The organism is Bifidobacterium sp. 2450 (genome assembly GCF_041900695.1).
GTDB classification, from domain to species: domain Bacteria; phylum Actinomycetota; class Actinomycetes; order Actinomycetales; family Bifidobacteriaceae; genus Bifidobacterium; species Bifidobacterium longum.
This window is the reverse complement of record NZ_JBHEEA010000008.1, coordinates 57,672-115,342: the sequence shown is the minus strand read 5'-3', so window position 1 is coordinate 115,342 and position 57,671 is coordinate 57,672. Positions and strand designations below refer to the sequence as shown.

Here is a 57,671-nt window from a genome sequence, read left to right as displayed (position 1 = left end):
CGCGAAGAACCTTACCTGGGCTTGACATGTTCCCGACGATCCCAGAGATGGGGTTTCCCTTCGGGGCGGGTTCACAGGTGGTGCATGGTCGTCGTCAGCTCGTGTCGTGAGATGTTGGGTTAAGTCCCGCAACGAGCGCAACCCTCGCCCCGTGTTGCCAGCGGATTGTGCCGGGAACTCGCGGGGGACCGCCGGGGTTAACTCGGAGGAAGGTGGGGATGACGTCAGATCATCATGCCCCTTACGTCCAGGGCTTCACGCATGCTACAATGGCCGGTACAACGGGATGCGACGCGGCGACGCGGAGCGGATCCCTGAAAACCGGTCTCAGTTCGGATCGCAGTCTGCAACTCGACTGCGTGAAGGCGGAGTCGCTAGTAATCGCGAATCAGCAACGTCGCGGTGAATGCGTTCCCGGGCCTTGTACACACCGCCCGTCAAGTCATGAAAGTGGGCAGCACCCGAAGCCGGTGGCCTAACCCCTTGTGGGATGGAGCCGTCTAAGGTGAGGCTCGTGATTGGGACTAAGTCGTAACAAGGTAGCCGTACCGGAAGGTGCGGCTGGATCACCTCCTTTCTACGGAGAATTCAGTCGGATGTTCGTCCGACGGTGTGCGCCCCGCGCGTCGCATGGTGCGGCGGTGGCGGGGTTGCTGGTGTGGAAGATGTCGTTGGCTTTGCCCTGCCGGTCGTGCGGTGGGTGCCGGAGTGGTGCGGATGCGCTTTTGGGCTCCCGGATCGCCACCCCAGGCTTTTTTGCCTGGCGCGATTCGGTGCCCGTCGTGCCCGAGGGCCGGCCGTGTGCCGGTGCGGCGGCGTGGCGGTGCGTGGTGGCTTGAGAACTGGATAGTGGACGCGAGCAAAGCAAGGGTTTTCTGGATCCTTGTTTTGCTGTTGATTTCGAATCGAACTCTGTTGTTCGTTTCGATCGTTTTGTGATCATTTTTAGTGTGATGATTTGTCGTCTGGGAATTTGCTGGAGGAATCTTGCGGCGCATGCATGTTGCGTGTGTGTTGCTTGCAAGGGCGTATGGTGGATGCCTTGGCAGACAGGACCGATGAAGGACGTTTGAGGCTGCGATATGCCTCGGGGAGCCGCCGACAGGGCTTTGATCCGAGGATTTCCGAATGGGGGAACCCACCGACCGTCATGGGTCGGTACCGGCTTCGGCCGGGGGGTACGCAGGGAAGTGAAACATCTCAGTACCTGCAGGAAAGGATATTCCGTGAGTAGTGGCGAGCGAAAGCGGATGATGGCCAAACCTTGCGCGTGTGATACCCGTCGGGGGTTGCGCGCGGGGTGTTGCGGGATCGCGTGCGCCGGCTCCGACGGGCCGGCCGGCAGTTGCAGAAAACCATGTGTCAGGGGAACCGGGTTGAATACCGGGCCGCAGAGGGTGAGGGCCCCGTACCTGAACGCGCATGGTCTGCCGATCGCGTCTCCCAAGTAGCACGGGTCCCGTGGAACCCCGTGCGAATCCGCCCAGACCGTTGGGTAAGCCTGAATATTCCTGTCTGACCGATAGCGAACGAGTACCGTGAGGGAAAGGTGAAAAGTACCCCGGGAGGGGAGTGAAACAGTCTCTGAAACCGTGCGCCTACAATCCGTCGGAGCCCTTTTGTGGGGTGACGGCGTGCCTATCGAAAAATGAGTCTGCGAGTCAGTGGCATGTGGCGAGCATAACCCGTGTGGGGTATGCGTAGCGAAGGCGAGTCTTAAAAGGCGTTTAAAGTCGCGTGTCCTGGACCCGAAGCGGGATGATCTAGCCCTGAGCAGGTTGAAGCGCGGGTAAGACCGTGTGGAGGACCGAACCCACCTGGGTTGAAAACCGGGGGGATGACTTGGGGCTAGGGGTGAAAGGCCAATCAAATTCCGTGATAGCTGGTTCTCTCCGAAATGCATTTGGGTGCAGCGTCGGGTCATTACGTCCCGGGGGTAGAGCTACTGGATGCTTGCGGGCCCGTATCGGGTACCAACAGCAACCAAACTCCGAATACCGGTGACGCGTATCCCGGCAGTGAGTCGGCGGGGGATAAGCTTCGTCGTCGAAAGGGAAACAGCCCAGACCGTCGTCTAAGGTCCCGAAGCGTGTGCTAAGTGGGAAAGGATGTGGAGTCGCATAGACAGCCAGGAGGTTGGCTCAGAAGCAGCCATCCTTGAAAGAGTGCGTAACAGCTCACTGGTCTAGTGGTTCCGCGCCGACAATGTAGCGGGGCTCAAGCACACCACCGAAGACGCGGCAGTGTTTTGTACTGGGTAGGAGAGCGTCCCATGAGGGGCGAAGCGGCCGTGTGAACGCGCCGTGGACTTCATGGGAGTGAGAATGCAGACATGAGTAGCGAGAGACGGGTGAAGATCCCGTCCGCTGGATGACCAAGGGTTCCAGGGCCACGTTCATCGTCCCTGGGTGAGTCGGGTCCTAAGGCGAGGCCGACAGGCGTAGTCGAATGGATGAACGGGTCGATATTCCCGTACCGGCTTTCAGCCGCCAAAACCGAGGCAGTGAGTACTAACCTCCGGCCGCGGGCTTACCTCCACTTCGGTGGTGGGATGCCTTCGGGCGTTGGGACCGTAGCTGTAGTAGGTCAGCGCAGGAGTGACGCAGAGGGGTAGCCGGCCGCGGAGGTGGTCTTCCGTGGTCAAGCACGCAGGGCGTGGGACAGGCAAATCCGTCCCGCGTGTGCCCGAGGTGCGATGATGGGGGCCGTTCGGCCCGATATCCGGTGATCCCGGCTGCCGAGAAAAGCTTCGGCGTCAGGCTCAAAGCCGCCCGTACCCCAAACCGACACTGGTGGTCAGGTAGAGAATACCAAAGCGATCGAGCGAATCCTGGTCAAGGAACTCGGCAAATCACTCCCGTTCCTTCGGTTTAAGGGAGACCCCCGATGGTGAACCGCCTCGCGCGGGGAGCTTTTGGGGGTGGCACAGACCAGGGGGTAGCGACTGTTTACCAAAAACACAGGTGCATGCGAAGGCGCAAGCCGCTGTATATGCACTGACGCCTGCCCGGTGCCGGAAGGTTAAGAGGATCCGTCAGCCTTTGGCGAAGCGGTGAATTCAAGCCCCGGTAAACGGCGGTGGTAACTATAACCATCCTAAGGTAGCGAAATTCCTTGTCGGGTAAGTTCCGACCTGCACGAATGGCGTAACGACTTCCCCACTGTCTCGACCAGGAGCTCGGCGAAATTGCAGTACGAGTAAAGATGCTCGTTAAGCGCAGAAGGACGAAAAGACCCCGGGACCTTTACTATACCTTGGTATTGGCATTCGGTGTGGATTGTGTAGCATAGGCGGGAGGCCGAGAGGCGCGGTCGCCAGATCGCGTGGAGCCGCAAGGTGAAATACCGCTCTGTTCGCATTGGATGTCTAACCTCGAACGGTCATCCTGTTCAGGGACAGTGCCTGGCGGGTAGTTTAACTGGGGCGGTTGCCTCCCAAAGAGTAACGGAGGCGCCCAAAGGTCCGCTCAGCCCGGTTGGCAATCGGGTGGCGAGTGCAAGTGCACAAGCGGGCTTGACTGCGAGGACGACGGTCCGAGCAGGGACGAAAGTCGGGACTAGTGATCCGGTGCCGGTGTACGGACGCGGCATCGCTCAACGGATAAAAGGTACCCCGGGGATAACAGGCTGATCATTCCCAAGAGTCCATATCGACGGGATGGTTTGGCACCTCGATGTCGGCTCGTCGCATCCTGGGGCTGGAGCAGGTCCCAAGGGTTCGGCTGTTCGCCGATTAAAGCGGCACGCGAGCTGGGTTCAGAACGTCGTGAGACAGTTTGGTCTCTATCCTCTGCGCTCGTTGGAATGCTGAGGAGGCCTGCCCATAGTACGAGAGGACCTGGGTGGACGAACCTCTGGTATGCCGGTTGTCACGCCAGTGGCACGGCCGGTTGGCTACGTTCGGGAGGGATAACCGCTGAAAGCATCTAAGCGGGAAGCCTGCTCCAAGATAAGCATTCCGTGCAGCCTCGAGCTGCTGTAGTCCCCATGCAGAACACGTGGTCGATAGGCCGGACGTGGAAGCCCCGCGAGGGGTGGAGCCGACCGGTACTAACGGACGAAAGGCAACACTGACATTCCGACCCCTGGCGGTTGGACCGCATCTTCCTCCTGCAAACGACACCAGACGGCAATGAGCATTGTCTGGCCACAAGACGAAACATCGACATATTCGCGTCCGCTATCCGGTTCCCAGGCCGCCACAGGCCGGCAGACCCCAGCGTCTGGCCGTATAAGAGAAGATTTGCGGCGGCCATGGCCCAGGTGAGACGCCCGGTCCCATTCCGAACCCGGAAGCTAAGGCCTGGCACGGCGATGGTACTGCACCCGACAGGGTGTGGGAGAGTAGCACGCCGCCGCACCACACGTACAGGAAGCCCCTTGGAGCACACGCCCCAAGGGGCTCCCTCGCATACCCGAAACCAACAAGACAAGACACCGACAAGACATAGGCTCTCGCACCTAGGGTGTGGCCGAATCGAAAGCATATAGAAGAGGGAACCCTCCAATGAAACTGAACCGCACCCCGATTGTTGGACTGAAGTAATTCAGATTCGATGATCGGAGGTGCGGTTTCTCATGTGTAGGGATCGCAGGCGTCATTACGATGACGGTTTCATGCGGGTCGTCGCCGACCTGATCCGGGGCGGGGCCGGGAGGCGTTCTCTCGCCCGCCGGCTTGGCGTGCCCGTCAGCACCGCGGGAAAATGGGTGTTGTCATACCGGTTTGGCGGGGAGGCGGCGCTCATGGGAGAACGCGAAGGCAACAGGAGATACGACTACGAGACGAAGCTCGCGGCGGTGCGCGACCATGTGGAGCATGGGCTGACGAAGGCCGAAGTCATGGAGAAGTACAGGATCGCGAGTCCCACCCCGTTGGAGCGCTGGTGCCGCGAGTACCGGTCCGGCGGCCCGGACGCCCTGCGTCCGAAACCGAAGGGCAGGCCCAGGGGCGCGAAATCCAAGCCGAGGCCGGCTCCCACAAGGGAACAGCTCCTTGAGGAGGAGAACGCGTACCTCAAGGCGAGGGTCGCGTACCTGGAAAAAGCCGACGCCCTGCTGGCGTGGAGATCGGCAACCGGGACAGAACGGTGATCGTCTCCATGCTGGCGGGGCTGGGACATCGGCTCCGGCACCTGCTCAGGGCGGCCGGGCTGGCGAAAAGCACGTATTACCATCTTCTGTCGCATCCGGCCGCCGTGACCCGGCCGGACATCGAGCCGATGGTCGCCGAGATATTCGCGCGCACGCCCAACGGGTGCGGCCACCGGCAGATACGCATGTGCCTCGTGCACGAGTTCGGGGTGCGGGTGAGCCACAAGAGCGTGCTGAAGGTCATGAGGCGCATGGGCCTGGAATGCCGGATACGCAGGCCGAACCCGTACCGGAAATACAGCTCGTACCGGGGCGAGACGGGCGCGAGGGTGGAGAACCTGCTGGAATGGGACTTCACGGCCGAGCGGCCGTGGGTGAAGTTGGGCACGGACGTCACCGAGTTCAGGGTCGCCGACGGCAAGGCGTATCTGGCTGCCGTATACGACATGGGATCCAAGGAGATCGTGGCCTGGGACGTCAGCCGGCATCCCGACATGGCCCAGCAGTGGCGCCTGCTCGCCATGCTCGAGGAGAAGCTGCCCGAAGACGCCAACCCGATCCTGCACTCCGACATGGGCTGGCAGTACCGGCACCGGTGGTGGCGCGACCGGCTCGCGGGACTGGACATCCGCCAGTCCATGAGCAGGAAGGGCAACTGCATCGACAACGCCGCGACCGAGCAGGTGTTCGGTCACCTCAAGGACGAGTTCTACGCCGGACGCGAGTTCGCCTCATACGAACAGTTCAAGAACGAACTGGACGCGTACATCATCCACCGGAACACCAAACGCCGCCAGATACGACTGGAGGGACACACCCCGGAGGAATTCCGGAACATGTCCCTCACAGCCCAATCAGGTACCCTTAATAAACCACGTCCAACAATCGGGGCGCAGTTCACAATGACGGAGAGTTCCCTCTTTGCGTATCTGGACCGATAAAGGTCTAGAAATTGAAATTGTCCGGATCAGCACCGTTGCGCTTGCCGGTGTTGATGGCGGAGATGGCGTTCATATCATCGACCGATAGGTTGAAGTCGAAGACCTCGAAGTTCTGCTTGATGCGCTCGGCATGAGTGGACTTTGGAAGCACGATGATACCGCGCTGGATGTGCCAACGAATCACTACCTGTGCAGCAGACTTGCCGTACTTGGCACCGATTTCGGCCAGTACTGGGTTGCTGAGTAGGTTACCGCCGGTGCCGCCGAGCGGACTCCACGCCTCGGTTGCGATGCCCTTGGCACGCAGCTGGCCAATAAGCTCTTGATTGGTGAATTGTGGGGAAGACTCAACCTGGTCTACAGCAGGTACCACATCGCTATGGGTCAGTAGCTCATCGATATGATGCTTTTGGAAGTTGCTGATGCCAACGGCTTTGGCACGGCCAGAGGCATAAATCTCCTGCAAGTCGTCCCATGCCTGCTGCCAGCCGTCTGCCGGCCAGTGAATCAGATACAGATCCACATAATCCACGCCCAAGCGGTCAAGGCTTTCTTGGAATGCATCCTTGCCGCGGCGTGCGCGAATATCGTCATTCCACAGCTTGGTGGTCAAGAAGAAATCGCTGCGCGGCACACCAGCACGGCGAATACCTTCACCTACTGAGGCTTCGTTGCGGTAAATCATTGCGGTATCGATATGGCGGTAGCCATTCTCCAGAGCCGTCTGCACCGCGTTCACTGTAGTATCACCATCCGGTGTCTGGAATACGCCCAAGCCCACCTGCGGGATGACAGTGCCGTTGTTCAGCATGATTGTCGATTGAATTGCCATAATGCCTCACTAGTCGTAGTATTCGTTCAATTTCCCATTCTAGAAACAAGACGATGCAATAAGCCGCGTTTTGCTGGCAAAGAATGATTCTTTATTTCAGCGCTACGATGAACGATATGACTACGGAATATGTGGCTGCATTTGATGCGGGGACCACGGCGTTGAAGGGTGCCTTAGTTAATGGGCAGGGTTGCATTGTAGCTAGCGCGAGTAGCGAACTTGACCTTATTATCAACGGCGACTATCGGGAGCAGAGCCCCGATCAATGGTGGCAAGCTTTCTGCTCGGCCTCCAGGCGCATGATTGAGCAGGCGCGGCAATCCGAGTCAGAATTCAATGTGACTCGCATTCGTGGCATCATTTTCAGCGGTCAGATGCAGGATGTTATTGCTTTGAACGGCGAGCTCAATCCCGTCCGCAATGCCATTCTGTATTCGGATGGCCGAGCCGAGGAACAGGCCAAGCAACTCGCCGAGACATATCAGGGCGGTGCAGAACGTTTCCTGAACACCGTTGGTAACCGGCTCGAAGGCTGCTTGCCGTTGCCCAAGTTGATGTGGCTGCGCGAGCACGAGTCGGAAACGTACGCGCGCATTCGTCATGTATTGATCAGTTCCAAGGACTACTTGATCGCCCAATTAACTGGCGAATGCGTGGGCGATGTGGCGGCTTGTTCCACAGCCGGTGCCATGAGTATCCGTAATGGCCAATGGGATGCCGAATTGTGCGAGGCCGCAGGAATCGACATGACCATGTTGCCACACCTGCACAATCCGCAAGACAACATTGGCGCAGTGACGGAATCCGCTGCACAACGCACCGGTTTCTTCGCCGGAACTGCGGTATACGCGGGCATTGGAGACGCGGGTGCCACCACGCTGGCCAGCGGTGTCAGCCACCCTTGTCAATACAACATCAATATCGGCACCTCAGGCTGGATCGCCACCGTTTCGCCCGAGCCGTTCACTGACAAGCCTGGTGCTGCGAATCTGGCATTTGGTGTGGAAGAAGGCTTCGTGAATGCCGTGCCATACCTCAACGCCGGCGACGTGCATAAATGGGTTACCGGCGTATTCGCCGATGGCGATTATGCGGAAGCACATCAGCTTATCGAAACATCCAAACCCGGCTCCAACGGTGTGCTATGCCTGCCATATCTGGTGGGGGAGCGGTTCCCCGTAATGAACCCGAATATTCGCGGTGCCTATGTGGGCCTCGATCCAGACACCACCAAGGCAGACATGATGCGTGCCGCGCTTGAGGGTGTGGTCTTCTCCATTCGTCAAGGTATGGAAAGTTTTGACGCCAAACCCACCGAGATTTCCCTGATTGGCGGCGGAGCCAGAGAAAATGCGTGGTGCCAGATTCTGGCTGATGTGTTGGAGCATCCTATTGAAGTGTTCGCCAATGCCGATATTTTGCCAGCAGTGGCAATGGCCTCGTTGGTGTTCAATGCACCAGACCTGCTGCAATCAGTATGTGAACGCACTGTATACCAGCCGAATCCTGACACCGCACGCACATATGCCGACGCATACCGGCGATTCCTGAGCCTCTACCCGATGCTGCGAACGATGGATTAGGGACTTAGCATCATGAGGCAATCAGCAAATATGGTCCGCAAGCATATAGTGGTCACCGGACTGGTGCAAGGCGTGGGATTCCGTTATTTTACGGTGACTCAGGCACGTCGGCTTGGTGCACAGGGTTGGGTGCGTAATTGTAGCGATGGCTCGGTTGAGCTGGAGGCACAAGGTAGCAGCGACGCAGTGCAAGCCTTGGTTGAGCGATTAGCCATTGGCCCGCGATGGTCCGAAGTGAGTCACGTCGCCGTGTATGACATGCCGATTATCGATGAGACCGCTCGGGCATTTGGCGTGCGTCAATAACCTGCATCACGAACCCGCATCACGCACGATAATCTCACGATACGGGTGAACATGGGCGTTCCTCGCCGCTTAGGCCTCGCACATTGGTACGATGGGGCTTTATGAGTGAGAACATCATGCGAATCATTGACCTGCGTGGTCAGAACCTGTCCCGTGCCGAACTGCTTGCCGCGATGCCGCGTGCTGCAATGGGTACTTCCGAAGCCACCGATCTGGTGCGTCCGATTCTGGACGATGTCAAGGAACGCGGTGCCGCGGCCCTGCGCGACTTCGAGGAGAAGTTCGATCACGTGCGTCCCAAGGACCTGCGCGTGCCGGTCGAGGCGATCAAGGACGCCCTGGCCACGATCGACCCCGAAGTGCGCGCCGCCATCGAGGAATCGGTGCGCCGCGCCCGCGCCGTGGCCGCCAACCAGGTGCCGAAGGACTTCTACACCGACCTCGCCGAAGGCGCCCGCGTGGCCGAACGCTGGATTCCGATTCAGCGCGTCGGCCTGTATGTGCCCGGCGGCAAGGCCGTCTACCCGAGCTCCGTCATCATGAACGCTGTGCCGGCCCAGGCCGCCGGCGTCGAATCGCTGGCCATCGCCACCCCGCCCGCCCGCGACAATGAGGAAGGCCTGCCGAACAAGACCATCCTCGCCACCTGCGCCATCCTCGGTGTTGACGAGGTGTACGCGGTCGGCGGCGCTCAGGCCATCGCCATGTTCGCATACGGCGCCAAGGGCAGCGAGCCGCAGGACGGCGACATCCTGTGCGATCCGGTTGACAAGATCACCGGCCCGGGCAACATCTTCGTGGCCACCGCCAAGTCGCTGGTCTCCGCATTCGTGGGCATCGACGCGGTCGCCGGCCCCACTGAAATCGGCATCATCGCCGACGAAACCGCCAACCCGAGCCTGCTGGCCGCCGACCTCATCGGCCAGGCCGAGCACGATGAGCTCGCCGGTTCCGTGCTGTTCACCGACTCCACCGAGATTGCCGACAAGGTGCAGGAGAACCTCAAGTACCGCGTGCCGCGTACCGAGCACGCCGAGCGTGTCCACACGTCACTGTCCGGCACCCAGTCTGCCATCGTACTGACCGACGGTCTCGACCAGTCCATCGACGCGGCCAACGCCTACGCCGCCGAACACCTTGAGATTCAGACCAAGGATGCCGATGCGGTCGTCAAGCGCATCAAGAACGCCGGTGCCATCTTCCGCGGCCCGTACTCCCCGGTGCCGCTGGGCGACTACATGTCCGGCTCCAACCACGTGCTGCCCACCGGCGGCACCGCCCGCTTCGCCGCCGGCCTCGGCGTGCACACCTTCATGAAGCCGGTCGAAGTCATCGAATACGACGAGGAAGACCTCAAGGCACTCGCCTCCCGCATCAACGCCTTCGCCGTTTCCGAGGACCTGCCCGCCCACGGCGAGTGCGTGCTCTCCCGCTTCGTCAAGGATCCGTATGACAAGGCCACCCTGCGCGAGCAGGAGAAGGAAGCCGGTCTGCGATGAGCTCGATTCCCGCAAACCTGCCGCTGCGCAACGATCTGATCGGTGAGGAGCCGTACGGCGCTCCCCAGCTGGATGTGCCGGTGTGCCTGAACGTCAACGAGAACCCGTATGCGCCGGACCCGGCCGTATGCGACACCATCGCCAAGCGTGTGCGTGAAATCGCCCCCACGCTCAACCGATACCCGGATCGTGAGCACATCGAATTGCGTCAGGCATTCTCCGATTACCTGGCCCGCGAATCCGGTACCCGTCTGGACGTGGACGAGCTGTGGGGCGCGAACGGCTCCAACGAGATCATGCTCCAGCTGTTCCAGGCTTTCGGTGGCCCGGGCCGCACCGCACTCGGTGCCGACCCGACGTACTCCATGTACCCGGAGTACGCCCGCGACACCTTCACCGGTTGGAAGCTCGCCCACCGCAACGCCGACTTCACGCTGAACGTCGACAAGGTGCTTGAGGCCATCGCCGAGGTCAAGCCCTCGATGGTGCTGCTCACCAGCCCAAACAACCCGACCGGCACCCCACTGCCGATGGAGGATATCGAGCGTATTCTCGCCGCCTGCGAAACTGCTGAAGTGGCCGGCGCGGGCGAGGGCGTGCACCCGATTCTCGTCATCGACGAAGCGTACGTGGAATTCCGCAAGCCCGGCACCCCGAGCGCGGTGAGCCTGATCAAGAACCACCCGAACTTGGCCGTCAGCCGCACCATGAGCAAGGCCTTCGCCTTCGCCGGCGCGCGAGTCGGCTACCTGGCCGCATCCAAGGGCATCATCGACTGCGTGCGTATCGTACGTATGCCGTACCACCTGTCCGCCGTGACTCAGGCCGCCGCACTGGCTGCCTTCGAACACACCGATGAACAGCTGAGCCGTGTCGAGCACCTGCGCAAAACCCGCGAGGCCACCGCCGCATGGCTCAAGGAACAGACCTACAAGGACCAGCCGCTTGAAGTGGCCGAATCCGGCTCGAACTTCCTGCTGTTCGGCGGGCACTTCGACAAGCGCGAAGCCATCTTCGACGAGCTCCTGAAGCGCGGCGTACTCATCCGCGTGGTCGGACCGGACGGTTGGCTGCGCGTGTGCATGGGCACCGACGAGGAGATGGAAACCTTCCGTAACGCCCTTGTTGAAGTGCTTCGTATAGTGGAAGCAGCATAAGGGACGTTTCTTTCCGATTGCGGCGAGACCCGAAGTGATTCGAGTCCCGCCGCAATCCAATATGACGAATCACACAGGAGACATGATGGCAAGAACCGCGCACATCGTCCGCGAAACCAGCGAATCACACATCGACCTCGAACTGAACCTCGACGGCACCGGCAAAACCGATATCGATACATCCGTGCCGTTCTACAACCATATGATGACCGCGCTCGGCAAGCATTCGCTGATCGACCTGACCATCCACGCCCACGGCGACACCGACATCGACGTGCACCACACTGTGGAAGATACGGCCATCGTGTTCGGCGAAGCTCTGAAGCAGGCTCTCGGCGACAAGAAAGGCATCCGCCGCTTCGCCGACGCCACCGTGCCGCTCGACGAGGCGCTGGCCAAGGCCGTGGTCGACATTTCCGGCCGCCCGTACTGCGTGTGCAGCGGCGAGCCCGAAGGCTACGAATTCTGCATGATCGGCGGCCACTTCACCGGCTCGCTGGTCCGCCACGTCTTGGAATCCATCGCCTTCCACGCCGGCATCTGCCTGCACATGCAGGTGCTCGCCGGCCGCGACCCGCACCACATCGCTGAAGCCGAATTCAAGGCGCTGGCCCGTGCGCTGCGCTTCGCCGTGGAAATCGACCCGCGTGTGGACGGCGTGCCCAGCACCAAGGGAGCCCTGTGATGGCCGACGACAAGTTCGATCCGGACGAATCGCACTTCTCCGACGAGGAGCTTGAGGCTGCGCTCGCCGGATTCGAGAAAGAATTCGCGGACGATTCGGCATCCGGCGATGCCAGTGATGCCGATAAAACAGCGGACGCTGCTTCAGCGAAGTCCGATTCCGGCGCGAATGATGATACGGCTGATAAGGCTTCCGCTGATTCCGGCCAGCCTATGACCGACGACGTCACCGGGTCCGTTGCGGATGCGGTGAACGAGGCCATGGCCGACGTGATCGACCCCTCGCTCGGCTTCGACAACGAACTCGCTGGACTGTTGGGTAACAAGGCGAAGGTGGCGCTGATCGTCACCCGTCTTGCCTCCGCCGAACTGTTGGCCGCGTTCTGCCAGCTGTCGGACATCTCCGCCGCATGCATCGGTGCCAATCAGGGGGCCGTCGCGGTGCTGAAGAATCTGGACGGCGACGGCCCGGAAGCCGCAGCCAAGGACCTGACCACCGTGGTATCCGGCATGGCCGTGATTCTTGCAGTCAACCGTGCCGACAAGCTCGAAGTGGCCATGTACGTGCAGGGAGAGGCCGGCCAGAGTTTCGCGCCGCCCGTGCTGTTCACCTCCACACCGCGCTTCGTCGAGGACCTGATGCTCGGCATCGTAACCCTGAACCAACTCAAGACCCAAGGGTTTGAAGTGGTGGATTCCGCTGGACTCGACCATGACCAGGCGATGCAGATTCTCGCCAACCATACCAAGCGTGGGCGTGGCGGACGCGGCTCCCGCATCGAATAGACGCCAACCAAACCAGTAGGGGATAGGGGAGAATATGACCACAGCGGTTGTTTTCGATTACGGTTTCGGCAATGTACGCTCCATGGTGCGTGCGCTCGCCAATCTTGGCGTCGACACCACCCTCACCTCCGATTACCGTCAGGCGCTGGAGGCCGACGGCCTAGTCGTGCCGGGCGTGGGTGCGTTCGCCGCATGCATGGAAGGACTGAAGAAGGTCGACGGCGACCGTGTGATCTATGATCGCATCCGCGCCGGCCGCCCGGTGCTCGGCGTGTGCGTGGGCGAGCAGATCATGTTCGAACACGGTCTGGAGCACGGGGCCCATGCCGCGGGCATCGGGCTGATCGGCGGTTCGGTGAACCTGCTGGACGCCGACGTGGTGCCTCACATGGGATGGGACACGATCGAGGCCGCCCCCGATTCGGTGCTGCTCAACGGCGTGGAGAACGAACGGTTCTACTTCGTGCACTCCTATGCCGCGATGGAAGTGAAGCCGGCGGATACGTCCCGCTTCGACATCGATCTGAGCGATTCGCCCGAACGCGTGAGCTGGTGCTCGTACGGCCGGTCGCGCTTTGTGGCCGCCTACGAACACGGCCCGCTGTCCGCTACGCAATTCCACCCGGAAAAGTCCGGGGACGCTGGCTCCCAGCTCCTCAAGAACTGGATCGCCACGCTGTAAAAAGCATGAAGCTCCCTCTGACGAGGGAGCTCAAATTATGTATAAGTAACTGAAGAAAGGCTTTTCTTATGTCGTTGACTCTGCTGCCCGCCGTCGATGTACGCGATGGCAAGGCCGTGCGCCTGCGCCAAGGCGAATCCGGTTCCGAAACCGATTACGGTTCGCCGTTCGAGGCCGCCCGTACTTGGGTTGAGGCCGGTGCCGAATGGATTCACCTGGTCGACCTTGATGCCGCTTTCGGTACGGGCAACAATCGCGATCAGCTGCGTGAAATCGTTCATGAGCTCGGCGACCGCGTGAACATCGAACTGTCCGGCGGCGTGCGCGATGACGCCTCGTTGGATGCGGCCCTTGAGGCCGGTGCCGCCCGAGTGAACATCGGCACCGCCGCTTTGGAGAATCCGGATTGGACCGCCTCGGTCATCAAGAAGTACGGCGACCGCGTGGCTGTTGGTCTGGATGTGCGCGGTCACACACTGGCGGCGCGCGGCTGGACGCGCGAAGGCGGCGACCTGTTCGAGACCATGAAGTTCCTTGACTCCGTGGGCTGCTCGCGTTACGTGGTCACCGACGTGGCTAAGGACGGCATGATGTCCGGCCCGAACATTCAATTGCTGCGTGAAGTCGCTGAACGCACCGACGCCAAGGTCACGGCTTCCGGTGGTATCTCCAAGCTGGACGATTTGCGCGCCATCAAGGAATTGGCCGAGATCGGCGTCGATTCCGCCATCCTCGGCAAGTCGTTATACGCACGCGCGTTCACGCTCCAGGAAGCGCTCGCAGTCGCGGAGTAGGCAAAGGACTCGCCTTAGCGAGACTGTTAATCTACCTTCGCTCAGCTATCGCTTCACTCAGGCCTCGCCTACGGACAGCCCACTGGGCTGTCCGCTTAACGGCTCAGCAAGGGAGGTCGCCGGATTTGAGGAGATTTTTGAAGACGGCGTAGTCTTCATCATTCTGTTCGGCGTAGCTGACGGCGAATGAGGCGATGGCCTGATCGAATTCGTCGGTGCCACCCATGTAATTGGCGATCGCAATCGAATCGCCGGTGCGGGCGTGGGCGTGCGCCAACGACCATGCGCACATGCGTGACAGATCGCTCAATCCCGAAGCGTTGAGATTGTCGATATCAATCGACCCCTTGCCATTCCACAACTGGCGTACGTAGTAGTCGCGCGGTCGGCCATCCTCGGCCATAAAGCTCGACCAACCCAACAGCGCATCGGCCGTATTCTGAATCAGCTTCTGCCCCTGAACCACGCGCTCACCGTGCGTGGCGTACGGCGACGCGCCGCAGTAATGCTCGAGCACGGAATACGTGGCTTCCTTCATCTGAATCATCATCGGATCGTCGATATCACGCGCGATCCACACCGACGTCCACGCGCGCTGGCCCACCGAGCCCACGCCCACCACCTTGCGGGCCGCGTCCTGATAGCGCAAATGATCGAACACCCAACGGCGATCGTCGTACAGGGAATGCCGGTAGCTCTCGAACAGCGTGTCTATACGTGCCTGCAACGCATCCAAGTCGGCGTAATCATCCAGCTGATTGATCGGCACCAGCTCGGGCGGATTGGATTTGAACCTGAGCTTGCCGCTCTCATAACGGCACAGTTTGGCCGCCGCCGCGTCGTTATCCTTCAGCAGCGCCTTCATCGCCGCCTCGCGCAGCACACGGCTGCGTTTGGAACCGGTGGTCTCGAAGCGGTCGAGCGTCTCCTCCACGTCCAGGTGCTCGTACCACGCGTCAAGGTAATCCATTTCGGAGAACCACTTCATGCGTGTGCGGTACGTGTGTACACACTGGACCACGGCGGCGCGACGGTCCTTCTCCTTGATTTTGTTGGCGCGTCCGCAGATCTCCACCGAGGCGGCGAGACGCTTCAGATCCCATTCCCACGGGCCGATAGCGGTTTCGTCGAAATCATTGATATCGAACACCAGACGGGCGGAAGGGGAGCGGAAAATGCCGAAATTGCCGATATGCGCGTCGCCCACGCACTGCACCGGAATGCCAGTGACCGGCGTGGAAGCCAGGTCATTGGTCATGATGAGCACGGTGCCCCGGTAGAAGGTGAACGGGCTGACGCTCATGCGCTTGTAACGCAGCGGAATCAGATCCGGTACGCGAATCGCGGACTGCTCCTCCAAAAGGCTGATCGCCTCACGCCGGCCCTCCTTGACCTGCCAGATGGCATGTGCGTCCAGCGGCGCCTTGGCACGAGTGGCGATGCCGGCGCGCGAACGGTCGCGCGGGTCGGTGGCCTGCGTCCAGCTGGTCACGTCGACGGGCGGATTGGCGGATGGGGTGAGATGATCTTCGCTCATAGTCACTACCATAGTGCCGTGCCGGCATGGGCCCGAACCATGCCTGACATGCGGACCGGGGCATGTTGATGAAATCTCGCGACTCGCAGGTGACGAACAGTGAGATGTTAACGCCCCTCGTAACACGGTTATGGAACGATAGGCGACTATGGATAAACAGCAGGAGTTTGCGCTGCGCACGGTCGAAGAACGCGACGTGCGCTTTATTCGTCTGTGGTTCACGGACGTGTTGGGAACACTGAAGTCCGTGGCGATTGCTCCGGCCGAACTGGAAGCCGCGTTTGAGGAGGGTCTCGGCTTCGACGGTTCCGCCATCGAGGGCATGACCCGCGTGTCCGAAGACGATATGATCGTTCAACCCGATCCTTCGACGTTCCAGGTCCTGCCGTGGCGCGGCGGCCCGCAAGGTACCGCCCGCATGTTCTGCGACATTCTGACCCCGGACGGCGAGCCTTCGCTCGGCGATCCACGTCACGTGTTGAAGCGCACGCTCGCCAAAGCCAAGGACAAGGGCTTCACGTTCTACGTGCATCCGGAAATCGAGTTCTACCTGTTCGAAAGCCAGGACGACTGGTCCAAGGCCCCGACCCCGATCGACGAGGGCGGCTACTTCGACCACGTGCCGCGCAGCCCAGGCATGGACTTCCGCCGCGCCACCGTGAACATGCTCGAGCAAATGGGCATCTCGGTGGAATACTCGCACCATGAGGCGGGGCCAGGCCAGAACGAGATCGATCTGCGATACGCGGACGCGCTCACCATGGCCGACAACATCATGACATTCCGTACGGTGGTCAAGGAGATTTCCTTGGAGCGTGGCATTCACGCCAGCTTCATGCCCAAGCCCCTGGCCGACGCGCCCGGTTCCGGCATGCACACGCACCTGAGCCTGTTCGAAGGCGATTCCAACGCCTTCTACGAGGCCGGTCAGGAGTTCAACATGTCCCTGACCGCCCGCCAGTTCGCCGCCGGCATCCTGTACCATGCGGCCGAAATCTGCGCGGTCACCGACCAGTACGTCAACTCGTACAAGCGCCTGTGGGGCGGCAATGAGGCACCAAGCTACATCTGCTGGGGCCACAACAACCGTTCCGCGCTGCTGCGCATCCCGCAGTACAAGCCGGGCAAGGGCAACTCCGCGCGCATGGAGTTCCGTGCGCTCGACCCGGTGGCCAACCCATACCTTGCCTACTCGGTGCTGCTGGCCGCCGGTCTCGATGGCATCGATAAGCAGATGCAGCTGGGCGAACCCACCAGTGATGACGTGTGGGAGCTCACCGACGGCGAACGTCAGGCTATGGGCATTCAGCCGCTGCCGCGCTCGCTGGATGAGGCGCTGAAGATCATGGAGAAATCCGATTTCGTGGCCGACGTGCTCGGCGAACACGCCTTCGGCTACTTCCTGGACAACAAGCACCAGGAATGGGAGGAGTACAACCAGCAGGTCACGCCTTACGAGCTGAAGAAGTATCTGCCGAAGCTGTAATCGCAAGCGTTGCACATGTGCCGAACCCCGTCGATGATTGGTCATCGGCGGGGTTTTCTATGGCGTGTCGTGGTGGTGGGTGGCGGGCAGAGGTGGGAATAGTGTTATCGCTGAGTTGATACGAAAGAACGATTGACGTAACTGACGAATCAGCTTGTAGTACGAGCGAGAGCACTCAAGAAAGCACCCATGACGAACGCACCTGCGAACACCGCGCGCACCGACCGGTTCTTCAATCTACCGGTCACCATCCTGATCTTCGCCAGCTTCATGCTGGGCATGAGCGAATTCGTGGTAGTGGGCATCTTGCCGGACATCGCATCCGGACTTAAGGTCTCCGAAGTGACCGTGGGTAATCTGGTGGCCATCTTCGCATTCGTGTACGCGCCCTGCACGCCGCTCGGATCCGCATTATCCGCCCGATTCCCGCGCTTTCTCACCTATCTGACGTTGATGGGCGTGTTCCTCGTCGGCAATATCCTGTGCGCCTTCGCGCCGAACTATCCGATGCTGCTCATCCCCGACTGCTCATCGCCTCCGTGTCCGGCACGCTGGTGGCCATCTCCATGACCTTCGCGCCCGACGTGACCACCGACAAATACCGCACCAAGTTCATTGCCTGGGTATTCTCGGGTTTCTCCATCGCTTCCGTGGTCGGCGCACCGGCCGGCACTTGGGTGGCCGATACTTTCGGCTGGCGTGTCACCTTTGCCTTGGTCTCGGTGCTCACCGCCGTGCTGATGGCATCGATGGCAGTGTCTCTGCCACGTAATTCGCATCCGGCGAAGATCGGTTTCCTGAGGCAATTCCGCCTGTTCCTCGACCGCCGCATCCAGCTCGGTGTGGCGGATGTGGTCTTCGGCGCAGCCGCCTCCTACGTCTTCTACACGTATCTTTCGCCGATCATGCGCGACGAAATCGGTGTGCCCGAACGCTATATCAGCATCGGCTTGGTGATTTACGGCTGTGCCTGCCTGTGGAGCAACCTGTACGGCGGCAAGCTGGCCGACAAAGGTCATGGCGTGGAACCATTGACCCACATTCGACCGATCTACTGCGTGCAGGCCGTCTGCCTGTGTCTGCTGGCTTTCGCCTCGCTGGTGCCGGTCGGCGGCGCACTGCTGCTGGTGGTGCTCGGCATGCTCATGTACCTGCAGAACTCCGCCTCCCAAGTGCTGTACATGGATGTGGCCTACCAATCCCATCCCGGTTCGGTGAATCTGGCCGCCTCCCTGAATTCCATGTCGTTCAACATCGGCATCGCCATCGGTTCCGCGGTCGGCGGCGTGGTCAACGACCTCCTTGGCTTGACCTGGCTCGGCCCGACCGGCGCGATTTGCGCGCTGCTGGCGGTTGGCACCACGACCCTGCTGCGTCCATACGTCGAACGCTGACAGTGTTGGCTGAGCCCAATCGGACAAGACCGGTCAGCTGCCGTTATCAGCTTCGCGGCGAACCGAACCAGCTGGTGTAGATAAGCGCGAAGTTGCGGTTGCCATAACTGGAGCAGGAATCGCCGGTACCGTTGCCAGCGGCCAGTGCGGCGATGTTCGGCTGGTAAGGCGTATAGATGTAGAGCAGGGCGGTCGCCTTGTTTTCGATATACACTTGCGCGCCGCCGCATGCCGCGTTCGGATGATATTGGATGTAGTTGAGACTGTGCGCCATGTATCCGTACTGTTCCTCGTGCTCGAGATAGTAACGGTACCGCTTGGCCGCGCCATACACCTGCCGAAAGAATCCGGCATAGGTGGGATCGCAGTCGGCGGTATCCGGACAGTTCAGCCCCATCGCCGCCATGAGCTGGTAGTTGCTGGGATTGACAGCGGTGACCAGATGCTGCTCCTTCTGCATCACGGTGAGCAGCACTTTCTGACTCACCTTGCAGGCGCGGGCCGACTGGCCGATGATTGCCGCCGCCGACTCGTCTTTGCTGCCCGTATAGTCCGTGCACAGGCCTTCGCCTGACTCGTTCGATGTGTCGAAGGTCATCGCGGCCAGCGAGCCGTCTTGTGCATCCAAAAACGATTGGACTTCAGCCTGACTCATCGCCGAACCATTGAAGAACTGACCATCCGAAATAATATTGCCCGGATTGAAATCGTATGTTCGCGTCAGTTCCAGCTGTGCCGCCTCGGCTGCGCGAACCTGTGCCCGCCAGTTCGTGAAACGAACCAGCCCGGCCACCAGCGCTACGACAACGACCACCGCCACCGTGGGAATCAGCACCATCTTGATACGGGTCGGCCAGTTCGCCTTACGCCAGGAACGCTTCAGAGCATTGATCGGACCGTGCCTACGATTGCGTTTCCTTTTCCGATTGCCGAGGCGTCCGCGCACTTGCCCACGCTGTGATGATGGCTTGCGCGTGCGCTGGCGTGTGGCCTGACGACTTGTTCGCCGTTCGGTCACGCCAGCGCTTTCTTGATACGGTTGAGCGAAGCCGGCCCCTTGGTGCCAAGCTCCTGCGCCCATAGGGACACGTAGAACTCTTCAAGCATCCAACGGGCCTGTTCGGCCTGCTTCATCAATGCCTCATGCTTCGGGCCGGCCGGCTCCGCCTTGGCACGGGCCAACGCCTTATCGACCACCTGACGGGCCTCGTCGGCCTGCCAGGCCCACTTGACGTCACGGTTCTTATCGGTTTTCGCCTTATTGAGTCGGCTCAGATCGGCTCTCAAATATCGGCTCAACGACTTCAGCGCATCCGGGGGAGTGCGCCCGATGAATCCGGGGTAGATGAGCGTGGCGATATGGTCGCGAATCGACTGCAACACCGAAAGCATTGGCAGATCAGCCTTGCCGCCAGTGGCCTTGTCGACTTCGGCATAAGCCTTGAGCACGGCGATCACGTCATGCGCCACCTGATAGACGGTGTCCTCGTACACTTCGCGCACGTCGAGCACCGCATTAGCCAACGCCTCATCGTCCGAGAGCCTGTCGACATTCGGCATCAGCCGTTTGATCGTGGCCAGCTGCAGGTCTTCGACCAGATCCTTGGTGGACTTGTACGGAGCAGAAGCCAGCATCAACGCCTCGGTACCCAGCCAGCGCGACGAAATGCGTTCGGCCGGCAACCGCAGCGCATCCAATGCGCCACGCCAGAGCATCGTGGCCCGGGACTCGGTGGTGGCACCCGCCTTATGCAACAGGTTCGCCTGACTGACCAGCTTGCCCTGTTCTCCAGCCTGATCGGCCTGCTTCTTGACCATTTGACGGGCCGACGCCTCCGCCTGCGCGGCGAACTTGCGTTGCAGCGCCTTCAGATCCTTGGACACACCCAGCACCTTGATGGGGCCGCGCGCATGCCGACGTCCACGAGGATGCTTGCCGGCCGGCAGTTGCTGCTCCACCGAGAACGTGACCCTGAGATACGGGGAAAGACGCTCGACCAGTTCCGGCCCCAACACTTCGGGATGAATCTGAGCACCCTTGGTGGCGATGGCCGCCTTGGTGAACACATGTGCCAGATCGGGCCAGCCAACGGTCGTGCCATCCTCATCCACCGGCGGCAGATTCGGCTTCTGCTGCGAGCCCGAGCCCGGCAGATCCGGGTAATGCTCGTCGATCCAGTCACGAATCGCACGCGCGGCATCCGGGGCCGGCACGAACTGGACGCGCAGCTGCTTGGGCAGCGCCTTGATCATCGACAGGATCAGCTCATCCAACAGGCCCGGCACATTCCATGTGAACTGGTCGGGCGTGATACGCGAGAGCGCCTTTAACGGCACATGCACGGTGACGCCGTCGGCCGGGTCGGCCGGATCGTACACGTAGCTCAAACGCAGGTCGATGGGTTGGCCGTCCGATCCGGTCGTATGCCAATGGTCGGGGTAATCGTCCAGACTCACCGAATCGCTGGATGCCAGACGCTCCACCTTGGCCGGGTCGAAATCAAGCAGATTCGGCTGACGGTCATGCTCGGACTTCCACCATTTCGCCAGATCGGCCACGCTGGTCACATCGTTGGGAATGACCGCGTTGTAGAAGTCGAACAGATCCTCGTCGGACACGGTATCCGCCAGCTGGCGGGTGCGGCTCGCATCATCGGCGGCATCCTCGAGAATGTCGCGGTTTTTGCCCACAAAGTCGTCGTAACTGAAACGCTGCTGAATATCGCCCTCGACCAGACCCTGGCGAATCAGGAAGTCGCGCGCCTCAAGTGGATTGATGCGTCCCCACTGCACGGCACGGTCCTGTACGATCGGCAGACCATACAGCAGCACGCGCGCGGTGGCCACAGCCGAGCCACGCGAACCCGACCAGTGCGGCTCCGCATACGTGGTGCGGGTCAATTGGCCGGCCAACGGTTCGGCCCACGCGGGGTCGATGGCCGCCGAATAGCGGGCCCACAGGCGAGAGGTTTCCACCAGTTCGGTGCTCATCACCCATGACGGGGTCTTCTTGGCCACGGCGGAAGCGGGGAACAGGGCGAAACGGGTGCCGCGTGCGCCCTGATAATCGTTCTTCGACTGCTTCTGGGCGCGTTTCATCGCACGGACGCGCGCCGAACCGGTCAGCCCCGCGAAATCGGAGGCCTTGGGCTCGCGCACCACCTGCATGCCCATCATCGACAGCAATCCGGCGAGCATCGACTTGTGGATGCCGTCCGCATCCCACGCGCAGCACAGCGAATGCGCGGCCTGCTGGTTCAACGGCAGCTGGCGGATCTCCAAGCCTGGGCGGGAGGTGGGCAGCGGGTCGCCGACCTTGAACTTCAGCTCCTTGCACATCTGGCGTAGCTGGGAGACGAGATCTTTCCACTGGCGCATCCTCAGCCAGCTGAAATACTCGGTTTTGCAGATACGGCGCAGCGCGTTGTTGCTCGGATCGCCGTCTGCTTGGAACACGCGATCCCAGATATTCAGGGCCGTCAGGAAGTCGGAGGTCTCATCCGCATACCGGTTGTGGATACGGTCGGCATCCTCACGCTTGTCGTCCGGGCGTTCACGTGGGTCCTGCAAGCTCAGGAACGCCACGACCACGAGCACCTGGGCCAGAAGATTCGGCGAACCGGTTTTCGCGGCCTCGATAACCATACGTCCCAGACGCACGTCGATGGGGATGCGCGCCAGCTGACGGCCGGTATGGGTGAGCGTCACCTCGCCGCGCTTGCGGCCGATGGCCTTGAGCTCGGTGAGCTCATTGAAACCGTCCGACACGGCCTTCATATCCGGCGGATCGATGAACCCGAAGTTCGTGACGTCCTCGGCCGTGCGGGCCACGCCCACCGACAGCATGTGAAGCACCACGGCGCCCAGCGAGGTACGCAGGATTTCCGGCTCGGTGAAGCGCGGTCGGGTCTCGTAATCCTCACGCGAATACAGGCGGATCGCGATGCCGTCGGCCACACGGCCGCATCGGCCGGACCTCTGGTCGGCACTGGCCTGGCTGATCGGTTCGATCGGCAGACGCTGGACCTTTGCGGTCTTCGAATACCGGGAGATACGGGCGGAACCGGGGTCCACTACATACCGGATACCGGGCACGGTCAGCGAGGTCTCAGCCACATTGGTGGCGATGACGATGCGCTGATGCAAATGCGATTCGAACACCTTGTGCTGGTCGGCGGCGGACAATCGCGCAAACAGCGGCATGATCTCGATGGCATCCGGCCGGCGCATGTCGTCGGCGCGCGGGCCGTAATGATGCCGCAGCGCGGCCTCGAACTCGTGGATGTCGCGCTCGCCGGAGGCGAAGACCAGAATATCGCGGGGGCCGCGCTCGTGGGAGGAGTGAATCACCAGCTCGGCGCAGGCTCGAGCCACGGCGGTAGGCATATCGGTGATGCCGTCATCGGCATAGGAGACGCCGGATCGGCCGCGGGGCCGGTCGGAATCGGATTCCGCGATGGCGCTGGCCAGCTCGTCGTAATCGGCGTCGCCGGGGCGGGCGCCCACCGCGAATCCCGGCACTTCGCGCATTAACGCGGGCGCGGTGCCAAGCGGCTCGTAGACCACCTGCACGGGGAAGGTGCGGCCGGAAACCTCGATTACCGGCACCTTCTCATGCAAGGCGTGCTCGAAATGCTCCTGGAACTTGACCGAATCGATGGTCGCGGAGGTAATGATGAGCTTCAGATCGCGGCGCTGAGGCAGCAGTGCCGTCAGATAGCCGAGCAGAAAGTCGATGTTAAGACTGCGCTCATGCGCCTCGTCGATGATGATCGTATCGTATTGGGTGAGTTTCGGATCGCGCTGGATCTGGGCGAGCAGAATACCGTCGGTCACGACCCTCAATCGTGTGCTGGGCGAGCTTTCGTCGGTGAAACGCACCTGATAACCGACCTCGTCACCGAGCTTCACGCCCATCTCCGAGGCGATACGTTCGGCCACCGTGCGTGCGGCGATACGGCGAGGCTGGGTGTGCACGATCTGCTTGCCGTGCGTGCCACGGCCAAGCTCAAGCAGGATTTTCGGCAGCTGTGTGGTTTTGCCCGAACCGGTCTGGCCGGACACAATAACGACTTGGGAACGTTTGACCGCGCTGGCTATCTCATCACGCGCGGCAGATACGGGAAGTTCTGCAGGATACTCATATTTCATGACGAACTTCAATGATACGGAAGCCCTTGGAGCTCGCGTATTTGCTCGCAGTGAACCCCTCGCCGAGCGCATCGTCCAGCCAGGGGATCAGCGAATCGGAACCGAGATTCTTCTGCACTACGAGATAGGCGGCACCGCCCACCTCGAGCTTCGGCAGCCAAGCCATAAGCAATGTATGCAGCGCTTCCTTGCCGACTCGGATCGGTGGGTTCGACCAAATCACATCAAACGTGAGGTCGCCCGGCACCGTCTCGCAGAACGCCGGCTGGTTCTCGGCAGGCAGGGGAGTGCTGGACTCGTCCACCTGAGCCGTATGAATGTTCGTGCGGCCGTTCGCCTGTGCGTTGGCATGGGTCAGGTCCAGCGCGCGCTCGTTGACATCCACCGCCCACACGTTCGCTTCGGGCGACTCAAACGCCAATGTCAGGGCGATAGGGCCCCAGCCGCAGCCCAAATCCAGAAAATCGCCGGTAAGCGGCGGCTCGGGCGCATGCTTCAGCAATACCGACGTACCGAGGTCCACACGTGAGCCGGAGAACACGCCGTTCGACACCTGAGCGGTCGCCTCATGGCCGCGCAACGTTACGTTCAATGTGCGGCGCACATCCTTCGATGCGGGTTCCGCAGAGAAATACTGTTCTGCCATGGTCGCTCCATTTCTGCGGGATTCGCCGCTCTCGTATGCCGACCTGTATCAGCCGGCCTATGCCGGTACGTGCCGATCTATGCCAGCATGTCACCTCATGTGATGATAATAAAGGACCATAGAAGAATCGTGAACCATTCCAACCAAACGAGGCGCACTTGACCGACAACACCCAGTACACCGACATCGACCGCGGCAACAACGACGTTACCCCTGAAGGTGTGCTGGCCGGGCAGTCCGAAGTGCTGCTCGACGACAGCCAGCGCGCGACCGGCTGGCATGAGGACGCCAACCAGGAATGGGAGGAGCGCGAGGCCCGCAACGAGCTCAAGCATGTCGCCGGTCTCGGCGAGCTGCAGGACGTCACCGAAGTCGAATACCGCAAGGTGCGTCTGGAACGTGTGGTGCTCGTCGGCGTCTGGTCGTCCGCCGTCACCACGCAAGCCAAGGCCGAGGAATCATTGAGAGAGTTGGCGGCGCTCGCCGAAACCGCCGGTGCGGTGGTATGCGATGGTTTGCTGCAGCATCGCTCCAAGCCGGATGCAGCCACGTACGTTGGTTCCGGCAAAGCCAAGGAGATTGCCGACATCGTGGCGCGTGAGGAAGCCGATACGATTATCGTGGACGACGACCTGCCGCCGTCACAGCGCCGTGCATTGGAGGACGCCGCCAAAGTCAAGGTGGTGGATCGCACCGCGGTGATTCTGGACATCTTCGCCCAGCACGCCACCTCGCGTGGAGGTAAGGCGCAGGTGGAGTTGGCGCAGCTCGAATACATGCTGCCCCGACTGCGTGGTTGGGGTGGTTCGCTGTCCCGTCAGGCCGGCGGTCGCGCGGCCGGCGCGGATGCTGGCATCGGATCGCGAGGCCCGGGCGAGACCAAAATCGAAATGGACCGTCGTGTAATTCGCACGCGTATCGCCAGACTGCGCCGTCAGATTCGTGAGATGGCCCCGGCACGTGAGGTCAAGCGCGGTTCACGCCGTCGCTTCGGCCTGCCCACAGTGGCCGTGGTCGGCTACACGAACGCCGGCAAATCCTCGTTGACCAACCGTCTGACCGGTTCGTCCGAACTGGTGGAAAACGCGCTGTTCGCCACATTGGACACGGCCGTGCGCCGCACCAAAACCCGCGACGGACGCGCCTACGCCTACGTGGACACGGTCGGCTTCGTGCGCCGCCTGCCCACCCAGCTGGTCGAGGCGTTCAAATCCACCCTGGAAGAGGTGGCTGAGGCCGACGTGATCCTGCACGTGGTCGATGGCTCCCACCCTGACCCGTTCTCTCAGGTTGACGCGGTCAATGACGTGTTGGCGGACATCGAAGGCACGGCCTCGATTCCGCGTATTCTCGTATTCAACAAGGCCGATCAGGCGGACGAGTCGACTCGTGAACGACTCGCTGCACTGCAGCCAGATGCGTTCATCGTCTCCGCCTATACCGGTGAGGGATTGTACGAGCTGCGTACCGCGGTCGAAAGTCTGCTGCCGGTCCCTCATGTGCATGTCAACGCTCTGCTGCCGTATACCGCTGGCTCCCTGATCTCTCGTGTACGCGAATACGGCAAGGTAGACAAGGTGGAGTACCGCGATGATGGCATACAGCTTGAAGCGGACGTCGACGCCCATCTTGCCGCTCAGGTGGTCGAACAGTCCATTGACTAGCGTGATAAACGTCACAGTATATTTGTGAGCGCTAACAACCGTTGAAAACATTACCATACAGTTATCAAACAGGGTGGTGTGCTGGTAGCAAAACGTCTTAGCGGGTTTATAGAGTGAAGACGTTAGTTACAAGGCCTGCCATTCATCAGCAGACCGCCTTTGAAGAGAGGTTCATCCATCATGGCGGAAACTACCGTTAAGCCCACGAAGCTTGCTGTTATTGGTGCCGGTGCCGTTGGCTCCACCCTCGCCTTCGCCGCTGCCCAGCGTGGCATCGCTCGCGAGATCGTGCTTGAAGACATCGCCAAGGAGCGCGTGGAAGCCGAAGTGCTCGACATGCAGCATGGCTCCAGCTTCTACCCGACCGTGTCCATCGACGGTTCCGACGATCCCGAGATCTGCCGCGACGCCGACATGGTCGTCATCACCGCTGGTCCGCGTCAGAAGCCGGGTCAGTCTCGTCTTGAGCTCGTTGGCGCTACCGTCAACATCCTCAAGGCCATCATGCCGAACCTGGTCAAGGTGGCTCCGAACGCCATCTACATGCTCATCACCAACCCGGTCGACATCGCTACCCACGTGGCTCAGAAGCTCACCGGTCTGCCTGATAACCAGATCTTCGGTTCCGGCACCAACCTGGACTCCGCTCGTCTGCGCTTCCTGATTGCCCAGCAGACCGGCGTCAACGTCAAGAACGTGCATGCCTACATCGCCGGCGAGCACGGCGACTCCGAAGTCCCGCTGTGGGAGTCCGCCACCATCGGTGGCGTCCCCATGTGCGACTGGACCCCGCTGCCCGGCCACGATCCGCTCGACGCCGCCAAGCGCGAGGAGATCCACCAGGAAGTTAAGAACGCCGCTTACAAGATCATCAACGGTAAGGGTGCCACCAACTACGCCATCGGCATGTCCGGCGTCGACATCATCGAAGCCGTCCTGCACGACACCAACCGCATCCTGCCCGTGAGCTCCATGCTCAAGGACTTCCACGGCATCTCCGACATCTGCATGTCCGTGCCGACCCTCCTCAACCGTCAGGGCGTCAACAACACCATCAACACCCCGGTCTCCGACAAGGAGCTCGCCGCTCTGAAGCGCTCTGCCGAGACGCTGAAGGAAACCGCCGCCCAGTTCGGCTTCTGATAAAAAATCGCTGTACGGAGCGCCCTTCGCACCGCACAAGGCTCGACCTACCTTTGTAGGCCTTCACCTTGTGTGGCACGAAAATCGCACACGTACAGCGTTTTTCATACCCTGCTGAATGCTCCCGTTGGGAGCATTTTTTATTCGCACGAATGATGTTCTGTGCGTGCGGCCTCTAGGCGCACCGAGGGGAGCAGCTGTGTTGCGACGGACTGGTTGTCGACCGAGGAGCAACGCGGAGGACGCTCCACAGAGCATCAATCGTGGAGTTCGTTGGAGGAGGGGGAGCTATAGCCCTCGGGCTCGAGCTGGAAGGTGGTGTGGGGGACCGAGACCGGGAAGTGCTCGCGCAGGCAATCCTGCAGTTGGGTGAGGATTGTGGCGGCATCTTCCATGCTGAGGTCTTTGTCGACTACCACGTGGGCCATCAGAATCGGCATACCGGTGGACACCGTGCTGGCGTGGAGGTCATGCACGGCAAGCACATGCGGCACGTCTTCCAGATGTTCGCGTACCTTATCGAGGTCAAGTCCATCCGGTGTTTCCTCCAGCAGCACCTTGACCGCGTTGTGCAGCAACTTGATGGCGCGCGGAATCATCATCAGTGCGATGACGGCACCGGCCACGGCGTCGAAGCCATTCCATCCGGTGGAGATCATTACCAGGGCAGAGGCCACCACGGCCACCGAGCCAAGTGCGTCATTCATCACCTCGAGGAACGCGGCCTTCATATTCATGTTGTCTTCGCGCTGCGAGGCAAGGATGAAAATCGAGATGATATTTGCGGCAAGACCCAGAATGCCCACGAACAGCAGCAAGCCGATATCGTCGATTTCCGCTTTGGAACCGCCGAACAGACGCATGCCGGCCTCCACCAACGCATAGATGCCAACGACGAGCAGCACCGCGGCACCTGCGGCAGCGGTGAGCACCTCAAGCCTGGCCCAGCCCCAAGTACGAGTGTTGTTGGGCTTGCGGCGCATCAGTATGGCGGTGATTGTGGATGCCACCAGCACGGACATGTCGGTGAGCATATGACCGGCATCCACCAGCAGGGCCAATGAGCCGGTTAAGGCAGCCGACACCACTTCGATGAGGAAGACCGAACCGGTTACGGTCAACGTGGCAATCAGCCTACGCTGGTGCGCGGCAGGGTTTACGGATGTGGATGGTGCGGGTGCATGGGTATGAGCCATATGTACTCCTTCGCTCTATCGAGTTGAAACCGCTTCTCAATACCATTTGCGATATGGTCTGAATACGACGAAACCCCGGCGCAAGGCCGGGGTTTCGTAAGCTGTGCGTGGCTATAGAACGACCAGCGCGATTCGGTGCATGCTGATCAGCTGGTGGCGAACAGGCTACAATTTGCGCAGCACGGTGACCACCTTGCCCATAATCGTGGCATGTGTGCCGTCGATGGGCGAGTATGCGGGGTTGTGCGGCATCAGCCAGACATGGCCGTTTTCCTTGCGGAAGGTCTTCACCGTGGCCTCGTCATCCAGCAGAGCGGCGACGATATCTCCGTTGACGGCGGAATTCTGTTCGCGCACCACCACATAGTCGCCATCGCAGATAGCGGCATCCACCATGGAATCGCCGTGGACTTCCAGCATGAACAGGGTGCCGGAGCCGGTCAGCCGTTCCGGCAGACGCATGACGTCGTCCACATGCTGCTCGGCGGTAATTGGCACACCGGCGGCAATACGGCCAACGAGCGGCACATCGTGTGATTCGGCAATGGCTTCGGCGGGGAATTGGTATATCTCCGCCACATTACTGGTGCTGGTTGCCTCTTCGCTGGCTTGGGAGGGCTTTTCGGCATTCGGGGCGGATCCTGCCACCACCTCGATGGCGCGACCCTTGTTCGCGTTCATGCGGATGAAACCCTTGTCTTCCAAAACTTGTAGCTGATGCTTGACCGAAGACGGACTTTTGAGCCCGGCGGCATTTCCGATTTCCCGGAAAGAGGGAGCGAAGCCTTGTTCGTCGATATGCGTGCGAATGGCGTCCAACACTTTGCGCTGGCGGTCGGTCAGGGTGGACTCGTCTGGCTTCTGCTTGGGGGAGAAGGGAATGGTGCTCACGTCAGGGCTCCTTTCGTTATGTCACCAGCATAACGTGTTGTTCGTGTGAAATCAAACATCTGTTCGAGTTTCGACTTGACCGCGTCGAACGTTTGTGCCATTATAAGAACAGTTGTTCGATAGAACATCTGTTCGAGAGAGGTGGTCGTGATGACTGGTTCAATGGTGATGGCCCCGGCCCGTAGCGCACGTGTAGCTATGCAGCATGCTGGAACGTCCTGCCGGAATGTGCGTGGGAAGATTATCGCAGTGATGGTCGCCTTGGCGCTGGCCTGGTGTGGTTTCGGCGCGCTTACCGCTCAGCGGGCCCAATCGGATACGGGAGCCACGCAGGTGACCAGTTATATCGTGCGGCCGGGGGATACGCTCTGGTCATATGCTTCGGCTATCACGCCTGCTGGTCATGATGTATCGGAAACGGTGGATGAGCTGATTGCGTTGAATAATCTTGAGTCCGGATCATTGCAGGCCGGGCAGCGCATTATTGTTCCGGTTGAGTAAATGAAACCCGAGCGGCATGGTTTTTCCGCCCGTACACGTTATTCTGGGGAGCATGCATTGTCCTTTTTGCCAGAACCCCGACACCAAAGTCATTGATACGCGCATTAGCGATGACGGTCATTCCATCCGTCGGCGTCGCGTATGCCCGAAATGCAACAAGCGTTTTACCACGGTGGAAACCAGTATGCTGCTGGTCACTAAACGTTCGGGTGGCGTGGAGCCATTCAGCAGAGACAAAGTGATTTCCGGCGTACGCAAAGCTTGTCAGGGGCGGCCGGTCAGAGAAGAGGATCTGAAGCTGCTGGGACAGAAAGTCGAAGAGGATCTTCGCTCCCGAGGCCTTGCCGAAGTCACCTCAGATGAAGTAGGCAAAGCCATCCTGAAACCGTTGCGTGACTTGGATGTGGTGGCGTACCTTCGATTCGCGAGTGTGTACCAGAACTTTGCAGGTCTGGAGGATTTCCAAAGCGCCATTGATGGTTTGCGTGAATAATATGCGAAAGCCATGCACCGTGATATGCGAGTGATTCGCAAACCATGGTGCGAGCCAATCATGAAGCCCAGCACTTACGAAAAAGACCCGTCATGACGACGGGTCTCTTTCATATCAATCGAGAATGAGCTGCGTCAGCTGATGACACGCATGCGAATGGTGCCTTCGATGTTGCGTAGTGCTTCAAGTGTGGCGGCGCTGGGCTTTTGAGCCACGTCGGTGACCACATAGCCAAGTTCGCCTTCGGTTGACAGCGACTGGAAGGAAACGTTGATGTTCTCCTCGCCGAGCACATGATTGACATGAGCCAGCACACCAGGAAGATTGTCGTGCAGATGGGCGATACGGCACACACCCTTGCACTCACCGAGGTTGATCTGCGGTAGGTTCACGGACAAGGAGGTAGAACCCTTGAACCAGTAATCCTCAAGACGCTGAGAGACGAAATGGCCGATGGATTCCTGAGCTTCCAAGGTGGAGCCGCCAATATGAGGAGTCAGAATCATATTGTCTTCATTGGACAGTGAGGTCTCGAACGGATCTCCGCTCTTCTTCGGTTCAACGGGGAACACGTCGACCGCCGCGCCAGACAGATGGCCGGAATCGAGGTGCTGCTTCAGAGCTCCCAGATCGGCGACGAAACCGCGCGAAAGGTTAATGAAAATCGCGTCCTGCTTCATGTGGGCGAATTGGTCTTCGCCGAAGAAGCCGGTGTTCGACTTGCGGCCATCCACGTGCAGGGTCACGGCATCGGACTGTTCCAGCAGTTCGTTGAGGGTGTCGCAACGGTGGGCGTTGCCCAGTGCCAGTTTCTCCTCAATGTCGTAGAACACCACGCGCATGCCGAGGGCCTCGGCCAGTACCGACAGCTGGGAGCCGATGTTGCCGTAGCCGATGATGCCGAGGGTCTTGCCGCGCACTTCATGCGAACCGGAAGCGGACTTGTCCCACAGGCCATGCTTGATGTGATGCGTGTGTGCGGGAATGCGGCGCATCAAGCAGATGATGTCGCAGATCACCAATTCCACCACGGAACGGGTGTTGGAGTAGGGAGCGTTGAACACGGCGATGCCGCGCTTGCCGGCATGTGCCAGATCGACCTGATTGGTGCCGATGCAGAAGCAGCCGATGGCGCTTAGCGTAGGACGCGCATCCAGCACGCGGGCTGTGACGTTGGTCTTGGAGCGTACGCCCACCAAGTCCACGCCATCCAGCGCATCGATGAGTTCGTCCTCGCTCAGGGCTCCCTTCATGGTCTCGACTTCGAAGCCGTGATCACGCAGCGATTTGGCCGCATCGGGGTGAATGTTTTCCAATAACAGTGCTTTGGGCATGCTTCATACCTTAGATGTTCAGGGACTTTTCGTCTGTTTTTGTCCGAACTATAACCAGTTTCTGGGTCGGCCTGGTCATTGCCACGTACAGGTCCGAGGCGGCGACCAGGCGGCTCGGCGCGTCATCCTCGATGAGACCGGGCTCGACCACCACGACGGCATCGAACTCCAGACCCTTGACCGTTTCAGTGCCGCAGACGCTGATTTGCTCATCCCATTCGGGCTGTTCGATGAGCCTCGCGTATTCGGCCGGGTCAAGAATGTCGGCCAGTTTGCGGCGCACGGCATCACGCACCGGGGCGATGAGATCATCCGGACAGATGACGGCGATGCGGCCGGTGCCGTCTGCCGAAACGAATTGTTCGGCAAGCTGCGACGCCTGCTCGGCCGTCGTTTCCAGCGAGGACGACATGTCGGGCACCACATTGCGGGACACCGAATCGGGGATGGTGCGCACCGCATTGACCGTGGAGATGTAGAGGCCTTCCTCCTCGGCAAATCGTGAGGCAAGTTCGGAAACTTCCTGCGGATTACGGTAGTTGATGGTCAACTCGTTCAAATCCCAGTGGCTTTCGCCGAACAGGCGGTTCATCGATTTGCTCCAGCGTCGGGTGCCACCCAGCGCTGAAGTCTGCGCCACATCGCCCACGATGGTGAACGAGCGGGAGGGGCAACGGCGGATCAACATACGCCAGTCCATGGCGGTCAATTCCTGCGCTTCGTCGACCACGATGTGCCCGTAGGCCCATTCACGGTCGGCCGCGGCCCGCTGCGCGGTCAGCTCAGCGTCGTCCCCGTTCATCTGGTCGAGCAGCATCTGACTGGAGACGATGCCTCCACCCAGACCGGTCGCGGCCAGCGTGTCTTTGGCATACTGCTCTTCGGCGGCACGACGTGCGTCGTCGGCAAACTGGCGGGCCACCGTCTTGGGATCGGGGCCCAGCATATCCATTGCTTCGTCGAGCAGCGGAATATCGGAGCGGGTCAACGGGGAGCCTTTGGGGCGGGCAAGTGCCGCGATGTCGTTGTCGGTCAGCCAACCAGCCAGAGACTTCAGACGTTCGGGATGGGCGAACAGCTGATCGATGAGCCATGGGGCGGTCATCGGCAGCCAGCACAGGTTCAGGGTCTTGCGAACCTGCTCGTTCATACGAAGCAGTGACATCGCGCGGTTCAGCTCCGCCTGATCCGGCGTGTAATCAAGCTGTTCGGCATAACGGTTCTGCATGCTGGTCAGCATCGAACGGATAAAGGTCTCGCGGGCCTTGTTATGAGGTTGCCGGGTGCGCTTCGCGTCCGCCTGCGCCTGTTCGATATCAGTGGCCAGCATCGGTACCTGAATGCCGCTAATGGTTACTGTCGGCAGAACAGCGGGAACACGCACGCGTGCGGCGATGGCATTGGCCACTACGGAGGTCATGCGTCGATCGCCCTTGAGCTTGGCTGCATAAGGGGAGTCGACCGCCGTGGCGGTGATGCCGGGAATCAGATCGCTGATGGTGCGTGAGACCACGCCGGTCTCGCCCAAGGAGGGTAGCACCTGATCGATGTAGTGCAGGAACGCCGAGCTGGGGCCAACAACCAGCACGCCGGAACGTTCCAGCGTGCGCCGGTGCGTGTACAGCAGGTAGGCGGCGCGATGGAGCGCCACGGCCGTCTTGCCGGTGCCGGGGCCGCCCTGCACCACCACGGCGCGATTCATGTCGGAACGGATGATGCGGTCCTGCTCGGCCTGAATGGTGGCCACGATATCGGTCATCTTGCCGGTGCGGCGTGAGCTCAGCGAAGCCAGCAGCGCACCCTCGCCGGTCAATGTGCCGGCGGAAGACGCCTGGCCGACCTGGTCTGAATGCACGTCGAGCACCTCATCCTCAACGCCCACGACTTCGCGGAAACTCAAGGTGATATGCCTGCGCATCACGATGTCGCCGTGATTGGAGGGGGTCGCCTCATAGAAAGGACGTGCGGCTTCGGCACGCCAGTCGGTCAGAATCGGCTCATGGTCCGGGCTCGACAGGCCGATGCGGCCGATGTAATGACGGTCGCCGTTCTTGGCATCGAGGCGGCCAAACACCAGCCGATCCTCAACGCTGCGCAATTGCGTGAGGCGGTTTTCGTACATTGTGGCAAAGGAGTCTCGTTCGCTGCGTTGCGTGGGGGATCCGTGGGAGCCGGCGGCGCGTACGGTGTCCAGGCGTTGCCACATTTCGGCTCGCAGATCATCCAATCGTCCATAGGCGCGATCGACGGCCTGCTGCTCCTCATGCAGCTGGGAGGCGTAACTCGACATGCTGTCCTCTTCGTTCCATTTCCGTGGGGCAGAAAAACTTAAGGCATTCAAATTTACCGCACACCCCCTACGTCAGTGATGCGGACAACCCGGAATAGGTGAATTCAGCGTGAATTCGCCATGCTGCTCGGTCGGTGGAGTGCACAACGTGGATTGGATGTGCGGAGCGTCCATTCGTGCGACAGTCGTGGCCGACACGCGCAATCCATCGGTAATCGCCCTAAAAGGGTGAGCAAATCGTGTATGAGTGGGGAGAAATGGGGAATCGTGGGGTAGAGTGGTGAACCAGTTGGCCGAAGTGTATCCCACGTAACGATGAAGGAGGTGGAGCCATGGTTGCCGATCAGACGATTCGCGACGCTGATGCCAACGCACAAGGCTCCACCACTATGACCGATCTCATGGCTGGTCTGCCGCCATTGCTTCTCGGCACATATACGCCGAAGATCGATGCCAAGGGCCGTATGGCGCTTCCGGCCAAATTCCGCTCCCAGCTGGGGCAGGGCCTGGTCATGGCCCGAGGCCAGGAACGGTGCGTGTACCTGCTGCCGTTCGATGAATTTCGACGTATCGCCTCGCAGATTCAGCGTGTGTCGGTGGGAAACAAAACCGCCCGCGAATACCTGCGTGTGTTCCTTTCCGGTGCCGTCGACCAGCAGCCGGACAAGCAGGGCCGCGTGCTGGTGCCGCAGATGCTGCGCGATTACGCCAATCTGGGTTCCGACGTCGTGGTGATCGGCGTTGGCACCCGTGCCGAACTGTGGAATAAGGACACGTGGGAGTCCTACCTCGCCGAGAAGGAAGAGGGATATTCCGATATTGCTGACGATGTGTTGCCGGAGGTGGAATTCTGATGGTTGATGTGGCGAATATTCATCTGCCGGTATTGCTTGACGATTGCGTGAACCTGATGGCACCTGCCATGGAACATGAGAACGCCATCGCAGTGGATTGCACCCTGGGCCTTGCCGGCCATTCCATCGCCTTCCTCAAGGCCGCGCCTCAGGCTCGGCTCATCGGCATTGACCGTGACAGTGAAGCGCTGGGGCTGGCCACCGAACGTATGGAACGGGAGGGGCTCGCCGATCGATTCATTCCGGTGCATGCCGCCTTCGATCAGCTCGATCAGGTGTTGGCGGACCAAGACATCGAACGCGTGGACGCCGTATTCATGGATCTGGGATTATCCAGCCTGCAGATCGACGAAACCGATCGTGGCTTCTCCTATTCGCATGATGCGCCGCTGGATATGCGCATGGACGTCAGCCAGCCGTTGACGGCCGAACGGATTCTTGCCACCTATGATGCGGCGGAACTGGTCCGCATATTCAAGGAATACGGTGAAGAGCGTTTCTCGCGTCAGATCGCCCGCGCCATCGTGGCGCGTCGAGACAAGGAGCCGTTTACCACCACTGCACAGCTCAACCGTCTGGTCGATGGAGTGGTGCCGCAAGCCCACCGCCCGGCGGGCAATCCCGCCAAACGCGTCTTCCAGGCGTTGCGCATTGAAGTCAACGGCGAATTGGACAAGCTCGCCTCCGCATTGCCGCAAGCCGCGAACCGACTGCATGTCGGGGGACGACTGGTGGTGGAGTCCTATCATTCGCTCGAAGACAAAACCGTCAAATCGTTCATGGCACAAGGACTGCGAGTGGATGTTCCGACTGGCCTGCCTGTCATACCGCCGGATGCCCAACCGTTTTTCACGGATCTCACGCGAGGTGCCATCAAGGCCGACGAACATGAAATCGCAGCCAACCCGAGATCGGCTTCGGTGCGGTTGCGGGCGGTGGAAGTCAGCCGTGAGATTCCGTCACGATGGGGGAAACGCTTTACGCAAACCGCGCAGGGCCTGAATGACGTCAAGATACAAGGCTCCGCGTCTCCGGGCAGAGCCAAAAACACAGCACGAATTCGTACAAGGAGGGGATAACAGCATATGGCAACTGCACGTAGCATTCGATCGAACGCGGCTCCGGCCTCGAACCGGCCGCACACCAAGCATCAGTCCTCCTCCCGACCTGAGCTGCGGGTGGTCTCCAACCCGCGTGGAGACAAGCAGGGCAATGTCGTCGGACGGGTCATCGAATGGACCAGAACAAGAAGCGCACCGCTGGTGCACGTGGCCATCGCAGTGATCTTCCTCGTCGGCACCTTGTTCGGCGCGCTGATGCTGCGTACCCAGATGGTGCAGAACTCGTTTGAGGCGGCACAGATCGAAACCAACATCAACAGACTTACCCAAGATGTCGAAGACGATCAGGCCAAACTCGGTCAATTAGTCGCGAACCTGCCCGACAAGGCCAGCGACATGGGCATGGTCCCGCAGCAGGGATCAGTGTCCATCGACTTAAGCGGATACCAGTCCAACAAAGGCGGAACCCAGTGAACACCATTCGTCGCATCGTAGAGTTCGCCAAGGTCAAGACCTTCGCGTTCAAATGCATCGCCATCGGCGCCGCATTGGCGTTGGTGGCGTCGGCATGCGTGATTCAGCTGGCCTCCACCCAGCTCATCGGCGGCCGTCAAACCGCACAAGCGGCCACGGCTAACCGCACCCTGACCGTGACGTTGAGCGCCAAGCGTGGGCGTATCCTCGACGTCAACGGCTCCGTGCTCGCTCAAAGCGTGGAGCGTTATACTATCGTCGCCAATCCGGAGGCTGCACAGGAGTTCGAGCCGATTACTTGCAATGACAACACCCGTGATTACTGCCACGAGATTGACGGCAAACCCGTGGGCGCTACCGGAGCGGCGGCCGTGGGCCGACTGCTGGCCAAAGTCCTGGATATGAACGCCATGGAACTGGGCGCTGATCTGTCCGGTACCGGGCAGTATGTGATTCTGAAGAAAGATGTGACTCCGCAGGTCAAGCGCAGCATCGAGGCGTTGCACCTGGGCGGTATTGTCTGGGGTGAGCTGAGCAGTGAACGACTGTATGCGGATGGCGATCTCATGGGCGCGCTGCTTGGCGGCGTGAACGACAACGGCGATGGCGTCGCCGGCATCGAGCAGGTCGAGAACAAGACGCTTACCGGGACCGATGGCCATGAAACCTACCAGCGTGGTAATGGCGGCGAAGAGATTCCCGGCACCATGACCGAATCGGTGGCGGCCAAAAATGGCGACGATGTCACCCTGACCATTGACCGTGATGTGCAATGGTATGTCAAAAAGGCCTTGAAGGAGGCCGAATCCAAGTATGGTGCAGCGTGGGCGATCGCCGTGGTGCAGGATGTCCAGAGCGGGGAGATTCTCGCACTGGCCGATAGCGATGAAGTACAGGCTGGTACCGATGCGGCGAAGATGAGCCCGTCTCGGTCCGTGTCCGAAACCTTCGAGCCTGGTTCGGTGGGCAAGGTCATCTCCATGTCCGGCTATCTGCAGATGGGACTGCATAAGATGAGCGATCAATTGTCGGTCCCGGACAACATCACGCAGGAGGGCCAGACCTACAAGGACTCATTCGACCATGGCACTGAGCGCTGGACGCTCGCCGGCATTCTGCAGAACTCATCGAACGTCGGCATGATTATGGCCGGGGAGAACTATCCGGATGAGCAACGCTACGAGTACCTGACCAAATTCGGCATCGGACAACCGACCGGACTGAACCTGCCCGGTGAATCGAGCGGTCTGCTCACCAACCCTTCGGCGTGGGATCTGCGTACGCGCAACACCATCCTGTTTGGTCAGGGCTACACCGTCAACGCCCTGCAGCTCAACAACGTGGTGGCCACCATCGCGAACAAGGGTGTCAAGCAGCAGCAGTCGATCATCAAATCAACCACCGATGCCAATGGCAAGACCACTGAGACCAAGAAGGGCGAAGCCACCCGCGTGGTGGATGAAAAGGTCGCATCGGACATGATGAATGCGATGGAATCAGTGGCGGAAGGCTACAACAAGTTCGTCAAGGTCGATGGTTACCGCATGGCCGCCAAGTCCGGTACCGCAGAGGTGCAGGGCTCGGATGGCACGCTCTCGTCCATTATCTCCGATTATTCCGTGGTGATTCCCGCGGACAACCCGCGCTATGCGGTCACCGTGGTGCTGAAGGATCCGAATGGTGTGTTCGGCGGTCTGACGGCCGGCCCTGTTTCCGCACAGATTTGTGAGTTCCTTATGCAGAAATACGAGGTGCCTGTCTCCAGTCCACGCAAAAATGCTATTCCAGTCACGTGGTAAGGATCAGGGGAGAAAGGCGATAGCCCATGAGTGCAGTGAGCGAATCCATCGCCCAGCGGGTGACCTTGGGAATGCTGGTCGAACGGTACGGTTTTGAAGTCGATCCACCCTTCGCCACCAATGTCACCATTACCTCACTCAGCGATGCCGTGGACACCGTGATTCCCGGCTCGCTGTTCATCTGCACGCATGAGCAGGAACCCGATGTACTGCATGCCGCACAGGCCGGTGCCTATGCGGCGTTGCTGCCACGCGCGTCCAAAGGGCAGATCGCCAATGCCGATATACCGTTGCTCTACGGCGATTTCGACGATCGCGTACTCGGCGATCTGGCCAGCGGCCTGACCGGCGGACCATCCAACGCCATGGCGGTGTTCGCGGTGACCGGTGCGGATGAGCAGGCCGTCGACGCAGGCGTGTCCCAGCTCTCCGAATTCCTGCACATGCTGGGCAATCCGGTGGCGGTAATCACCGCATCCGGGTCCACGTCGATGACACGTACCATGAACCTGAACTATCCTCTGGGCATCCTCGATATGCAGCGCGCGCTGTCCGTGTGCGCCGAAGACGGTGTGGCGGCCGTGATCATCGCCATGGATGACCGCACGTTGGCCGAGCATGCGTTGGAATCGGTGAACGTGGATGTACTGGGCACGGAAGATGTCAACGCAAGCGCAAGCTTGGACGAATTGAAGACACGCTACGCATTCGTTGCGGAACATGACATGTCCATGACCTCGTCGACACCCGAATCGGATGAAATGGCTGCGGATTCACCGGCAATGTATGACCGCGTCCGACTCGGGCACATGTCCTTGGCCATCGCCATGGTACTGGCCGCCGGCGTGAGGAAAAACAACATACGCAGTGCCCTGCATGTGACCAATAATCTCAATTAAGTCCGTGGATACGGGACGAAGCGTAATCGTAAAGGAGTTTGAAACACCATGGTTCCGATGAGCGTGGAGGAAATCGCCAAGGCCGTCGATGGTCGATTGATCGGAGACGCCGATTCCGAGTCTCGAGCCACCAATACGGTCAGCGACTCGCGGCAGGCCGGCCCCGGATCGGTGTTTGTGGCCATCCGAGGCGAGCGTGTCGATGGGCATGACTTTGTGGCGAAAACCGCTGAACAGGGAGCCACGGTGGCCATCGTCGACCATGAGGTGGAGTCCGATGGCCTGCCGCAGATCGTAGTGAAAGACACGGTCGACGCCCTTGGCGAGCTCGCCCGACACAACATCGTTCGCCGTCGCGAGCTGGACGGCGACTTCGACATCATCGGATTGACCGGTTCGGTGGGCAAGACCACCACCAAGGATCTGCTCTCCTCCCTGCTTGCCACCGTAGGCCCGACCGTGGCTCCGGTGGGATCGTTCAACAATGAGATCGGCCTGCCGCTCACTGCGTTGCGGGTCGATGAGCACACCCGGTTCTTCGTGGCTGAGATGGGTGCCAGCCATATCGGCGAAATCGCGCGACTGACCCGTATCGCACCGCCAAACACGGCAATCGTATTGAAGGTCGGCGTCGCTCACCTTGGAGAATTCGGCTCCCGCGAACGCATCGCACAGGCGAAAAGCGAAATCGTGCAGGGACTGCTTCCCGGAGGCACCGCGGTACTGAACGCCGATGACGAACACGTGGTTCCCATGGCCGGCCTGGCCAGCGGCGATGTGCTGTGGTTCGGCTTGGGATCGTCGCAGGAGCCCGAGGTGCGGGCCATTGATGTCACTGCCGACCGGTCCGATCATGCTGAATTCACGTTGGTCGATGCGGACGGCAACCATACGCCGGTGCATCTGGGCATTCCTGGACGTCACAACGTGATGAACGCGTTGGCCGCCGCAACCGTGGCGATGCGTTACGGTATGACACCCGAAACGGTGGCGCGGATTCTGGCCTCGCAGCACACCATCAGCCCTCATCGCATGGCATTGTCTACGGTGAATCGCGAGGGGACTTCCTTCACGCTGATCGATGATTCCTTCAATGCCAATCCCGACTCCATGAAAGCCGGCCTGAACGGGTTGAAGGCTTGGAACTCAAATGACGGCAAGGAGCCGTTCCGCGTGGCGCTGCTGGGTGCCATGCTGGAACTCGGCGCCGATGAAACGGCATTGCACACCTCGATCGGCACGTATGCGGCCGAATTGGGCATCGACGCGATCATCGCGGTCGGTTCCGCCCAAGACCAACATCTCGATGCACTGGCACAGGCTCTGGCGGACGGTGCCCGTCAGCCCCAATCGGCGTCGGTGGATTGCGTACACGACATCGATGCGGCCGAACAGCTGGTCATCGACTTGGCGCGCAACCATCCCGACGCTGTGGTACTGCTCAAGGGATCGCACGCGTCAGGCCTGAGCGCTTTGGCTGAACGCTGGGCAAAGAACTGACCTGATAACCACCCCAAGAAACCGACAAGAAAGAGAAGCTGCACGTGATTGCTCTGATCATTGGAATGCTGGTGTCGCTCATCGTCACCTTAGTCGGCACCCCGCTGCTGATTCGGCTGGTCCACAAGCTGCACTATGGCCAGTACATCCGCCAGGATGGGCCGCAGTCGCATCTGGTCAAGCGCGGCACCCCCACGTTGGGCGGCGTGGTCATCAACTTCGCGATTCTGCTCGGTTGGGCATCCTCCGCACTGTACCGATACCTGCGTTCGGGCGACGTGCCCTCCTGGTCCGCGGTGCTCGTACTGTTCGCCATGCTGTCGATGGGTCTGCTGGGCTTTATCGACGACTTCGCCAAGGTGCGTAAGAAGCAGAACGCAGGCCTATCGGTGGGCGGCAAGTTCATCGGCCAGTTCATCTTCGCCACCATCTACGCGGTGCTGGCGCTGCTGATTCCCACCAAATCGGGATTCCCCAGTGCGCAGGCGGGCATCAGCTTCATCGAACAGCCGTTCTTCAACTTCGACTTCGCCGGCCGTGCCGTATCCATCATCCTGTTCGTCATCTGGGTGAACTTCCTGATGACCGCATGGACCAACGCAGTGAATCTGACGGATGGGCTTGACGGTCTGGCGGCAGGTTCGTCGATGATCGCCTTCACCGGTTTTGGCATCATCGCATTCTGGGAAAGCTACCACATCAAGGGCGGCAGCCATGGCGGCTATTCCTATGCCGTGTCCGATCCTCTCGATCTGACCGTCATCGCTGTATGCGCGGCCGTCGCCTGCTTCGGTTTCCTGTGGTACAACTCGAACCCCGCATCGATTTTCATGGGTGATACCGGTTCCCTGGCCTTGGGCGGTCTGTTCGCAGCCCTGTCCATCGCCACGCACACCGAATTCCTGGCGGTGGTTCTGGGTGGACTGTACGTCATGGAAGCCATGAGCGACGTCATCCAAGTCGGGTACTTCAAGATGACCCACAAACGCGTATTCAAGATGGCACCGATCCACCATCATTTCGAACTGAAGGGTTGGACCGAAACCAAGGTGGTGGTGCGGTTCTGGATGATCGAACTCATCTTCGTGCTGCTCGCCCTGACGATTTTCTACGGCGACTGGGTCACCCGCTCCGGCCTGCTGTTCAGCTAGCGGAAATCTGGGTGGGATTATGCTCACCCACGGAATTCCTATATCAGGAGGAACAATGCAAGTAGCGGATAAGACAGTGGTGATCGCCGGACTGGGTGTGTCCGGCACCTCGTTGGCGGAGGTATTGAGGGAACGCGGCGCCCACGTGATTGGCGTCGACGAGAGGAAGCCCGAGGCTGATCTCCGCTCCTTTGATGACGTGGACTGGGACCATGTGGACTACGTCATGTCGTCCCCGGTGTTCAACCCCCGCACCCCGTTCGTGCTGGAGGCCCAACGCCGTGGCATCCCCGTGATGAGCGAGGTGGAATTCGCATGGCAGCTGCGTGTGAATAACGAGCACACCGGTACTCCGGCTCCATGGATCGGCATCACCGGCACCAACGGCAAAACCTCCACCACCGAGATGACCTCGGAAATGCTCACCGCCTGCGGACTCGACGCGCCGACCGCCGGTAATATCGCCTCCGGAGACATGAGCATGAGCCTGTCTCGTTGCGCCACCAATCCTCAGCACGACGTACTGTGCGTGGAACTGAGCTCCTTCCAATTGCACTTCACCGATTCGCTGGCACTTGACTGCGCGGCGATCACCAATATCGCCGACGATCACCTCGACTGGCATGGCGGGCGCGAGAATTACGCCACCGACAAATCCAAGGTGTTCCACAACGCCAAACGCGCCATCGTCTACAATGCGCAGGACGCCAAAGTCAGCGAACTGGCGGCCGAGGCCCAAACCGCCGAAGGATGCCGCAAGGTGGGATTCACGCTCGAGGCCCCCCAAGCCGGTCAGATCGGCATTGAAGATGGCTGGATCGTGGACAGGAGCGGCGTGGCCGGCGGCGCAGTGGGGGAGCCGGTCAGACTGGCCGCCATCACCGATTTCACGCATCTGGCAGAGCCGGACGGCTCACTGTACCCGCATCTGGTGGCCGATGCATTGACGGCATTGGCGTTGGTGCTGGGACTTGGCGCTGATCGCGATACCGCGCTGAAGGCGCTTACCTCGTTCAAGCCGGGCGGCCATCGCATCGAAACCGTGGCTGAGGCCGTAGTCGAGGGCGGCTCCGTTCGTTTCGTGGACGATTCCAAAGCCACCAACGGCCATGCGGCACGCGCCTCGCTGTCCAGCTTCCCGGCCAAGTCTGTGATCTGGATTGCCGGAGGTCTGGCCAAGGGCAGTCGATTCGAGGACCTGGTCAAGGACCAGGCACATACCATCAAAGCGGCCGTCATCATCGGCAAAGACCAGCAGCCGATGGTCGAAGCGTTTGCCAGCCAAGCTCCGGATATCCCGGTGACCATCATCGATCCCGAAGACAACGATACCGTCATGGATCGTGCCGTCGAAGCCTGCGGCACGTATGCCGCCGCCGGCGACATCGTGCTTATGGCTCCGGCCTGCGCCTCCATGGATCAGTTCAGGTCCTATGCGGATCGAGGCAATCGATTCGCCGCCGCAGCCAAGACGTGGAGCGAGGTGCATGGCCTCCACTGATACCCATAAGCGTAAGGCATACAGAGCCCCTGACAGGCCCGCACTCGAGATCACCGACTACACGGGTTGGCGAAGCTTGCTCAACCCGCTATGGTGCTACCACGGATTCCGCATGGCTGTGGTGGGGCTGACATGCTTCGGCCTGATCATGGTGTTCTCCAGCTCCACGGTCACCATGGCCGCACTGGGCAAGTCGCCGTTCCTTCAGCTTCTGAACCAGGGCGCGTTTTGCCTGATCGGCTTGGTGCTGGGCTTCGTGGCATTGACGATGCCGGTGACGTTCTGGAAACGGACCGGCGTGTTCTTTGTGATGGGTGCCTGCCTGTTGCAGGCGCTGACCTTTACTCCGCTGGGTCTCGACGTCTACGGCAACAAAGGTTGGCTGAACCTCGGCTTCACCACTATCCAGCCGGCCGAATTCATGAAGTTCGCGATGTGCATATGGCTGCCCTCGTCGTTGCATGCCTGCAGCAAGATGTACCACAAGGAGGGAATCAAAGCATATGCCGCGCCGTTGGTGTTGTATGCGATAGGAGTGGCGCTGGTGATGGGCGGCAAGGACCTCGGCACGGCCATGATTCTGGTCTCCATCGGAGGCGTGGCCTTCCTGATCGTCGGATTCCCCGGCAAATGGATGGGAATCGGCGTATTGGGCGCGGTGGTTATGGTCGGTGCATTGGCGGTTTCCAGCCCGAACCGCATGCGTCGTATTCTGGCCACATATGGCGATTGCTCGGCCGCTGACGCGCAGAGCGTATGCTACCAGTCCATTCACGCCAAGTACGCCATCGCCTCCGGAGGCTTTCTGGGATTGGGCATCGGCAATTCGCGTGAGAAATGGAATTACCTGCCGGCCGCCCATAACGATTTCATTTTCGCGATCATCGGCGAGGAGACCGGATTCGTCGGTTGCGCCATCGTATTGCTGTTCTTCGCGATTCTCGCCTGGTGCATGATCGTCATCGCATTGCAGGTCACCGATCGTTATGTTGCCATGGTGCTGATGTGCGTCACCATTTGGATCGTGGGCCAGGCCATGGTCAACATCGGCGTGGTCGTGGGTGTGTTCCCGGTATTGGGCGTGCCTATGCCGTTCGTCTCCGCAGGTGGCTCATCCATGATCATGTGCTTGACGGCGGCCGGACTGGTTGTGGGACTTATGCGCTCTCAACCGCAGATAAAACAGTCGCGTCAGAGCGCGTAAGTAGACTCGGTAATCATGAATCAAGGCACACCACATATCGTTCTTGCTGGCGGCGGTACCGCCGGACATGTCAATCCGCTGCTCGCGGTCGCCGGAGCGATTCGCGACATCGAACCCATGGCACAGGTCACCGTCATCGGCACTGCGGTGGGTTTGGAGAAGGATTTGGTGCCTGAGGCCGGCTACGAGCTCGACACCATCGAAAAAGTGCCGTTCCCGCGTCGCCCTAACCTGTACATGCTTCGCTTCCCGGCAAAATGGAAGCGAGAAACCACCAAGGTGCGCTCCATTCTTGAAACGCGGCATGCAGATGTCGTGGCCGGATTCGGCGGGTATGCTTCCGCCCCCGTCTACGCCACCGCACGCAAGATGGGCATTCCGATTGCCATCCATGAGCAGAATGCGCGTGCCGGCATGGCCAATAAACTGGGCGCTCGTTGGGCCGATTTCATCGGTACCGTGTACGAGGGCACCGGTCTCAAACCGCGTGCCGGAGCCGACATCGAGCGCGTCGGTCTGCCGTTGCGCCCGGCCATCGCCTCCCTGACCAAACGCATCGGTGACGACCGTGCCGCCGTACGCCGTGAATCGGCCGCACAGCTTGGCGTCGATCCGAACCGTCCGCTGGTGCTGGTCACTGGCGGATCGCTGGGAGCGCAAAGCCTGAACCGCGCCATCGCCTCCTCCGCCGCAGACCTGTTGGCCCACGCACAAATCATCCACTTGACCGGGCGAGGCAAAATCAGCGAAGTACGCGAACTGGTCACGGCCTCGGCCGGCGCGGACGTGCTTACCGGCATCGGCCCCGAATCGGCCGGACAAGGTGACTACCATACCGCCGAATATCTGGAACGAATCGATCTGGCCTTCGCCTGTGCCGACTTGGTGATTTGCCGCGCCGGAGCCGGATCGGTATCCGAGCTGGCTGCACTGGGTCTGCCGGCCATTTACGTGCCGCTGCCCATCGGCAACGGCGAGCAGCGTTTCAACGCCGAGCCAGTGGTGAACGCCGGCGGCGGCCTTCTGGTCGCAGACAAGGACCTGACCCCGCAGTGGGTGCATGAGCATGTGCCCGATCTGCTCGCCGATCACGAACGACTTGCCGAATTCGGCCGCAAGGCATGGGAATACGGCATCAGAAACGCTGCCGAAATCATGGCCCGGCACGTTCTGCAATTAGCCGAACCATCCAAATAGTATTCAGATATCATCCCGTGCGCGATACGGGCCAATCCCGTCCCGCAACACGAGATACGGTCATAATATAGGGTGCTGGAATCCCCAAAGGAGTTTTGAATTGTCTCAAGATCAGCCCATCGTGCTTGACCCCACGTATGTCTCATTCGATGCTGCGGCCCGCCCCGCGGATCTCGGCGCCACCCATTTCATCGGTATCGGCGGTGCCGGTATGAGCGTTCTGGCCGAAATGCTGCACGCCGAAGGAGTCGCGGTGGACGGCTCCGATCGCGCACACAGCGCCAAAACCGACCGACTTGAAACGCTGGGCATCACCGTTGAATTCGGGCAGCGAGCCGAAAACATCGCCCAGGCCGAGACCGTGGTCTACTCCAGCGCCATCAAACCGGACAATCCGGAAATCGTCGCAACGCACGCGGCGGGCAAGCGCATTGTGCATCGCAGTGACATCCTCGCCTTGCTCATGAATGGCAAACGAGCCGTCACCGTGGCCGGAGCGCACGGCAAAACCACCACCAGCTCCATGCTGTCCCACATTCTGGTGAACGCCGGTGCCGATCCAAGCTACGCCATCGGCGGCTTTATCCAAGGCCCGGACGGCACCACGCTGGACGGTGGACACGCGGGCAAAGGTGATATTCTGGTGGCCGAAGCCGACGAATCGGACGGCAGCTTCGCCAAATACCATCCGACCATCGCCATTATCACCAACTGTGAAGCCGATCATCTCGACCATTACGGCGACGGAGCCCACTACCGTGCCGCGTTCGTTGCCCACGCCGGCCGGGCCACCGGTCACGTGATCATCAGCATCGACGATCCCGACGGACTTGCCGTGCTGGAGGCCCTGCCCGCCGACGTGAAATCCCATACCGTTGCTTACGGCACTACCGCGCGTGAATCCCTGCCCGATTTGGGCGGTGCCGCGTATGTCTGGATCGCTTCGGAAAGCGAGACCGCAGGCAGCGGCGTCGAACAGCTCACCCTGCATCTGCCGGCCGCGGTGACGGCGGGGGAGCCGGTATCTCAGAGCGTTGCCCTGAAGGTTCCTGGCGTGCACAATGCGCGCAATGCGGCCGCCGCCATCAGCGCTGCCGTGCTGCTGGGCGTGAGCCCCGCAGACGCGGCCAAGGCGGCCGGCACATTCCTCGGTGCGGCACGCCGCTTCCAGGTGCGTGGCACGGTCAAGCAGGTCACTGTAGTGGACGATTACGCCCACCATCCCACCGAAATCGCGGCCCTGTTGGATGCGGCCCGACGCCGGTACCCCGATTCGACCATTCGTGTGATCTTCCAGCCACACCTGTTCTCCCGCACCAAGTTTTTCGCGCACCAGTTCGCCAAATCCTTGGCCAAAGCCGATGACGTCATTATCACCGGCATCTTCCCGGCCCGTGAAAAGCAGGCCGATTTCCCGGACATCAGCCCCTCCACCATCGTGGACGCGGCTGCGGGACTCAAGGATGCTTCCGCAGGCACGTGGATTCAGCCGGTCGAGGATATGTGCCTGGCCGCCAAGATGATGGCCATGCGCGCCCACCACGGCGACGTGATCTTCACCGTGGGCGCGGGCGACATCACCGACATGGATCAGGTGCTGCTCACCGCACTTGAGGCCCATCGGGAAAGCTGCGAGTGATGTCCGGGCGCACGGTCAGATCCGGGGGCAATGACAACGGCTCACGTCGTTCGTCCGGCAATCCCCGCAAGCCGCGCATCATCGGTTCACACGGAAACACGGGTCACTCGTCGAAGTCTCGCACTCCCCGGTCCGTGTCTTCCGGGCATGAGATCGACGAGCCGGAGATCATCGACGATGTGACGGTAGCCAAGGGCCAGGCCGGTGCCTTCGTCGATGCACGACGGTTGCACAGCGAGGATTACGTTGCCGAAACGCTGCATCAGACCACCGGCTCCCTAGGAGTCGTATCACGCCCGAAAGTGGTGAATTTCACCGAACGCGCCAGAGAACGCAAGCGTGCGAACGTACGTGTCGTTGCGTTACGCGTGTTGATTGCTGCCGTCAGCGTGGCTGTAGTGACGGGGCTAACGTGGCTGCTGCTCTTCTCGTCGGTGTTTCGTCTGGAAACCAGCGAGATCGGCGTATCCGGTGCCAACGAATGGGTGAGCGCGCAGACCATCCATGCCATCGCCGATAAGCAGGCTGGGAAGTCGTTGTTCCTGGTCTCCGCCCATGAGGTCACAGAGCAACTCAAATCCATTCCCGGCGTCAGCGAGGCCAAGGTCTCCAAACAGTTCCCCAAGTCGATGAGCGTGGAAGTCAAGGCGCAACGGCCTGCGGCCATGCTGAAAAGCGGCGATACCCTGACCGCGGTGGATCCCCAGGCGCGCGTGTTGAACTCGGTGAAGAACGCCAACGTGGATGGCATCCCGGTGATCGAGGTCAAGGATATAGACGCCAGTCTCAAGAACCGTTCGGTGAAGGAGGCGCTGACGATTCTGGGCGCATTGCCGGAATCGATGCGTAAGTCCATTACCAAGGTCACCGCTGAGACGCAGGATTCGGTGACCACCACGCTTAACGACGGTGACCGCGTAATCATTTGGGGAGACTCCTCGCAGCTGAAGCTGAAGCTGGCGGAAGTCGAGGAAATCGACAAGAACATCACCGCTGGCACGGCTGGCTTTGCCGGCAAACATCAGATTGATGTTTCCGCATCCCAGAAGCCCATCATCAAGTGACGGCGATTCCGTTGGCTTCGTTGGTTCCGTTGGTTCCGGGGCGGCGTTCGCTCCGTTGGCCCTGCTGACAACGTTGGTCCCGTCAATGCCGGGGCGGCGTTCGCTGCTGGCGATTTGCGCGAGTAGCGCCATAGGGTGTATGCTGAGAAGTCCGGCCGAAAAGCCGGAAGCTTGATAACTCAAGATTGGGGGCGATCGGTTTCGACGGTGACCTGTTCGCCGCAGGGAAGCGTGCCGAGAACGCCGGGTCCGCTCGTGGATGACCTCGGCAAAAGAATAAGTGCTAAATCTAACCGCACTGAGTTCGCTCTCGCTGCCTGATTTTTAGTCAGGATTAACCAGTGGGCAGCCGCTCCGTTCACTCCTCCTCGTCTTTGGGAGGATGCTGAGCGTCGTTTAGAAGACTTGCTGATGCAGTTGAGCCTCAGGGCTGCATCGGGACTTTAACTGCGGATATGCTCGCCATCAGTTGTCTGCGACATCGATGGGGGCAGAAAAATCGCCAACTTGGCCAGCAGACTACGCACGTAGAAGACTGTGGGCTCGGTCATCGGACCGGGGTTCAATTCCCCGCGCCTCCACGATTCCGTTTCGGCGGAAAATAGCCGTTTTGCCTTGCGGGAGTAGGGCTGAGCGGCTTTTCTTATTCCCGTCGATTCCCTCGTATTCCCTCGGTTTCACGGGATAATGTGGGCAAAATGTGGGCAAAAATCGAGCCCGCGAAGCCCTCTGCCACAACGCGAAGACGGCCCCGACCGGCAAGTAGGCCGACTCGGGTTGAGTCGTCTGCGATGCCGGACGGGGCCGAACTGTGCGTGGTGGTCATGCGGCGAGGTCGAGGCGCTGTTTGATGGCGCTGACGCCGATGAGCGCGCCGGCGAGGATGCCGAGCGCGTTGAGCGTGGTCACTATCGCGTCCACGTGAGTCCAGCCCCATGCGGGGCCGACCGTGCCGACGAACAGGGCGAGTGTGGGCAGGACGATGAGGCCCAACCATTTGAGGATGTCGTAGACGCGGCTGGGGATGAGCCAGCCTGGCACGTCGCCGGTGGATGCCGGTGTTTCGGTTGGATTGTCGGTCATGTTTTGCTCCGATCATTGATGGGGTGATGCCGCCACCGGGAGTGACGGCGGCACCGGTTGGGTTATCGGCAGGTCACCACGTCGATGCGATCCAAGTCCAAGGCGTCGGCCTCGCCCTCGCGCCCCGGCTGCAATATGCGGATGAAGGTGTCCCTCACGCGCATGAGCTCCTTGAGCGGGCCCAGCAGGATCGTCGCCACGAGAGGACGGTAGGTGTTACGCACCTGCTCCTCGGAGTTGGCGGTCAGCTGGATGAGCGGCGACGGATGCCGACGGCCTTTCGGCTCGCCCGGATTGTATGGCCACTCCCAGCCGCACGGACAACCGTTGTCGGCGCCTGTTTTTTGTCGGGGATGCACAGTGTTCTTGCTTATTGTCTGGTGTTGAAGCCTGCTGGTCTTGTTTTGCCGGTTTTTACATCGTGGCATTGTTTGCATAGGCCTCGTCCGAACTTCGGGTCGTTGGGGTTGAGTCGCATGTCGATGAGTTCGGTTCTTTCGTATGGGTAATGGTCTGCGATTGTGCTTGGATTGCCGCAGAGTCCGTGGTGTTTGCCGCAGCCTCCGCGTCCGGAGTCACCGGGGCACATGCAGTATTGGTCTCGTGCAAGCACTTGCCTGCGGAATGATTGGTGCCCCTTGGTGCCGTAGGGGTTAGGGTCTCGGGTACGGGTGCGGTCCCGTTGGGCTCGGGTGCAGGCGTCGCATTTGCCTGCCGGTGTCTCGACGCCTCGGCATCACCAGCGGCGGCCTGCTCAACCTTAAACTCCCCGAACCCGACGCGACCATAGGCCGCACTCGCGGCTGGCTCCCCTCGACAATAGACGAATGGAACGCGAAGCGTCCCGGACGCGGCGTCGGCGGAGGAAGACCCCGCAAGAACAGGTGAGTGGCTTGGGCGGGATTCGAATTCGCGGTGGCCCGACCTCTGTGGGTCTATTGTGGTCACGCCCTAGCAGTCGCTGCTGTGGCCGGCTATGGTCTCTACCGTACGCAAGCCGTGGCATACGCGGTTGGCTTCGATCCAACGACCTGCGGTTTTGGAGACTGCTGCTCTACCTGCTGAGCTACGCGCATAGGTGGTCATGCCGGTTGATTGCCATGGCACATGACCATTGGGTGGATATGGGTAAAGCCCCTGAGGCGTATGTCTCAGAGGCTTTCGCAGTAATCCTGATACGGAGTATACCACAGAGTGGATTCACCCTACTCCCGCTTGTGTTTTGTTTTTCAGGCGGCTTGGATGGTGAGGCGGCCGCCGAGGGCTTGGACCACTTTGGCGATGGTCTGGAAGCTGGGGTTGCCGTCCTTGCTGAGGCTTTTGTAGAGGCTTTCGCGGCCTACCCCGGCGGCTTCGGCGATCTGTCCCATGCCTCTCGCCTTGGCGACGTCTCCGATGGCGGCCTGCATGAGTGTGGGGTCTCCGGTTTCGGCGGCCGCGTCGAGGTAGTCGATGATGTCCTGTTCGGTCTTGAGGTATTCGCTCGCGTCCCATGGTTTGGTGTTTACCATTTGTTTTCCTCCTTGAGTTGGTCGAGCAGCCGGTGGGCGTGGTCGATGTCCGATTGCTGGCCGCGTTTGGCGCCGCCTGCGAACAGCATCATGAGCACGTTGGTCTTTTGCGCGAAGTAGACCCGGTATCCGGGGCCGAAGTGGTAGCGGAGTTCCGATACGCCTTCGCCTACGGTGTTGATGTCGCCGACCGGTTTGCCGGCGAGGTCGCATTGGCGGATGCGGTCCTTGCTGTTCTTGAGCTTGTCGAGCCATTCGTCGAATTCGTCGGTCGTTCTTATCTCCATGTCCTCTATTGTATCCTGGAAGCTACATTGTGTCAAGCCGGACGGGTGCTCGAGCCCATTGCCAACGCAAGAATCTCCCTGATATTGAACTCCCGATAGCCGTCATCGACCGGCTTCGAGCTGGGCAGTTTGCCCCGGTTGAGCCAGTTGCTGATCTGCTTGCGGCTGACCTCGTACCCGTAATTCTCGCGCAGCCATTGGCTCATGCCCGCGGGGGTCTTGGTCAAATGGATTGATTCGGCCTTGTCGCGGCCCTGTTCGCGCAGCTCGGCCACGTTGATGGGGTTGCCGCATTTGCACAGCAGCAGCGATTCGCCCTTCGCGGCCATGACCTCGCGCCCGCATTCGGGGCATACGCCGATTATCCTGCGGGTGCGCGGCCTGCGGTCAACGTATGGTTCGATGCGCCGGTTCAGACGAATCAACTGACGCAGAAACCGGCCCGCGTTCGTCGCCTTGCACAGCCATGCGAGATGCGACTGCATGCGGGGGATGAGCCGCTATCATCGGTCGCTCCACACGGCTCCCGCGTCGTACCATGCGTCCTGCAACAATGATTCGGCTTCGCCCAACAGGTCGACGGCGTGCATGTTGACCGGTGCCGGTGCTTCACCGCCTTGTGGTTTGCCGCCTGTGCCGGGTTCGCCGAGCTTGTACTCGTGGCGTGCGACGCGTTGCGATAGTTGCATGTTGCGGCGCAGGTTGTGGAGTGTTTTCGCGTATTGTCGGCGGCAGTCCTGGCAGAGCGTCCATGGTGCCTCGACCTGCTGGCTGCCGCAGTATTGGCATGGTTCGGTGGTGATGACTGCACACGTTGTACTGTAGGGAACCATGAAAGTCGTATTGCAACGAGTGTCCGAAGCGTCCGTGGACGTGGTCAATGAATTGGGCATGCTGGATCCCACGTTCGAGCCGCAGCGGATTGGCCCGGGATTCATGATTCTGGTGGGCGTCACCGATGAGGACGGCGACAAGCAGATCGTCTGGCTGGCCCATAAGATTCTGAATCTCAGAGTGTTCGAGGATGCGCAGGGCAAGATGAACCGTTCGATTCAGGACATCGGCGGCGAGATTCTCTCCATCTCGCAGTTCGCCGACGTGCACAAGGGCAATCGCCCGAGCTTCATCAAGGCCGGCAAGCCCGAGCATGTCGATCTCATGTGGATCAAGTTCAACGAGGCGTTGCGCTCCGGGGGAGTGCCGGTGAAGGAAGGTCGTTTCGGCGCGCATATGCGGGTCGGACTGGTCAATGACGGGCCGGTGACCATCGTCATCGACACCGAAACTGATATGCCTGACGGGTCCCGCTGAGCCAAGCGACAAGTACATATACGAAAAGCCCTGTGCGGATCATTGGCACAGGGCTTTTCGTATATCGGCTTCAGGAAGCCGCAGTCAGGCCGATCGTCAGGCCTTGACGGCCGCCTTCTTGCCTTCGATGATGGCCTTGTAGCCAATGCCGATGACCAGCACGTAGATGCAGCCGACGGACATCACGATGATGGCGCCGAGCTGGGCACTCATGGCGTCGGCCAGGGCACCCATGATGGGCGGGAAGATGGCGCCGCCGATCAGGCCCATGAGCATCAGGCCGGAGATCTCGTTCTGGCGCTCCGGACGGTACATCAGCGCGTGGGAGAGGAAGAGCGAGAACACGTTGGAGTTGCCGAAGCCGACCAGGGCCACGGCCACCCAGAACAGGGCGACCGGCGGGTTGGAGGTGATCGAGCAGAAGATGGCGAAGCAGACGGCGGAGGCGGTCATGATGGTGCCGCACACCAGAATGCCGACGCGGTTGGAAATCTTCGAGAGCACGATGCCGCCGGTGAAGCAGCCGATCATACGGGCCACGAAGTAGACCATGGTGGCGGTGGCGGCGATTTCGGTGAAGGTGTCGCCAGTGTGCTCGGTGAGGATACGCGGCGCCTGGGCGTTGATTCCGACGTCCACGCCCACGTGGGCCACGATGCCGAGGAAGCAGAGCAGCACGATGCGGTCGGAGAACAGGAGCTTGAAGCAGCGGCCGATGGTGGTGGTGCCGGCGTCGGGGGCGGGTTCGTCGATCTTGTCGATGGCGAGCAGCACGTAGCCGGCGATGCCGACGACCAGATAGATCACGAACAGTATCCACCACATGCCGAGCTGGGTGGCGCCCCAGATGGCGATGTACGGGGCGAACAGGGAGGCGAAGGACTTGACGAACTGGCCGAGCGTCAGGGTGGAGGCGAGCTTGTCGCCCTTGACGAACACGGTGAGCAGCGGGTTCAGGGACACCTGCATCAAGGTGTTGCCGATACCGAGGAAGGCGAAGGAGATGACGATGAGCACCAGGCGTGCGGTGCCGGACAGGGCCACGTAGGCGATGATGGGCAGTGCCATGGCGACCAGCGTCACGAGGATGGACCACAGCACGGTCTTGCGGCGGCCAATCTTGTTCATCAGCATGCCGGTGGGCACGGCGAAGATCAGGAACCAGAAGAACACCATGGTGGTGAACAGGTTCGCGGTGCCGTTGGCCAGATCGAACTCAGCCTTGACGTAGTTCGTGGCGGTGCCGACTAGGTCGACGAAGCCCATGACGAAGAACGCGAACATCACAGGCGCGATTTTTACGAGACCGGCGTTGCCGGTCTTGGTGGTTTCGCTACTCATTTTGAATTCCTTTTTTCTCTATGAATGGACGTACGACAGATTTATCGGTCAATGGATGATGACTAGTGAATGGTGATGGTTCCGTTATCGGATGCATCATGGCGTTACATGATTTGGCAGAATTCGATGACCTCGTGGTTCGGCCCAAGCACGTTGAAGTAACGGATGCCGTTGCTCCAGAGGGTGTCGATGTGCTGGATGGAGCCTTCCACGAAGTTCAGGCCGAGCTTCTGGGCTTCGGCGAAGGACGCTTCGATATCCGTCGAATCCAGCGCGAAGTGGTTGATGGCGCCGTTTTCCATAGGCGTGGGGTTCATGGTCCACACCTCGAGGGTCAGGTTGTTCAGGCGCAGGAAGGTGCAGCGGTCCTCGCCGTTGGGATAGATGCCGAGGCATTCGAAGCCGAGACGCTCGTAGTAGGCGATGGTGCCTTCGAGGTCCGTGGTCGGAATGCCGACATGCTGGACGCCGGTGACGGTGTCGCGAACGGACATGGTAACTCCTCTGAACAAGATGGCTTTGCCGGTATAGAGCGGCAAAGCCATCGGGAAAATGGGGTGGGGGTGGATTACTTGCCGATTTCAGCCAGATAGTCGGGCATCTCGGCCGGGTACTCGGGCCAGGCACCGGCCTGGGTGCAGACGAAGGCGGCGGTGTTGACGGCCTTGCGGTGGGTTTCGGCGAGCGTGTCACCCAGCAGGATGCGTGCGGTGAAGGTGCCGGAGAAGGAGTCGCCTGCGCCGACGGTGTCGTTCACCTCGACGTGAGGGGTGTCCAGCGTGGAGACCTCGCCCTTGCGGGAGATGATGGTGGAGTAGGCGGAGCCGGCGGTCAGAATCACGTAGTCGAGGCCGAATTCCTCGATGAACCAGCGGGAGGCGTCTTCACCGGAGGTGCCGCGAATGTCGAACATGTCGCGCAGCAGCAGAAGTTCCTCGTCGTTGATCTTGAAGACGGTGGCCACCTTGAGGAGTTCCTCGATAAGCTCCTTGGAGTAGTGGTCGCCGCGCAGGTTGATGTCGAAGAACTTCATCGCGCCCGGCTTGGTGTGCTTGAGCAGCTCCGTGATGGTGGCGTGCGATTCGGGAGAGCGCAGGGCCAAGGTGCCGAAGCAGACGGCGTCGGCCTTGGAGACCACGTCGATGAGCTGGCGGGTGTACAGGATGTGATCCCAAGCCACGCCCTTGACGATGGTGTACTCCGGGATACCGTTCTTCAGCGCGACTTCGACGGTGGAGGTCGGCCAGGCGTTGCGCTGAAGAACGGTGTTGATGCCGGCCTCGTTGGCCTTGGCAATCAGTTCGTCGCCGAGTTCATCCTCGCCGACCGCGCTGATGGCCCAGCCTTCGGTGCCGTTCTTCATCGCGTGGTAGGCGAAGTTGACGGGGGCGCCGCCGGCTCGCTTGCCGCTCGGCAGCATATCCCACAGCAGTTCACCGAGGCTCAGAACGATCGGGGTAGTCATGGTTGGTTTCCTTTCCTTTGTTTCCTTGTTGTTGTTCGATTTCGTATGGAAATCTCACTCGGCGCCCCGGTCAGGAGACGTCGAAGAACACCGAGGGGTGCTCCAAAAATTGGGTGACGGCCACTGCCGCGGCGCCGGAAACGGCGGCGTCGGTCGGCAGGGTGGACAGGGTGATGGAGGTGGCGGCGTTGATCTCGGGGATGGCGCGTTCGGCCACCGTGGCGCGCACCTCATCGAGCAGCATCGGGCCGGCTTCGGCCACGATGTCGCCGATGATGATGTGCTCGGGATTGTATCCGTTGAAGATGGTGACGCATCCGTAGCCGACGTACCGGCCGATTTCGCGGACCATGGAAGCCGCGTCTTCGTCGCCGACGCTGGCCTTGGTAAACAGGGCGCGGGCGGCCTCGGCGTGGGTCATGTCGGCCGCGTCGGGGACCACGGTGCCGCTTTCGATGAGCATGTCGTGGATGGCGGGGGTGGAGCAGTAGCGTTCGAGGCAGCCGATGTTGCCGCAGTCGCAGGGCCGGCCGTTGACGTCGATGGAGATGTGGCCGATTTCGGTGGCGGCACCGAGGAAGCCGTTGATGAGGTGACCGTTGTCGATGACGCCGAGGCCCACGCCTTCGCCGACCAGATAATAGGCGAGGTTGCCGTCGGCGTGCACCGACGGGTCGAAGAGATAATGTGCGAGGGCGCCGGCGCGGGCGTCCTGTTCGATGAACACAGGCACGCGGAAGGCGGTGGCGAATTCGTCGATGAAGTTGATTTTGCGCCAGCCCTGCATGCTGGAGACCACGGCGGTGCGGCCCACGTTGCGCAGGTAGGGTCCGGGCACGGCCATGCCGATGGCCACGATGGACGGGTCGTTGTCGAGCAGCTGTTCGACGCGCTGGTGGATGATGGCAATGGTGTCGTCGATGGTGTTGTCGTAGACCGTGGGCAGGTTTTCAGAGCTCAGGGTGTTGCCGCACAGGTCGAACACGCCGATCTGCACCTGCGAGCGGGCGAATTTGATGCCGATGATGCGGAACCGCGTGGTGTCGAGTTTGAGACCGATGGAACGGCGGTTCTTGGAACCTTCCAAATCGCCGGTCTCTTCAATCATGCCGGCCTCGATAAGGCGTGCGGTGATTTTGGTGATGGCCGCTGGGGTGAGTTCCAGTGCCTTGGCGATTTGCGCGCGGGAGATGATGCCGTTGTGATACAGGTGCTTGACGATGCGGGAGCGGTTGGATTCGGAGACACTGGCCTGGGAAGTGGCATGGGTGGTGTTTGTTGCCATCGGTCTTAAGTCCTCCTTGTCTGCACCGCTGCGAGTCGTTCCGCTCGTCTTTGAATCTGAACTTGATTAAGATATTAACGCTGTTAATTGATTGTCGCAATCAATATGTCATTCGGCGTGTCGTGCATGTGAGTGTCGTCTTGGGGGAATTTGTTAGGATAGTTGTCAATAGTCGGATGTACACTGATATCAAGCGAAACGTTCGATGGAGAACAGGGGAGGACTGATGTCTGAAAACACTATGAACAATCTCAAAATCGGTGTTGACGTGGGTGGAACAAAAATCGAAGCTGTGCTGGTTGACGCAATGGGCACGGTATTGGGTTCCGCCCGTATTCCCGCCAGACATGGTAGTGCGCGCCATCGGCGACACTATCCAGATTTTGGCCCAATCCGTTGACCCGCGACTGATTGTCTTGGGCGGCGACATGGCCAAAACCGGCGAACCATTGGTCGAGGTGATCACGGCTGAGCTGCGCCGGCGCGAATCGCAATGCCGATTCCTCGAAACGCTGGGCCTGCCGGCCCGGCTGCGTCTGGCACCCGTCGGCCAACCAGTCGGAGCCATCGGTGCCGCCATGGCGGCGTAGCCTGGCATAGTGCGGGACATGGAAGATGGGGCCTCAGATTCGTCTCCGGGGCCCATCTTCCACGCAGTCCTATATCGCTTTATGTTGTGCTGTGCCGCGCTTGGTCTTGCGCGTTTCGTTGCCGGGGTGACCGGCTTTTATTTGGCCAAGTGTTGGAAGACCACGGCGATGGCCTCGCCCTGTACGGTGATGTCGGGTCCGCATTCGCAGCGCCGAATCACCGTGTGTTTGTGGAAGGACGAGGATGTGGCGGCATCCAGGTATTGCTGGGCCGCGTCAATGAACGTCGCGTTGATGATGTTCGGCTGGCCATAGACGCATACGTCTGCCATATCCAAAAGGCCCACAGGCATGGCCAGGGCTTGGCCAAG

48 protein-coding genes, 1 tRNA gene, 3 rRNA genes, 1 other RNA gene and 3 pseudogenes (2 of these 56 cut by a window edge) are annotated in these 57,671 nt (G+C 60.5%); 35 read left to right on the top strand and 21 right to left on the bottom strand.

What is annotated here, in order from left to right:
• The 5 genes and pseudogenes from ACEUKI_RS06425 to ACEUKI_RS06405 form a co-directional block, all read left to right on the top strand.
• Positions 1-577 (top strand): 16S ribosomal RNA (locus ACEUKI_RS06425); it begins 949 nt to the left of the window's first position.
• Positions 578-1,010: 433 nt separating this feature from the next.
• Positions 1,011-4,074: ribosomal RNA gene (locus ACEUKI_RS06420) — 23S ribosomal RNA — on the top strand.
• Between the two features lie 170 nt (positions 4,075-4,244).
• A 5S ribosomal RNA gene (rrf, locus tag ACEUKI_RS06415) occupies positions 4,245-4,361 on the top strand.
• The 16S, 23S and 5S rRNA genes sit together here, the layout of an rRNA operon.
• Positions 4,362-4,578: 217 nt before the next feature.
• Positions 4,579-5,094 carry a helix-turn-helix domain-containing protein gene (locus ACEUKI_RS06410; RefSeq protein WP_374156622.1) on the top strand — a complete coding sequence of 172 codons (516 nt, stop codon included), beginning with the start codon at positions 4,579-4,581 and terminating at the stop codon, positions 5,092-5,094.
• Positions 5,094-5,945, top strand: a pseudogene (locus tag ACEUKI_RS06405) (IS3 family transposase); the annotation flags it as partial. The gene ACEUKI_RS06410 and the pseudogene ACEUKI_RS06405, both read left to right, overlap by 1 nt.
• 94 nt (positions 5,946-6,039) lie before the next feature.
• Here ACEUKI_RS06405 and ACEUKI_RS06400 read toward each other — a convergent pair.
• A complete protein-coding gene (locus tag ACEUKI_RS06400; RefSeq protein WP_080784453.1) occupies positions 6,040-6,867 on the bottom strand; it encodes an aldo/keto reductase in 828 nt (275 codons plus the stop codon).
• 107 nt (positions 6,868-6,974) lie between these two features.
• Here ACEUKI_RS06400 and ACEUKI_RS06395 point away from each other — a divergent pair, with 107 nt between their 5' ends.
• The 8 genes from ACEUKI_RS06395 (at position 6,975) to priA (ending at position 14,358) form a co-directional block, all read left to right on the top strand.
• Complete coding sequence (locus ACEUKI_RS06395; protein WP_181896159.1) at positions 6,975-8,450, top strand: FGGY family carbohydrate kinase; 1,476 nt, start codon at positions 6,975-6,977, stop codon at positions 8,448-8,450.
• A gap of 12 nt (positions 8,451-8,462) precedes the next feature.
• Complete coding sequence (locus ACEUKI_RS06390) at positions 8,463-8,756, top strand: acylphosphatase (RefSeq protein ID WP_115770054.1); 294 nt, start codon at positions 8,463-8,465, stop codon at positions 8,754-8,756.
• A 101-nt stretch (positions 8,757-8,857) separates the two neighbouring features.
• Entirely contained in the window at positions 8,858-10,255 is a 1,398-nt protein-coding gene (hisD, locus tag ACEUKI_RS06385) for a histidinol dehydrogenase (RefSeq protein ID WP_374156621.1), read from the top strand.
• Complete coding sequence (locus ACEUKI_RS06380; protein WP_115770055.1) at positions 10,252-11,412, top strand: histidinol-phosphate transaminase; 1,161 nt, start codon at positions 10,252-10,254, stop codon at positions 11,410-11,412. The genes hisD and ACEUKI_RS06380 overlap by 4 nt, the downstream gene beginning before the upstream one ends.
• A gap of 85 nt (positions 11,413-11,497) precedes the next feature.
• The gene (hisB, locus tag ACEUKI_RS06375) at positions 11,498-12,097 is read left to right on the top strand and encodes an imidazoleglycerol-phosphate dehydratase HisB (RefSeq protein WP_007057821.1); all 600 of its coding nucleotides are present in this window, start codon (positions 11,498-11,500) and stop codon (positions 12,095-12,097) included.
• Positions 12,097-12,882, top strand: a complete 786-nt coding sequence (locus ACEUKI_RS06370; RefSeq protein ID WP_080784464.1) for a hypothetical protein — start codon at positions 12,097-12,099, stop codon at positions 12,880-12,882. The genes hisB and ACEUKI_RS06370 overlap by 1 nt, the downstream gene beginning before the upstream one ends.
• A 34-nt stretch (positions 12,883-12,916) precedes the next feature.
• Positions 12,917-13,564, top strand: coding sequence for an imidazole glycerol phosphate synthase subunit HisH (gene hisH, locus ACEUKI_RS06365; protein WP_251848233.1), 648 nt, complete (start codon positions 12,917-12,919; stop codon positions 13,562-13,564).
• A 68-nt stretch (positions 13,565-13,632) separates the two neighbouring features.
• A complete protein-coding gene (priA, locus tag ACEUKI_RS06360) occupies positions 13,633-14,358 on the top strand; it encodes a bifunctional 1-(5-phosphoribosyl)-5-((5-phosphoribosylamino)methylideneamino)imidazole-4-carboxamide isomerase/phosphoribosylanthranilate isomerase PriA (RefSeq protein WP_115770056.1) in 726 nt (241 codons plus the stop codon).
• Positions 14,359-14,461: 103 nt separating this feature from the next.
• Here the strand turns inward: priA and ACEUKI_RS06355 are convergent, their stop codons facing one another.
• Complete coding sequence (locus ACEUKI_RS06355) at positions 14,462-15,895, bottom strand: DUF2252 domain-containing protein (protein WP_374156620.1); 1,434 nt, start codon at positions 15,893-15,895, stop codon at positions 14,462-14,464.
• Between the two features lie 148 nt (positions 15,896-16,043).
• Here ACEUKI_RS06355 and glnA point away from each other — a divergent pair, with 148 nt between their 5' ends.
• The gene (glnA, locus tag ACEUKI_RS06350; RefSeq protein WP_080784474.1) at positions 16,044-17,381 is read left to right on the top strand and encodes a type I glutamate--ammonia ligase; all 1,338 of its coding nucleotides are present in this window, start codon (positions 16,044-16,046) and stop codon (positions 17,379-17,381) included.
• Between the two features lie 189 nt (positions 17,382-17,570).
• Positions 17,571-18,775: pseudogene (locus ACEUKI_RS06345) on the top strand (MFS transporter).
• 46 nt (positions 18,776-18,821) lie between these two features.
• Here ACEUKI_RS06345 and ACEUKI_RS06340 read toward each other — a convergent pair.
• From ACEUKI_RS06340 to ACEUKI_RS06330, 3 genes are read right to left on the bottom strand one after another with little or no spacing between them, the layout of a single operon-like run.
• A complete protein-coding gene (locus ACEUKI_RS06340; RefSeq protein WP_115770058.1) occupies positions 18,822-19,793 on the bottom strand; it encodes a hemagglutinin in 972 nt (323 codons plus the stop codon).
• Positions 19,790-23,926 carry a DUF3418 domain-containing protein gene (locus ACEUKI_RS06335; RefSeq protein ID WP_115770059.1) on the bottom strand — a complete coding sequence of 1,379 codons (4,137 nt, stop codon included), beginning with the start codon at positions 23,924-23,926 and terminating at the stop codon, positions 19,790-19,792. Before ACEUKI_RS06335 ends, ACEUKI_RS06340 begins: the two co-directional genes overlap by 4 nt.
• Positions 23,916-24,572 carry a class I SAM-dependent methyltransferase gene (locus ACEUKI_RS06330; protein WP_080784484.1) on the bottom strand — a complete coding sequence of 219 codons (657 nt, stop codon included), beginning with the start codon at positions 24,570-24,572 and terminating at the stop codon, positions 23,916-23,918. The genes ACEUKI_RS06335 and ACEUKI_RS06330 overlap by 11 nt, the downstream gene beginning before the upstream one ends.
• 158 nt (positions 24,573-24,730) lie before the next feature.
• Between ACEUKI_RS06330 and hflX the strand changes: the two genes are divergently transcribed.
• The gene (hflX, locus tag ACEUKI_RS06325; RefSeq protein WP_374156619.1) at positions 24,731-26,236 is read left to right on the top strand and encodes a GTPase HflX; all 1,506 of its coding nucleotides are present in this window, start codon (positions 24,731-24,733) and stop codon (positions 26,234-26,236) included.
• Positions 26,237-26,416: 180 nt separating this feature from the next.
• The gene (locus tag ACEUKI_RS06320) at positions 26,417-27,379 is read left to right on the top strand and encodes an L-lactate dehydrogenase (RefSeq protein ID WP_080784488.1); all 963 of its coding nucleotides are present in this window, start codon (positions 26,417-26,419) and stop codon (positions 27,377-27,379) included.
• Positions 27,380-27,636: 257 nt separating this feature from the next.
• On the opposite strand, the gene ACEUKI_RS06315 is transcribed toward ACEUKI_RS06320, so the two are convergent.
• Together ACEUKI_RS06315 and lexA are read right to left on the bottom strand one after the other, a co-directional pair.
• On the bottom strand, positions 27,637-28,575 hold the full coding sequence (locus ACEUKI_RS06315) for a cation diffusion facilitator family transporter (protein WP_144169426.1): 939 nt from the start codon (positions 28,573-28,575) through the stop codon (positions 27,637-27,639).
• 165 nt (positions 28,576-28,740) lie between these two features.
• The gene (gene lexA / locus ACEUKI_RS06310; protein ID WP_007052535.1) at positions 28,741-29,466 is read right to left on the bottom strand and encodes a transcriptional repressor LexA; all 726 of its coding nucleotides are present in this window, start codon (positions 29,464-29,466) and stop codon (positions 28,741-28,743) included.
• Between the two features lie 150 nt (positions 29,467-29,616).
• Between lexA and ACEUKI_RS06305 the strand changes: the two genes are divergently transcribed.
• On the top strand, positions 29,617-29,967 hold the full coding sequence (locus tag ACEUKI_RS06305) for a LysM peptidoglycan-binding domain-containing protein (RefSeq protein ID WP_080784494.1): 351 nt from the start codon (positions 29,617-29,619) through the stop codon (positions 29,965-29,967).
• Positions 29,968-29,983: 16 nt separating this feature from the next.
• On the top strand, positions 29,984-30,460 hold the full coding sequence (gene nrdR / locus ACEUKI_RS06300; RefSeq protein WP_012577219.1) for a transcriptional regulator NrdR: 477 nt from the start codon (positions 29,984-29,986) through the stop codon (positions 30,458-30,460).
• Positions 30,461-30,594: 134 nt separating this feature from the next.
• Here the strand turns inward: nrdR and serA are convergent, their stop codons facing one another.
• Positions 30,595-31,794, bottom strand: coding sequence for a phosphoglycerate dehydrogenase (gene serA / locus ACEUKI_RS06295; RefSeq protein ID WP_144169834.1), 1,200 nt, complete (start codon positions 31,792-31,794; stop codon positions 30,595-30,597).
• Positions 31,795-31,804: 10 nt separating this feature from the next.
• Positions 31,805-34,084 carry an AAA family ATPase gene (locus tag ACEUKI_RS06290; protein ID WP_251848041.1) on the bottom strand — a complete coding sequence of 760 codons (2,280 nt, stop codon included), beginning with the start codon at positions 34,082-34,084 and terminating at the stop codon, positions 31,805-31,807.
• A gap of 332 nt (positions 34,085-34,416) precedes the next feature.
• Between ACEUKI_RS06290 and mraZ the strand changes: the two genes are divergently transcribed.
• The 13 genes from mraZ (at position 34,417) to ssrA (ending at position 49,011) form a co-directional block, all read left to right on the top strand.
• Positions 34,417-34,938, top strand: a complete 522-nt coding sequence (gene mraZ / locus ACEUKI_RS06285) for a division/cell wall cluster transcriptional repressor MraZ (RefSeq protein ID WP_251848040.1) — start codon at positions 34,417-34,419, stop codon at positions 34,936-34,938.
• Positions 34,938-36,017, top strand: coding sequence for a 16S rRNA (cytosine(1402)-N(4))-methyltransferase RsmH (rsmH, locus tag ACEUKI_RS06280; RefSeq protein ID WP_251848039.1), 1,080 nt, complete (start codon positions 34,938-34,940; stop codon positions 36,015-36,017). The genes mraZ and rsmH overlap by 1 nt, the downstream gene beginning before the upstream one ends.
• Before the next feature lie 6 nt (positions 36,018-36,023).
• Positions 36,024-36,473 (top strand): hypothetical protein, encoded by a 450-nt coding sequence (locus tag ACEUKI_RS06275; protein ID WP_144169837.1) that lies wholly within the window; start codon positions 36,024-36,026, stop codon positions 36,471-36,473.
• A complete protein-coding gene (locus ACEUKI_RS06270) occupies positions 36,470-38,272 on the top strand; it encodes a peptidoglycan D,D-transpeptidase FtsI family protein (protein WP_374156618.1) in 1,803 nt (600 codons plus the stop codon). The genes ACEUKI_RS06275 and ACEUKI_RS06270 overlap by 4 nt, the downstream gene beginning before the upstream one ends.
• 26 nt (positions 38,273-38,298) lie before the next feature.
• Complete coding sequence (locus ACEUKI_RS06265) at positions 38,299-39,171, top strand: hypothetical protein (RefSeq protein WP_144169839.1); 873 nt, start codon at positions 38,299-38,301, stop codon at positions 39,169-39,171.
• A gap of 48 nt (positions 39,172-39,219) precedes the next feature.
• The gene (gene murF / locus ACEUKI_RS06260) at positions 39,220-40,671 is read left to right on the top strand and encodes a UDP-N-acetylmuramoyl-tripeptide--D-alanyl-D-alanine ligase (RefSeq protein WP_080784513.1); all 1,452 of its coding nucleotides are present in this window, start codon (positions 39,220-39,222) and stop codon (positions 40,669-40,671) included.
• Between the two features lie 44 nt (positions 40,672-40,715).
• Complete coding sequence (gene mraY, locus ACEUKI_RS06255; protein ID WP_144169840.1) at positions 40,716-41,822, top strand: phospho-N-acetylmuramoyl-pentapeptide-transferase; 1,107 nt, start codon at positions 40,716-40,718, stop codon at positions 41,820-41,822.
• A gap of 19 nt (positions 41,823-41,841) precedes the next feature.
• Positions 41,842-43,323, top strand: coding sequence for a UDP-N-acetylmuramoyl-L-alanine--D-glutamate ligase (gene murD, locus ACEUKI_RS06250; RefSeq protein ID WP_370739576.1), 1,482 nt, complete (start codon positions 41,842-41,844; stop codon positions 43,321-43,323).
• Positions 43,310-44,527: a putative lipid II flippase FtsW gene (gene ftsW / locus ACEUKI_RS06245; protein ID WP_080784522.1), complete on the top strand. Its 1,218-nt coding sequence runs from the start codon at positions 43,310-43,312 to the stop codon at positions 44,525-44,527. The genes murD and ftsW overlap by 14 nt, the downstream gene beginning before the upstream one ends.
• Positions 44,528-44,542: 15 nt before the next feature.
• Positions 44,543-45,724, top strand: coding sequence for a glycosyltransferase (locus ACEUKI_RS06240; protein ID WP_144169842.1), 1,182 nt, complete (start codon positions 44,543-44,545; stop codon positions 45,722-45,724).
• Positions 45,725-45,824: 100 nt separating this feature from the next.
• Complete coding sequence (gene murC, locus ACEUKI_RS06235) at positions 45,825-47,363, top strand: UDP-N-acetylmuramate--L-alanine ligase (protein WP_144169843.1); 1,539 nt, start codon at positions 45,825-45,827, stop codon at positions 47,361-47,363.
• A gap of 134 nt (positions 47,364-47,497) precedes the next feature.
• On the top strand, positions 47,498-48,427 hold the full coding sequence (locus ACEUKI_RS06230; RefSeq protein ID WP_144169878.1) for a cell division protein FtsQ/DivIB: 930 nt from the start codon (positions 47,498-47,500) through the stop codon (positions 48,425-48,427).
• A 187-nt stretch (positions 48,428-48,614) separates the two neighbouring features.
• Positions 48,615-49,011: a transfer-messenger RNA gene (ssrA, locus tag ACEUKI_RS06225) on the top strand.
• A 238-nt stretch (positions 49,012-49,249) separates the two neighbouring features.
• On the opposite strand, the gene ACEUKI_RS06220 is transcribed toward ssrA, so the two are convergent.
• Positions 49,250-49,510 carry a phage holin gene (locus tag ACEUKI_RS06220; RefSeq protein WP_144169844.1) on the bottom strand — a complete coding sequence of 87 codons (261 nt, stop codon included), beginning with the start codon at positions 49,508-49,510 and terminating at the stop codon, positions 49,250-49,252.
• Between the two features lie 62 nt (positions 49,511-49,572).
• Positions 49,573-49,869, bottom strand: coding sequence for a hypothetical protein (locus ACEUKI_RS06215; protein ID WP_251848035.1), 297 nt, complete (start codon positions 49,867-49,869; stop codon positions 49,573-49,575).
• Between the two features lie 346 nt (positions 49,870-50,215).
• Between ACEUKI_RS06215 and ACEUKI_RS06210 the strand changes: the two genes are divergently transcribed.
• A complete protein-coding gene (locus ACEUKI_RS06210) occupies positions 50,216-50,398 on the top strand; it encodes a hypothetical protein (protein ID WP_080784535.1) in 183 nt (60 codons plus the stop codon).
• Positions 50,399-50,510: 112 nt separating this feature from the next.
• Here ACEUKI_RS06210 and ACEUKI_RS06205 read toward each other — a convergent pair.
• The 5 genes from ACEUKI_RS06205 to ACEUKI_RS06185 form a co-directional block, all read right to left on the bottom strand.
• Positions 50,511-50,586: transfer RNA gene (locus ACEUKI_RS06205), tRNA-Trp, on the bottom strand.
• Between the two features lie 153 nt (positions 50,587-50,739).
• The gene (locus ACEUKI_RS06200) at positions 50,740-51,021 is read right to left on the bottom strand and encodes an addiction module antidote protein (RefSeq protein ID WP_144169845.1); all 282 of its coding nucleotides are present in this window, start codon (positions 51,019-51,021) and stop codon (positions 50,740-50,742) included.
• Positions 51,015-51,308 (bottom strand): type II toxin-antitoxin system RelE/ParE family toxin, encoded by a 294-nt coding sequence (locus tag ACEUKI_RS06195; protein ID WP_144169846.1) that lies wholly within the window; start codon positions 51,306-51,308, stop codon positions 51,015-51,017. Before ACEUKI_RS06195 ends, ACEUKI_RS06200 begins: the two co-directional genes overlap by 7 nt.
• 32 nt (positions 51,309-51,340) lie before the next feature.
• Positions 51,341-51,793: a hypothetical protein gene (locus ACEUKI_RS06190; protein WP_251848034.1), complete on the bottom strand. Its 453-nt coding sequence runs from the start codon at positions 51,791-51,793 to the stop codon at positions 51,341-51,343.
• An 18-nt stretch (positions 51,794-51,811) separates the two neighbouring features.
• On the bottom strand, positions 51,812-52,141 hold the full coding sequence (locus tag ACEUKI_RS06185; protein ID WP_144169847.1) for a hypothetical protein: 330 nt from the start codon (positions 52,139-52,141) through the stop codon (positions 51,812-51,814).
• Between ACEUKI_RS06185 and dtd the strand changes: the two genes are divergently transcribed.
• Positions 52,140-52,619, top strand: a complete 480-nt coding sequence (gene dtd, locus ACEUKI_RS06180; protein WP_115770068.1) for a D-aminoacyl-tRNA deacylase — start codon at positions 52,140-52,142, stop codon at positions 52,617-52,619. The genes ACEUKI_RS06185 and dtd overlap by 2 nt on opposite strands.
• A gap of 96 nt (positions 52,620-52,715) precedes the next feature.
• Here dtd and ACEUKI_RS06175 read toward each other — a convergent pair whose 3' ends face one another.
• The 4 genes from ACEUKI_RS06175 to ACEUKI_RS06160 all read right to left on the bottom strand — a co-directional run bounded on the left by ACEUKI_RS06175 (position 52,716) and on the right by ACEUKI_RS06160 (position 56,710).
• Complete coding sequence (locus ACEUKI_RS06175) at positions 52,716-53,960, bottom strand: MFS transporter (RefSeq protein WP_144169848.1); 1,245 nt, start codon at positions 53,958-53,960, stop codon at positions 52,716-52,718.
• Positions 53,961-54,064: 104 nt separating this feature from the next.
• Entirely contained in the window at positions 54,065-54,454 is a 390-nt protein-coding gene (locus ACEUKI_RS06170; protein ID WP_080784548.1) for a VOC family protein, read from the bottom strand.
• 74 nt (positions 54,455-54,528) lie between these two features.
• The gene (locus ACEUKI_RS06165; protein WP_251848032.1) at positions 54,529-55,425 is read right to left on the bottom strand and encodes a carbohydrate kinase; all 897 of its coding nucleotides are present in this window, start codon (positions 55,423-55,425) and stop codon (positions 54,529-54,531) included.
• Between the two features lie 70 nt (positions 55,426-55,495).
• On the bottom strand, positions 55,496-56,710 hold the full coding sequence (locus tag ACEUKI_RS06160) for an ROK family transcriptional regulator (RefSeq protein WP_115770070.1): 1,215 nt from the start codon (positions 56,708-56,710) through the stop codon (positions 55,496-55,498).
• Positions 56,711-57,054: 344 nt separating this feature from the next.
• On the opposite strand from ACEUKI_RS06160, the pseudogene ACEUKI_RS06155 reads away from it, so the two are divergent.
• Positions 57,055-57,300, top strand: a pseudogene (locus ACEUKI_RS06155) (ROK family protein); the annotation flags it as partial.
• 137 nt (positions 57,301-57,437) lie between these two features.
• Here the strand turns inward: ACEUKI_RS06155 and ACEUKI_RS06150 are convergent.
• On the bottom strand, positions 57,438-57,671 hold the 3' portion of the coding sequence (locus ACEUKI_RS06150; protein ID WP_080784554.1) for an ROK family transcriptional regulator. The gene runs 891 nt beyond the window's last position; the window shows 234 of its 1,125 coding nt (coding positions 892-1,125); its start codon lies off the right edge, out of view; the stop codon is at positions 57,438-57,440.

What these genes read in the sequence shown, in the direction of transcription:
- ftsW (WP_080784522.1), top strand. Translation starts at nt 43,310, where the DNA reads ATGGCCTCCACTGATACCCATAAGCGTAAGGCATACAGAGCCCCTGAC.
- ACEUKI_RS06370 (WP_080784464.1), top strand. Translation starts at nt 12,097, where the DNA reads ATGGCCGACGACAAGTTCGATCCGGACGAATCGCACTTCTCCGACGAG.
- hisD (WP_374156621.1), top strand. Translation starts at nt 8,858, where the DNA reads ATGAGTGAGAACATCATGCGAATCATTGACCTGCGTGGTCAGAACCTG.
- ACEUKI_RS06240 (WP_144169842.1), top strand. Translation starts at nt 44,543, where the DNA reads ATGAATCAAGGCACACCACATATCGTTCTTGCTGGCGGCGGTACCGCC.
- nrdR (WP_012577219.1), top strand. Translation starts at nt 29,984, where the DNA reads ATGGTTTTTCCGCCCGTACACGTTATTCTGGGGAGCATGCATTGTCCT.
- ACEUKI_RS06190 (WP_251848034.1), bottom strand. Translation starts at nt 51,793, where the DNA reads ATGCAGTCGCATCTCGCATGGCTGTGCAAGGCGACGAACGCGGGCCGG.
- ACEUKI_RS06390 (WP_115770054.1), top strand. Translation starts at nt 8,463, where the DNA reads ATGAGGCAATCAGCAAATATGGTCCGCAAGCATATAGTGGTCACCGGA.
- ACEUKI_RS06320 (WP_080784488.1), top strand. Translation starts at nt 26,417, where the DNA reads ATGGCGGAAACTACCGTTAAGCCCACGAAGCTTGCTGTTATTGGTGCC.
- serA (WP_144169834.1), bottom strand. Translation starts at nt 31,794, where the DNA reads ATGCCCAAAGCACTGTTATTGGAAAACATTCACCCCGATGCGGCCAAA.
- ACEUKI_RS06195 (WP_144169846.1), bottom strand. Translation starts at nt 51,308, where the DNA reads ATGGAGATAAGAACGACCGACGAATTCGACGAATGGCTCGACAAGCTC.
- ACEUKI_RS06380 (WP_115770055.1), top strand. Translation starts at nt 10,252, where the DNA reads ATGAGCTCGATTCCCGCAAACCTGCCGCTGCGCAACGATCTGATCGGT.
- hisH (WP_251848233.1), top strand. Translation starts at nt 12,917, where the DNA reads ATGACCACAGCGGTTGTTTTCGATTACGGTTTCGGCAATGTACGCTCC.
- ACEUKI_RS06330 (WP_080784484.1), bottom strand. Translation starts at nt 24,572, where the DNA reads ATGGCAGAACAGTATTTCTCTGCGGAACCCGCATCGAAGGATGTGCGC.
- ACEUKI_RS06200 (WP_144169845.1), bottom strand. Translation starts at nt 51,021, where the DNA reads ATGGTAAACACCAAACCATGGGACGCGAGCGAATACCTCAAGACCGAA.
- mraZ (WP_251848040.1), top strand. Translation starts at nt 34,417, where the DNA reads ATGGTTGCCGATCAGACGATTCGCGACGCTGATGCCAACGCACAAGGC.
- ACEUKI_RS06305 (WP_080784494.1), top strand. Translation starts at nt 29,617, where the DNA reads ATGACTGGTTCAATGGTGATGGCCCCGGCCCGTAGCGCACGTGTAGCT.
- ACEUKI_RS06290 (WP_251848041.1), bottom strand. Translation starts at nt 34,084, where the DNA reads ATGTCGAGTTACGCCTCCCAGCTGCATGAGGAGCAGCAGGCCGTCGAT.
- ACEUKI_RS06265 (WP_144169839.1), top strand. Translation starts at nt 38,299, where the DNA reads ATGAGTGCAGTGAGCGAATCCATCGCCCAGCGGGTGACCTTGGGAATG.
- ACEUKI_RS06410 (WP_374156622.1), top strand. Translation starts at nt 4,579, where the DNA reads ATGTGTAGGGATCGCAGGCGTCATTACGATGACGGTTTCATGCGGGTC.
- murD (WP_370739576.1), top strand. Translation starts at nt 41,842, where the DNA reads ATGCTCACCCACGGAATTCCTATATCAGGAGGAACAATGCAAGTAGCG.
- ACEUKI_RS06175 (WP_144169848.1), bottom strand. Translation starts at nt 53,960, where the DNA reads ATGAGTAGCGAAACCACCAAGACCGGCAACGCCGGTCTCGTAAAAATC.
- ACEUKI_RS06170 (WP_080784548.1), bottom strand. Translation starts at nt 54,454, where the DNA reads ATGTCCGTTCGCGACACCGTCACCGGCGTCCAGCATGTCGGCATTCCG.
- rsmH (WP_251848039.1), top strand. Translation starts at nt 34,938, where the DNA reads ATGGTTGATGTGGCGAATATTCATCTGCCGGTATTGCTTGACGATTGC.
- ACEUKI_RS06400 (WP_080784453.1), bottom strand. Translation starts at nt 6,867, where the DNA reads ATGGCAATTCAATCGACAATCATGCTGAACAACGGCACTGTCATCCCG.
- ACEUKI_RS06355 (WP_374156620.1), bottom strand. Translation starts at nt 15,895, where the DNA reads ATGAGCGAAGATCATCTCACCCCATCCGCCAATCCGCCCGTCGACGTG.
- dtd (WP_115770068.1), top strand. Translation starts at nt 52,140, where the DNA reads ATGAAAGTCGTATTGCAACGAGTGTCCGAAGCGTCCGTGGACGTGGTC.
- ACEUKI_RS06165 (WP_251848032.1), bottom strand. Translation starts at nt 55,425, where the DNA reads ATGACTACCCCGATCGTTCTGAGCCTCGGTGAACTGCTGTGGGATATG.
- ACEUKI_RS06315 (WP_144169426.1), bottom strand. Translation starts at nt 28,575, where the DNA reads ATGGCTCATACCCATGCACCCGCACCATCCACATCCGTAAACCCTGCC.
- ACEUKI_RS06185 (WP_144169847.1), bottom strand. Translation starts at nt 52,141, where the DNA reads ATGGTTCCCTACAGTACAACGTGTGCAGTCATCACCACCGAACCATGC.
- glnA (WP_080784474.1), top strand. Translation starts at nt 16,044, where the DNA reads ATGGATAAACAGCAGGAGTTTGCGCTGCGCACGGTCGAAGAACGCGAC.
- ACEUKI_RS06220 (WP_144169844.1), bottom strand. Translation starts at nt 49,510, where the DNA reads ATGACCGACAATCCAACCGAAACACCGGCATCCACCGGCGACGTGCCA.
- ACEUKI_RS06160 (WP_115770070.1), bottom strand. Translation starts at nt 56,710, where the DNA reads ATGGCAACAAACACCACCCATGCCACTTCCCAGGCCAGTGTCTCCGAA.
- hisB (WP_007057821.1), top strand. Translation starts at nt 11,498, where the DNA reads ATGGCAAGAACCGCGCACATCGTCCGCGAAACCAGCGAATCACACATC.
- ACEUKI_RS06275 (WP_144169837.1), top strand. Translation starts at nt 36,024, where the DNA reads ATGGCAACTGCACGTAGCATTCGATCGAACGCGGCTCCGGCCTCGAAC.
- ACEUKI_RS06395 (WP_181896159.1), top strand. Translation starts at nt 6,975, where the DNA reads ATGAACGATATGACTACGGAATATGTGGCTGCATTTGATGCGGGGACC.
- murF (WP_080784513.1), top strand. Translation starts at nt 39,220, where the DNA reads ATGGTTCCGATGAGCGTGGAGGAAATCGCCAAGGCCGTCGATGGTCGA.
- ACEUKI_RS06335 (WP_115770059.1), bottom strand. Translation starts at nt 23,926, where the DNA reads ATGAAATATGAGTATCCTGCAGAACTTCCCGTATCTGCCGCGCGTGAT.
- priA (WP_115770056.1), top strand. Translation starts at nt 13,633, where the DNA reads ATGTCGTTGACTCTGCTGCCCGCCGTCGATGTACGCGATGGCAAGGCC.